Below are 57,671 nucleotides of genomic sequence, written 5' to 3'. Positions count from 1 at the left end.
AAGACTATACCGGAGAGATAGACGAAGTGGTGGCCTATTTTAACAACGCCAGGGCTTATGTTCCCGGATCTGCCGATAAAGATTTGGAATATGAAGCTATGGCCGGGTTATTTGATGGTTCCAAGGCTCTGTTTATTCACGTAGAAGGTGAAAAAGAAATCAGGGATGTCATCAGTTTTAAACAAAAAATGAATCTGGATAGAGTCACTATTGTTGGCGGATATCATGCCCATAAAGTGGCTGAAGATCTGGCAGCAAATGATATTTCTGTTCTTGTTCAGCGTACGCATCTGAATCCTAATTTTGAAGATGATGATTACGATTTGCCTTATAAACTACCAAAATTACTGCATGATGCAGGTGTTTTGGTAGCCCTTGAAGGAAGTGGACGTATGGAGCGTATGAATTCCAGAAACCTGCCGTTTTATGCGGGAACTGCTGCAGCTTTTGGCGTTGACAAAGAAATGGCAGTACAAATGATTACCCTCAATACTGCCAAAATTCTGGGTATGGAAGATCGGATCGGTTCTTTGGAAGTAGGCAAAGACGCTACGCTTTTTGTAAGTGAAGGGGATGCGCTGGATATGAAGGGCAATATTCTGACGGATGTTTACATTCAGGGAAGAGATGTGAGCCTGGAAACTCACCAGACCGAATTGTATGAACGGTATTCTAATAAATACCAGGATTAATTATCTGTTCGAGTGTTTTGTGAGTAAAGCATAGCTTAACGAAGAAAAAAAATATCGAGAACTAGTCATAAGGCTCTCGATACAAACACATTTCATTTTTTACTGAAAACCAAATTTCTCCATTCGAACGGACAAATGAATATTTCGATTATAAAAAAAGCTACTCATTTCGAGTAGCTTTTTTTATTCTAATCCACGTCTAAGGCGGGCATGTAGAATGACAATGTTGCTTGTCATTACGACAAAGGAGCCTGCCTGCGTTTCCTTGGCAAAGGCAGGGAATCTTTGAGTTTTTCGATAGAAGAGATTCTTCAGTCGCCGAAAAGGCTTCTTCCACGCCTAAGGCGGGCAGGCAGAATGACATCAGAAAAAACTGAGTTTACACGAAATATAGTATTTTCGTTTTATGGATACGAAAACCCTACAAATTCCTATAGAATATCTTAAAGGCGTCGGTCCGGGCCGGGCCGATTTGCTCAAAACGGAGTTGGGTATTCACAGGTTTCAGGATCTGCTTCAGTTCTTTCCTTTTCGCTATATCGACAAGTCTCGATTTTATAAAATTTCCGAGCTGCAGGATACGTCTGCTGAAGTTCAAATCATCGGTAAAATCACCAATGTGCGAACCCTGCCCATGAAACGCGGTAAACGCCTGGTAGCTGAATTTGAAGATGAAACAGGTGTTATGGAATTAGTTTGGTTTCGCGGGCATAAGTGGATTCTGGAAAACTTGAAAATCGATACGCCTTATGTCATTTTTGGTAAACTAAATCACTTTAAAGGTAGTTTTTCCATGCCACATCCTGAGATAGATGAGCTGGACAATTCTAAAATCAAATCTCAAATCAGGCTTCAGCCGGTTTATCCTTCCACCGAGAAGCTGAGTAAGCGGGGAATATCCAATCGAGTCATCAGCACCTTGATTTTTGGCTTGCTCGAACAGGCTAAAACCTTTCAGGAAACTTTACCCCATAATGTCTTATCCGATCTGAAAATGCTTTCCAAAACGGAAGCCATGCGTAATGTGCATTTCCCTCAGTCTGCAGAATTGCTTTCCAAAGCACAATTTCGGCTGAAATTTGAAGAGTTCTATTACATTCAGTTGCAGTTGCTGAGAAAAAATGCGGTGCATAAAGCCAAAATCAAGGGATTCCCCTTTGAACAAATTGGAGAGTATTTCAATACCTTTTATAAGTCGGTGCTGCCTTTTGAACTGACCAATGCTCAAAAGCGCGTGTTAAAAGAAATCCGAAAAGACCTGGGCAGCAACGCCCAAATGAACAGACTGCTGCAAGGCGACGTAGGGTCGGGTAAGACTATAGTGGCCCTGATGACCATGCTCATGGCCATTGATAACGGATTCCAGGCTTGTCTGATGGCACCTACCGAAATTCTGGCGACTCAGCATTACGAAGGCTTATCAGAACTTTGTGAACCTATAGGGGTTGAAGTTACACTCCTTACGGGTTCCACCAAAAAGAAAGACAGAACCATACTGCACGAACGCCTCCGTAACGGGGACTTACACATTTTAATAGGCACGCATGCCCTGATTGAAGATACGGTTCAGTTTAAAAATCTGGGTCTGGCGGTGATTGATGAGCAGCATAGATTTGGAGTGGCTCAGCGGGCTAAGCTCTGGAAGAAGAATTCCTTGCCACCACACGTTTTGGTGATGACCGCGACACCCATTCCCAGAACGCTTGCCATGAGCCTGTACGGGGATCTGGATGTGTCTGTCATAGATGAATTACCTCCTGGTCGGAAAGCCATCAAAACCGTGCATCGCTATGACAGCAACCGGTTGAAAGTGTTTAAATTCATCAAAGATGAAATCGATAAAGGGCGGCAGGTGTATATTGTGTATCCGTTGATTGAAGAATCGGCCAATTTTGATTATAAAGACCTGATGGATGGCTATGCCAGCATCGAACGGGAATTCCCAAAGCCGAAGTACCAGGTGTCCATTGTTCACGGTAAGATGAAGCCCGAAGATAAAGCTTACGAGATGGAGCGTTTCGTGAAAGGTAAAACGCAGATCATGGTAGCGACTACGGTGATTGAAGTCGGCGTGAATGTGCCCAATGCGAGTTTGATGATCATTGAAAGCGCCGAACGCTTTGGTTTGTCTCAGCTTCACCAGTTACGTGGTCGGGTAGGACGAGGGGCAGAGCAAAGCTATTGCGTGCTCATCACAGGTAAGAAGTTAAGTTCTGATGGGAAAACCCGAATGGAAACTATGACGGCTACCAATGACGGCTTTCAGATTGCTGAGGTGGATTTGAAATTGCGTGGACCGGGGAACCTGATGGGGACACAGCAAAGCGGAATTCTGAACTTAAAAATAGCAGATCTGGTCAAGGATAATCAGATCTTAAAAACCGCCAGAAGTTATGCGCACCATGTCATCAAAGCTGACCCCAACTTACAGATGGACGAGCACAAAATGATCAATGTAACTTACCGAGCCCTGTTTAAAGACCAAACGATCTGGAATTATATCAGTTAAGCCCAAGATGATTTCTTTTTTAGATTAATAATGAATACTACCTATCTAGCATTCAACACTTCCGGTATTTCTATGGTAGATGTACGGTCAAACCGTAATCTAATTGAATCTTAAAGGTTTATAATTGCTGCTTCGTAAAGTAATATTCTTACTATCAAAATTTTATGATCAATAATTAACTAACCAAAAACGATGAGTAGATTGATAAATAAAAGGAGAAATATATATCTTGTAGCAGGCCTGTTTTTAAGTATTCTTTTTTCAGTTTTAATGTTTTTTGAAGTTGTCAATGTTGATCGTCAACTGTTTGATAGTGTTACAAGCAAAAAAACTTTGATAATTTCTTTGATATACATAACTATTTTCGCTCCAATCATAGAAGAGATTGCATTTAGGCTCAACATTAATACTAAGAATAAGTGGTTTATCGTAGTTTCCTTTTTGGTTGCATCTGGTATTATTTTTTTGAGCTTTGAAATTGTTTTATCTTCAATACTTTTTTTGGCTTTTGTGTTTTCAATTCTTTTTTATTTTAAAAGTAAGAAGTCGTATGCTCTCGATATTCAAATTATAGTCACCTCTATTATATTTTCATTAATGCATTTCTCCGGAGATATTACCACTGCTATTAACTTCTTAAGTCTAAGTTTATATTTTTTATATTTTGTAGGTGCAGGATTGATACTTGCCTGGTTAAGAATTAATTATAAGTTTTATTCCAATGTGATTGCTCATATTTTGATTAATTCAATTGCTACGATAGTAACAATTTTTCCAAGTTTTGATAGCGAGACCAAAACCATAGACTGTGATGAATTGCAGTTCTTCTATTCTGAACGTCATATTTTTAACAATGAGGGTTCTAGCGCCTTTCTTAAGCAAGATACTTTAGTCCTCAAAAACACAAATATTATTTATATGCTTGATTTATACTTAAAGGATGAAGATGTAAAATCTAAGTATATTCAAACCAATGGACTAATTTTTTATGATCTAAAACTTCCAGAATTTTATGACACTTCTCCTCAGGCCTTTTTAGATTGTCTGGAAGAACATGAACTCATTAAAAGGAAATCTTCTGTTCAAGTTGACCTTGATGTTTTATAAACTTATGGATATCTTAAATTTTTAAGCCGACTTCAGTAGTCCTTACTCGCCTAAGAAGGATGTTAATGTGGACTTTCACATTTAAGCTGGATATCATTAAGCAAATAAGCAAACGAACTTAACCTGCCTGCGTTCCTTGGAAGGCAGGATTCAGCATATAAAAGTCAACTCCTGAATATACCTGAAGTTTTAAACTAAATCTGTATTTTTAAGTCCTAGAATAAAATAATAAAGTATATGAAACATTTTAAATTTGGTTTGCTCTTATTTTTGCTGTGTGCGGTTTCCAGCGTGATGGCTCAACACGATGTAAAAGCCAATTACGACAAGCAGGAAGTAGACATCGAAATGCGTGATGGCGTGAAATTACATACGACCATTTATACGCCAAAGGATAAAACTAAAGCCTATCCGATATTGATGCAGCGAACGCCCTACAGTTCCAGACCTTACGGGGAAGATCAGTACAGACGTCAAATCGGCCCGAATACATTCCTGATGGAACAGGGGAACATCATTGTGTATCAGGACGTGCGCGGACGCTGGATGAGTGAAGGAACTTACGATAATATGCGTGCCTATATTCCCAAAAAAACAGGAAAGCAGAGCGATGAAGCCTCCGATACTTACGATACGATAGACTGGCTGGTGAACAACGTGGAGAATAACAATGGAAACGTAGGAACCTGGGGTATTTCGTATCCGGGTCATTATGCAGCCATGTCTGTCTTATCAGATCATCCCGCTTTGAAAGCAGCTTCGCCTCAGGCGCCAATTGGTGATTTTTATTTTGATGATTTTCACCATAATGGAGCTTACTTGCTGAGCTACTGGATCGCTACTGCTGTATTTGGTTACGACAAAGAAGAACCAGTTACAGAAGCCTGGTACGCTGTGCCGGATATCGGCACAAGAGATGCCTATCAATTCTTTTTGGATATAGGTCCGTTGAAAAACCTCGATAAATATTATGGCGAAGACAATGTGTTTTGGCAGCAATTGAAAGACCATCCGGACTATGATGAATTCTGGCAAAAGCGCGGACTGGTTCAGCACATGAAAAATGTAAAACCAGCGGTACTGACTGTCGGGGGTTTATTTGACGCGGAAGATCTTTACGGACCTTTTGAAATTTATAAGAGTTTAGAAAAGAACAGCGATAACTATAATGCTTTGGTGTTTGGGCCCTGGAGTCATGGGGACTGGGCCAGACTGAAAAAGAGACAGGCCGTGGGAAATATTTATTTTGGAGATAACTTATCTGAAAACTTCCAGCTGGATTATGAAACCGAATTTTTTAATCACTTTTTGAAGGGTGAAAAAGAATTTGATATTCCTGAAGCGTCGGTTTATGATACTGGCGCCATGGAATGGAACGCTTACGAAATGTGGCCACCAGAAAACGCGACCGCCACTGATTTCTACCTCGTGGACAATCAGAATCTGAGCATGGAACCAAAACCGGATTTTGAAAATAAATTTGTAAGTGACATTACCAAACCTGTGCCTTTTACGGAAGACATCAAGGTAACCTTTACCCCAAGAAAATACATGACCGACGACCAGCGTTTTGCAGCCCGTCGTCCTGATGTGATGGTTTATGAAACCGAGGTCCTTCAAGAAGATATGAAATTGTCCGGCGAGATTCTGGCAGCTTTGAAAGTGGCGACCACGGGTACGGCAGCCGACTGGATTGTAAAAATCATCGACGTATATCCTGCAGACGCTGAAGATTCTGAAGAAATGCAGGATCACCTGAGGATGAGCAATTACCATATGATGGTAAGAAGTGAAGTCTTCAGAGGTCGATACAGAGAGAGCTTTTCGGATCCGAAGCCTTTTGTGCCCGGTAAGAAAACCAGCGTTGACTTTGCTTTGCAGGACATCAACCATACCTTTAAAAAAGGGCATAAGTTACAGATACAGGTGCAGAGTACCTTTTTTCCTTTCATCGATAGAAATCCACAGAAGTATGTGGACAATATCTTTGAAGCGGATGAAGAGGACTTCGAAACGCATACACATACCATTTATGGAGATTCCAAAATTGTGCTTCCTGTGGTGAAGTAAGTTTTGACTTCTATACTATTTTCGGTAAATGAAAGTTTACCGGTGATTGAGTGATTCTTCGAAGAAGAATTGTATCGAAATCAGGTAAACTGCTTGAAACCACCGAAATTGTGCTTCCTGTAGTGAAGTAAAATGCATTATTGAATTAACGGAAAACCCCGAGCTTTGGCTTGGGGTTTCGTTTTTTCCTCCCTTACCTGTACTGAGTTTATCGAAGTGAGGGAGTCTGCCTGCGTTTCTTGGCAAAGGCAGAGATTAAGGAGGGGGTTCTACTTAACTTTAATTAGCAAAAACAAAAAGCCCTCGAGTGCTAACTCGAGGGCTTTTAGAATACACTCTAAATTTTTGGTGTTTAGTGTATGATCAGTTTCTCTGCTTGAGATTGTTTTTGATTGGTGTACTTTATAAAATATAAACCTGGGTTGAGCTGGTCTGTTCCAAAACGATGCTTAGCTTCAAAACCACCTTTGTACTCCTTAAGCAGTCTTCCATTCACATCAAAGATTTGAACTGAATCGACTTGATTTGAAATAGAGAAGTAGTCCTTTGCAGGATTTGGATACACGCTGTAATCCAGGCTGGATACTTCGTTTGTACTCAAAGTGGATGGCTGATTATTAAAATATATCTTGAATTCCCCAGGAGCTAAACTTACATTCATGCTTGTATTTGTCACCTCAATCGTAGTTTCAGTTACAGCATCAAACCATGTTCCTGCTTCCTGGAAAAAAGGTTGAGTTGTAATTGAAGTCACGCCAAAATTTCCAACGATAATAACATATTTAGGCTCGCTTCCTGTGGCGCTATCATCTACTAGATATATTTTTTTATTGACATCGTCGGCGACTTCAAGCGTGAAATTATCTGTCTTAAAAATCGGCTCATTATTTCTCAATGTAATAAGCTTAGACCAAAAGTTATAGACATCAGTTCTGTCTTGATTATTTTGATAGCCCAGATTCCAAGGTATAGGTTTTGGACCAGTTCTGCAATCATCATTAATAGTTCCATCCTCACATCGATTAATGCTAAATTCATAACCTAATTCACCAAACTGCCATATCATTTTAGGTCCTGGGATCGTAAAATAAAAGGCACCCGCAAGTTCCATTCTGTCTAAGGCTGTTTCCAGTACTCTAGTATCATATGAACCTTCTCTGTTTCCGAATTCAAGGTTTTTGTACATGAGTCTTTCTTCATCATGACTTTCCATATAACCTACAACCGATGGGGTAGACCAGCCTCTGGATTGAGCACTAACTCTTCTGAAGTTTGAATTATCGTAACCCATAGTAGCCTGATTATAATTAAAATTTACATTTCCCCAAACCAACATTCCTGGCTCTTCGCTGTTACTTGTAGCTCTGTGATTGATTAAAATTTCTTCTTCGCTGTCCGGAGCAAAATGTTCTAAAATGATATAAGCATCGTTATCATAACTTCTGATCTCATCGTACATTCTGGTGAGGTTATCAATTCTAGCCTGGTCAAAACTACCTCCATCACCAGGAGTATTTGTAAAGCCTTTGGTGAAATCAAATCTGTAGCCATCAATTTTGTATTCCTCTATCCAAAATCTATTGATTTGATCCATGTACTCTTCTGTTGCCTGAGATTCATGATCGATATCGTTAAAGAAACTAAAAGTAGAGTTTGGATCACTAACATTGAAAATTGGATTTTCTGGAGTTGCTTGGCCTTCATAACATCCTCCACAGTCGTTATACATTCTGTAATATGGATGCTGACCTGTAGCATGGTTGAATACGACATCCAAAATAACTGCAATTCCTCTTTGATGACAAGCATCTACAAAAGCTTTGAAGGCATGAGGAGAACCGTAATATTTATCTAAAGCCATGTGTAATGCAGGACTATATCCCCAGTTTATATTACCGTCAAATTCATTGACTGGCATGAGTTCAATTGCATTAATTCCTAATTCTTCGAGATAATCCAGTCTTGAAATGACAGATTGAAAGCTGTGAGCAGCATCAAAATCTCTAATTAAAAGTTCGTAAATAACCAAATCCTCCTGAGCAGGTCTTGTAAAATTTTCAGCCTGCCATTGATAGTCAGTTTGATTTACTTTCACCCAACTAATCAATTCCGAAGTTGATTGTTGTGGATAACTTGGAATATTCGGAAAAGTTAACTCTTCAATAAACTGATCATTAAATCGATCTAAAACCAATTCAGAATAAGGGTCGGGGACTACAATATCTGCTTCAATGCTATATTGAAATAAAAAATCATCATTTGGTGCACTAAAATTGTTCAAAGTAATCCAATGTTGATTTGTAGTATCATCAAAATTCATTAAATACGTATTGTCTATGGTCCAATTGTTATTGTTGAAATTACCAATGACGTGAACAAATTCTTTATTAGGTGCAAATAGAACCAGTGTGATTTCATCAGGATTGCTAGTATTGTAATTAATACCATTTTTTGCTCCAGCGGGAACAGGAGCAATGGTAACATCTGGAGTCAGTACTGCATTAATATTGAACTCAAAAATTTCTCCTGAATTAGGCTCAGTTGCTGTCAATACAAAATTTGAATCTTGAGTAATAGTAAGATTGTTGGAATACGAAGTAATTCCATTTTGAGTGTCAATAAGACTGCCATTTTGAGTTAATTCAAAGTTAGCATTGAGACTAGCAGTGGCTTGAATGCTCAATACATCGCCAGAGTTAAGAATATTAGTAGTTTCCAGCGGGCTGTCTAAACTTACCTGAAAGGTACCTACAGGAATTAGGTTATCTTGAGTTTTTCTTTCTCCATTTCCTGTGCTATTACCATCTTTTGCTTTAGCAAGCATACCCAGTTGACCAATATCATTAGCATTATAAAATGTAGTGGGCGTAAATGTTATAGAAAAAGTTCCATCACCATTATCGGTCATTTTTTGAGCTTCACTTGAGCTTTCCCAGGTTCCATTGGTTGGTGAATCACCTCCAAAATTCCCTGATGTATTTATATACCAGGCCCAAAAGTAAACATCGGAAACTCCCCATACGGCAGGATCGACTCCAGAAACTGTAATGGTGATCTCTTCATTTTGTTCAAAAGTAGGTGGAGAGACTGTGAAGGTCCCTTCCTGTTGTTGAGCAACTCCAATTATTGTAAAAAATAATGTCGTTAAAAGTAAAATTTTTTTCATGTTTCTTAAATATAAAAAAGGCTATCCCTGAGGATAGCCTTAAGATTATTAGTGAAATTTATTCTACGATTGGAATCAATACATAATTTCCAGTCAGATCATTAAACCAAACTTCGTAAGTTCCAGCTGTAGTAGGGATGTTAGGTCCATTTATACTTCCGTAACCTGAAAACTCGGTATTTCCACCCCAGTTCACTCCCCAGTCATCTTCAGCTCTAAATTTCACTTCTCCATCGAAAAGCGCAATCTCTGAGATGTACCAGATGTGCGGATCAAAAGTAGATTGCGTCATATCTATATCCTGGTTCCAGCCTTCGTCAGTTCCGGTTGTACCAAAGCCTATAAGACCAATGGTATTATAAGTAGCAGAGCCTGCTTCTTCAAATGCAGTAAGAGTATGGGTTTTGTTTTCGGTATCCACTTCTAGGGTATAATAACCGTCACCATCAGCAATGGCAAATGCACCGGGGTCACCTCCAAGGTCTTCGCTGGTTTCAAGACTTCCGTCTTGCAGTCCCCATTGTGGTTGCCATGCACCTCTTTCTTCAAGCAGTTTGAATTCCCCGTCAATAAACCTTCCGGTGTAAGTAAACATATTTTCATTTTCTGGATTTCTTACCATTGGAAAATTGTTATTGTTATTGTCCCAACCTGAAGCGACAGAACTACCCACTAGATATAAGTTTGGAAGAACTGGAAGCGGTTCTGGTCCACCTGTAGAAATAATAATCACATTAAGAGTGGTTACTTCTGAAATGGTCTCCGGAGAGTTCTCTGCATTTTCAGTTCCAATTTGAGCCCTTACACGAAAGAAAAGCTCTCCGGTATCTGGATTATCTGTTTCTGGGTCATTGTCAAGTCCAGCTGCTTCAGCTAAGCTTAAAAGCTGTCCTACTGTTATGGCAGTCTGCTGATTTGTCGTTTCTGCCAAAACCACAGGTTCTGTAAACTCAAAGTCTGTTGAACCTTGTAATTCGTAAGTTACTGGGGTTGGCACTCCGAAATCTGGAGCCATCCAAACAAAACGTTCTGCATTATTTTGAGCGAACAATTCACTTAATAAATATTCACTTGAAAAATCGTTTGTAAACGATATTTGTTCTGGTGGGGCTTGGGTAGTGAATTCAATTGTATCATCATCACTACAAGCATTAAATGCAACTAGTGCAAAAAACACCATCATCAATTTTAAAATTTTATTTTTCATCATTTTTAGTATTTAATATTAATAACCAGGGTTTTGTGTTAAATTTTGATTTGTAGCCAAACTCGCAGAAGGAATCGGATATAGTGCTCTGAATTCATCTAGTGATGTTCCTGTACTTGGACCACCTTTAAAAGACCAGATGTATTGGTTTCCTGTATACAATCCGAAACGAATAAGATCCTGTCTTCTATGACTTTCCCAATATAATTCCCGTGAACGTTCATCGATTAAAAAATCAAGCGTCAGTTGAGTGGCACTTATATTTCCTGAAGTATCACCAAAAGCTCTTTCTCTTAAGACATTGACGTAACCTACAGCTGTATTAAGATCGCCACCGCCACCTCTCAAGTGTGCTTCAGCATACATCAGATAAGCATCTGCCAATCTGAACATTGGAAAATCCGTATCGGTAAAAAGCCTGTCAGATCCAAAATCTCCTGTTGAAGTTCTGTTGGAGTATTTTGTGATAATGTAACCCGTATTCGGATCACTGATTTCCAGGTTTATTGGACGATCTTCTGTGATCAGGGTATTTCTGGAATCGTTATCATATAAAGGATTTAGAATGAATTGTTCTGCAAATTCTGGTCTAACTCTAAAAAGACCGCCAAATCCGCCAGGATTCACTCCAAGGCTTTCTCCGTTTTGCTCCTGAGCGCCTACCTGACCTTGAATTAGGATGGTTGTTCCTCCAAAGTTTTGTGTGGTTTGACCATCGTTTACAATTGGAAAAATGATTTCATTTTGAGCGCCGTTACTGTCATTATCGGCTAGGAAATTGAATTGATAATCATCTACTAATTGATAGCCGGCATTTATAACGTCTAAACTTCTCGCTAAAGCCTGATCGTATCTGGCAGTTCCAGTATACACTTCAGCATTCAGATAGATTTTCGCTAAAATCATATTGACAACACCTTGATCAATTCTTGCGTATTCACCAGTATTTCCAGCAGGCAAATCATCAAAAGCTTCAAGAAGTAAGCTTTCAACCAAATCGAATAATTCAGTTCTGGACAATTCTTCACCCTGGATAAATCCAACCTCCATAGTCTCATCATAATAAGGCGCCTTACCAAACATATCCATTAAATGATAATAGGACAGTGCTTTTAAAGCTTTGGCTTCAGCTCTGTAAGTTTGAATCTCCTCTGCAGAACCAATTCCTCTGGCCTGAAGCAGTTCGTCTGAAGATTGTCTCAAAAATTCATTGGACAAGGCTACCGAAAACATAGCTCTGGAGTAAACTCCCCTTAGCAAAACATTTTCTGGAGAAGCTGAGTTTCTTTGAACTCCTCTAAGGCCTGGGTCATTTTCAAAAGTCCAAATAACTTCATCCGTAGATAAGTTTTGTAAGTTAAATAAACCTCTCATGTATTGTCCGGTTCCCGCATCTAGACCACCAATATTTGATCCGCCCGGATCGGTAAGAGAGGATAGGGATAAGTTGGCATAAACACCAGCCAAAGCTTGTTTATAGGCTTCTGCTGAAGTGTACACTTCGTCTGCCAAAATTATGTTTGGATCATTTACACCAACATCCAGGTCAGATTCACATGAAGAAAACAGCAGGGTTCCTATAAATGTGAGTAGTATGTATTGTTTAAGTTTCATAATTTAATTTTTTTTAAAAATTATAATTCACACCAAGTAAGTAAGTTCTACCTCTAGGATATATTGTATTATCAATACCACCACTTCCAAGTTCCGGATCTATACCAGAATAGTCTGTGATAATAAAGGCATTTTGTAATCCCATCCAGAATCTCAGGCTTGTACTGTCTTTATTGAAATTTTCTAGAGTATAACCAAGCGTAATGTTATCCATTCTTAAGAAAGAGGCATCTTCTAAATAGAAATCGGATAAAATGACATCCGGTGTTCTTGCAAATCCGGTTTCTAGAACCTGTACAGGTAAATTGTTTGGCGCAGCTAAATCTAAATTTCCAAGTTGAGCTCTGGAAGAATTCACATTATTGTAAATTTCTCCACCAATGCTTGCTCTCAAGTTAAAATTGAAGTCAAAATTTTTATAAGTCAGGTTAGACTGAAAGCCCATCAGCATATCTGCCTGTCCGTTTCCAGACACATAACGGTCTCTGTCGTCTATAGTACCATCTCCATTTATATCTGCATAGGCACCTTCAATAGGTTGTCCAGACTGATCGTACAATTGTGCATAGGTGAAAAAGGAATTTGGCCATTCACCTTCTCTTTGCACCTGAATAGTATTACCTGTTCCACCTGAAATACCACCAACAAAAATATCTTGACCGAAGGCCAAACGGGTTATTTCTCTGTCAAAAGCTGTGAAATTATAATTCACATCCCAATTTAAATCATCCTGTCTGATGACGTTATAATCTAGGTTAATTTCAACACCCTTTGAAACAAATTCGCCTATGTTTTGGAATCCCTGGTTAGAAAAGTTAGCTCCATCCGGGACCGGTACAAACGATAACAAATCATCAGCTGTTCTCTCAAACACATCTACAGACCCGGAAATTCTATCGTCAAAAAAGGCAAAATCCAGTCCCAAATTGATTTCTGTTAATATCTCCCAGCTAATATTTGGATTGGTGTATAAAGGCTGTAAAGGGACAATTGCATTAGGACCAAAGCGATACTGTTGATTAGATAAACCTCGTTGATATCGGCTTAAATAATCTGTTGTAGATGAAATATCCTGTTGACCAAGCTGTCCCCAGCCCGCTCTTACTTTTAGGTTACTAATAACCTGACTGTCTTTTAAAAAATCTTCTTCACTTATCTGCCATGCCCCGGATACAGATGGGAAATATTCAATTCGGTCCTCTGGATTAAATTTTGATACACCATCGCGTCTAATAGAGCCGTTTATAAAGTATTTTTCTTTAAAGCTTAAGTTGGCTCTACCGAAATATCCTATAAAAACGACATCATCCGCCACAGTTGTTCTCGGACCCTGGGCATTTGGATCTAAAATTTCACCAGTTGTGAAGCTTTCAGATTCAAATTTTTGGTAGGAATACCCAGCGGTTAATTTCACTCCAAAGTCTCCGTAATTATCGTCAAATATAAAATAAGCATCCGCAGAAGTATTGGTTCTTTTTTGTGAATAGCGAGATAAGTTTCCTATAAATTCTCCTTGTTCCGCATTTACACCAAGGGCACTAGTTCTAGGTCTGGAAAATGCACCCCCGCTTTCAGTTCTGTCAATACCTAAATTGGTAACCAAACTTAAGGCTGGTAAAAAATGAAATTTATAATCTAAATTCAGGTTTCCAAAAAATCGATCGGCATTACTCACATTTCGGGTTTGTAATAATTCCGCTACAGGGTTTCTTGGCACGTTCGAGGATGCAGAGCCATCGTTATCTCTAAATTCAAAAAAACCGCCATAAGGAGAACCGGGATCTCTAACAGGTTGAGTAGGATCAAAGGCAATAGCACTTCCTTCTACTCCTGCCGCAAATCTGTTATCTACATTACTGTAATTAGCATTTAAACCCACTTTCAAATGATCGTCAAAAAGTCTTGGATTTATAGATAATGAAGCGGTTGTTCTGTCAAATTTAGACGTTCTTCTTAAACCCTGCTGATCAGATCTGTTTAAAGATAAGCGCGTTGGGATTTCTCCAAACAAAGCACCCCTGGCGCTTAGGTTGATGTCTGAAGATACAGCATCTCGATAGATTTCATCCTGCCAGTTGGTGTTGGCTTCTCCGAGTTCATCAAGCCGATCTGGAAAATTGTCACTTACCAAAGTTCTAAATTGACTCGCGTTTAAAACATCAATACTATTATCTATTTTGGTTACGTTTCGCTGAACATCTAAAGTGACATTGAGTTCGCCTCTACCTTTTTTGGTATTGATGATAATAACTCCTCCGGCTGCTCTAATACCATAGATGGCAGATGCTGAAGCATCTTTTAATACCGAAAACGACTCAATGTCATTCGGATTGATAGAAGATAAGATAGATCGTGTTCCAGCTGCAGTCTCATTGTTTAATGGTAAACCATCAAGTACTATTAAAGGAGCATTGCTGGCATTAAAGGAAGAACCGCCACGAATTGTAATTTCAGAACCAGAACCGGGACCACCCCCTTTGGTTATAGACAGGCCAGGTACACGACCTTGTATAAGACTTTCTGAAGTTACAATATTTCCCTTATTAAAATCTTTTTCGGTTACAGAGGCTACAGAACCAGAGATGGATTTCACGGTCTGATCCCCATAACCAACAACCACGACTTCCTTAAGTGCTTCCGCATCTTCAACCATAGATACATTAATCCTTGTATTATTCCCATTAAATACAATGTCCTGGGTTCTATAACCTATGTAAGAAAAAGATAAAGTTTCACCTTTTTCTAAATCGATTGAGTAATTCCCGTCAAAATCGGTTGTTGTCCCTTTTGTAGTATTTTTAACTAAAATGTTAACACCAGGTATTGGCATACCGTTGTCATTCACAACAGTCCCGCTTACTGTGGACTGGGCAAAAATACTTATAGGTAAAAGCATTAGCAACAAACCTAAAAGTTTAATTGTTCGCATAGATTTTATTTTTGTGTTAGTAATGAGTTATATTTTTACTTCCAGAGTTAAAATTATGTAAACTTATCTCAATAACCTTAGCTGCACGTAAGCTACAACGTTTTCGTGTTGATAACTTTTTATTTTTTTCATTTTTTTAGGTCAATATTGAAGAATTGTTTATTTTGAAGCAATAATTTATCCTTATAATTAAAAATGAAACAAAAACCGACACTTAAAGTCATTGCCAAGGAGTTGGATGTCTCTGTATCTACCGTATCTAAAGCCTTAAGGGATAGTAAAGAGATTGGAGAGGAGACCAAAAACAAAGTCAAGGCCTTTGCTAAACTATATAATTACAGACCCAATAATATCGCCTTAAGCCTTAAAAATAAGAAAACTAAAACTTTGGGAGTCATTATTCCGGAAATTGTTCATCATTTTTTCACCACCGTTATTTCGGGTATCGAGCATTATGCCAATGATAAAGGTTATAATGTTATTGTAGGGCTGTCTAATGAATCCTTTAAAAAAGAAGTCATCAACCTCGAAATGCTGGCCAACGGAAGTATCGATGGATTTATCATTTCAGTAGCCAAGGAAACCCTTTCGGTTAAAGATTTCCATCACCTGTCGGAAACCATAGACCAGGGTATACCCATAGTCATGTTCGACAGGGTCATCGATGAAATTGAATGCGATAAAGTTATTGTTGATGATGTTAAAACCTCAAAAAAAGCGGTAGAGAAATTGATAAGCAGTGGCTGTAAACATATAGGTATTATCAGTACCAAAGATTACGTTAGTGTTGGTAGACTTAGAACTGAAGGCTATAAAAACGCTTTACAATCCAATGGTATTGAAGTTGACCCTGATTTGATTTTGAAAATCGATGATAAATTTAATTCTGATGACAACCTGGAGTTTCTTGAAGAGCAGATTCATGATTATTTTAAAAAGAATGCTGTGGATGGTCTCTTTGCCGTCAACGAACTTTATGCCATTACGGCTATGAAAGTCGCCAGGCAAAAAGGCCTCAAAATTCCGGATGATCTTCAAATTATTGGATTTACAGACGGAGTGCTTTCAAAGCATGCCTATCCGCCGCTCACTACGATAAGTCAGCATGGCTTTGAGATGGGCGAAGAAGCTGCAAAACTTCTTATTGAACGGCTGGAAAATACCAATGATGAAGAAGAACCTTTTAAAACCACTATCGTTAAAACGGATATCATCGACAGGGAAACCACAAAATTGTAGAACTTAAAAATTTAAATATATTTGCAGGAAACAAGGCTATATTTTTACTTCCATTAGATAGGCTTTGTTACACATAAAGTTTATCGTTTTAATTTATAAATTAAACGATATGCAAAAGCGAAAGCTAAGTTTTTGGGAAATCTGGAACATGAGTTTTGGTTTCCTGGGCATTCAATTTGGATTTGCTCTACAAAACGCAAATACGTCAAGAATTTTTGAAACCCTTGGTGCAGATGTTGAAGATATCCCCATTTTGTGGATAGCCGCACCTGTCACCGGATTGGTGGTTCAGCCCATCGTAGGCTATTTTAGTGATAGAACCTGGACCAGACTTGGCCGCAGGAAGCCCTACTTCCTGGTTGGTGCTATTTTAGCCTCTATCGCCTTATTCTTTATGCCTAACTCACCGGAACTGTGGGTAGCCGCAGGAATGCTCTGGATCATGGATGCTTCCATAAATATTTCTATGGAACCTTTTAGAGCTTTTGTAGGAGACAATTTACCTGAAGAACAACGCACACTTGGTTTTGCCATGCAAAGTTTCTTTATAGGGATAGGTGCGGTTGTTGGATCTGCATTACCTTATGTGCTCACCAACTGGATAGGGATTTCCAATACCGCAGCAGTAGGAGAAATCCCCGACTCTGTAAAATGGTCTTTTTATATCGGAGGTGTTATTTTCTTTCTAGCGGTCATGTGGACGGTTTTATTTTCAAAGGAATACTCTCCTGAAGAACTGGAGGCCTTCGAAGAAAATCGTGACGCACAGAAAGTAGAACCTAAGACTGAGCAGGAAATCAAAAAAAACATCTCCATGCAAACCAAAGTGGGGTGGATTATGATTTTAATTGGAGCGGTGGTTTCCTACTTTATTTATGCCAAGGGTCTCACCAAAGAATTGTACATCCTTTTTATAGGTCTCATCATCGTTGGGGTTTTGTTTTTAATTGTTTCAGAACTAAGGAAAAAAAGAATTAAAAACGGATTTACCAATATCGTTTCGGATCTTCTGAACATGCCCAAAACCATGAAACAACTGGCCTGGGTTCAGTTTTTTTCCTGGTTTGCACTTTTTTCCATGTGGATTTATACGACTCAGGCTGTAACAGGTCATGTGTTTAATACAGAGGATACGACTTCTCAACTTTACAACGATGCCGCAGACTGGGTCACAGTTATGTTTACGGTTTACAACGGTGTAGCTGCTTTAGTTGCTTTTGCTCTGCCTGTATTGGCAAAACGTACAAGCAATAAATTTACACACATGCTTGCGCTTACTTTGGGTGGCATCAGTTTAATTTCCATTTATTTTGTGACTACGAAACTGGGACTTATTTTGAGTATGATAGGGGTAGGTATAGCCTGGGCTTCCATTTTGTCTATTCCATATGCCATGCTTTCAGGTTCCTTACCTTCTTCTAAAATGGGATATTATATGGGGGTTTTCAATTTTTTTATCGTGATTCCGCAAATTGTGGCGTCTACCATTTTAGGCTTTATCGTATCCAGTTTATTTGACAGTCAGCCTGTTTACGCCTTAATCATAGGAGGAGTTGCAATGATTTTAGCTGGACTGTTTACCCTCAATGTGAAAACGAATTCAAGACTTAACAAAGATTAAAACATGACAAAGGCATTTATATTCGATCTCGATGGAGTCATCGTGGATACCGCAAAATTTCACTTTTTAGCTTGGAAAAACCTGGCTGAATCTTTAGAAATTTCTTTTTCTGAAGAAGAAAATGAACAGCTCAAAGGCGTCTCAAGAATTAATTCACTCCAGAAAATCCTGAAATGGGGTGAAAAAAGCATTTCTGAAGGTAAGTTCAATAGCCTGATGGCTCAAAAAAATGAAGAGTATTTGTCTTTTGTAGACCGGATGTCCGAGAAAGACATATTACCAGGTGTTTTGGAGACTTTAACTTACTTGAAAGAAAACAATTACCCTATCGCCCTCGGCTCTGCCAGTAAAAACGCCAGACGCATCTTAACCAAAGTCGGGCTTACTTCTTATTTTGACCACATCGTTGATGGTAATGAAGTTTCCAAAGCCAAGCCAGACCCTGAAGTATTCCTGAAAGGGTGTGAGCTTCTGGAAGTTGAACCTGAGCAGGCTATAGTTTTTGAAGATTCTCAGGCGGGAATTAAGGCTGCAAATACAGCAAATATGATTAGTGTAGGTATTGGGGACAAAGCCGTGCTTAGAGAAGCTGACTTTAATTTTGAAGGCTTTACAGAAATCACTGAAGACACCTTAAAAACTCTGACCAATTTCAAGAAATAAAAATATTTTAAAAAAGACAATAATGAATCAAGATTATATCACACCCAACCCGTGGTCAATTATAGAAGATGGCTTTGAAGTAGATCGCGTTCAATCTTCAGAAAGCCTCTTCAGTATTGGAAATGGGTCTATGGGACAGCGTGCCAATTTTGAAGAAACCTATACGGGTCCCAGTTTTCAGGGAAGCTACATAGGAGGAGTGTATTATCCAGACAAGACCAGAGTGGGCTGGTGGAAAAATGGCTATCCCGAGTATTTTGCCAAAGTGCTCAATGCGCCCAACTGGATTGGTATCAACGTGATAATCAATGATGAAATTCTCGATTTATTTAGTTGTAAGAAGGTAGAAAACTTCAGGCGTGAGCTTAATATGAAAGAAGGCTGGCTCGGCAGAAGTTTTGAAGCCACCTTGCAAAACGACATCACTATAAAAGTAGATATTAAACGTTTTTTGAGCCTGGATCAGGAGGAATTGGGTGTCATTGATTACCATATCACACCCCTAAATTCAGAGGCTAAGATCACATTTATTCCTTATTTAGATTCGGGAATCACCAATCAGGACACCAACTGGGAGGATCAGTTTTGGAAGACCACCAACAAGGAGGTCAGTGATAAACAGGGTTTTATTGAAAGCCATACCCTGAAAACATTTTATCACGTCTGTACCTTTATGGAATCTCATTTATTTCTGAATGGAAATAAATCCGAAACCAAAGGAAAGCCCCTTCAGAAAGAGATTGAAGTTTCTATTTCCTTTGAAGAACAGGTAGCTCAAGGGAATACGCTGAGCCTTCAGAAATATGCAGGCTATACCACTTCACTAAATCACGATAAATCCGAACTGATTTCAGCGGCAACATCAGTCTTGGAAAAAGCGACTTCAGAAGGATTTGAAGGTCTTTTGAACACGCAAAAACAGGCCTGGAGCGAGATTTGGAAAATGAGTGACATCAGTATTGATGGGGATGTGAAAGCACAGCAAGGCATCCGTTTCAATATTTTTCAGTTGAACCAGACTTATACAGGAACCGATCACCGCTTGAATATTGGCCCCAAAGGATTTACAGGTGAGAAATATGGCGGAAGTACCTACTGGGATACCGAAGCCTATTGCATTCCGTTTTATATGGCAACCAAAGACCAGCAGGTAGCGAGAAATCTGTTGAAGTACCGTTACAATCACTTGGAAAAAGCCATTGAAAATGCTGAAAAACTTGGGTTCACAAATGGTGCTGCCTTATATCCGATGGTAACCATGAATGGTGAAGAATCTCATAACGAATGGGAAATCACTTTTGAAGAAATTCATAGAAACGGGGCTATTGCTTATGCTATTTTCAATTATCATCGCTATACAGGGGATTACTCCTATATCCCGGAGATGGGCCTTGAAGTGCTTATCGCTATTGCCAGGTTCTGGGAACAGCGAGCGACTTTTTCAACTCAAAAAAACAAATATGTTATTCTCGGAGTTACTGGTCCAAACGAATACGAAAACAATGTCAACAATAACTTTTACACCAATTATATCGCCAAATGGTGTATAGACTATGCTGTAGAAAACCTGAGAAAGGTTGAAATAGAGTATGCGACCGATTATGAACGCATTCTTCAAAAAACAAAACTGACCACGACCGAGATTGAATCCATGCTCGAGGTGGCGGACAATATGTATTTCCCTTATTCTGAAGAGCATGGCGTTTACCTGCAGCAGGATGGATTTTTGGATAAGGAAATGGTGAAAGTGGACGATTTAGATCAGGATATGCGCCCTATCAATCAGCACTGGTCCTGGGATAGAATTTTGCGTTCTCCTTATATCAAACAGGCGGATACCCTGCAGGGGTTTTACTTTTTTGAGCATCATTTCAAGAAAGAAGAGATCGAGAAGCATTTTGATTTTTACGAGCCGTTTACCGTTCACGAATCCTCGCTTTCTCCCTGTGTACACAGTATTCAGGCTGCATTGCTGGATAGAATGGAGCAGGCTTATGCGTTTTACTTAAGAACCTCGCGTCTGGATCTTGATGATTATAATAAAGAGGTGAAGGAAGGCTGTCATATCACCAGTATGGCCGGGACCTGGATGAGTATTGTCGAAGGTTTTGGCGGAATGCGGGTAAAAAATGATCAACTGCATTTTGCTCCAAAAATCCCTAAAGAATGGACTTCCTATTCTTTTAAGGTTAACTTTAGGGATCGCATTTTGAAAGTGGAAATCGGTCATGATAACACAAATTTCACTTTAGAAAAAGGAAATCAATTGCAAATTGTAGTCAACGGAGCTACAGTTGAAGTCAAATAAAAAATAAAAGACATGAAAAATACAATTGTTCTTATTGGAATACTACTATCCATAAGTGCCTATAGCCAAAAGTTGAGTTCACCAAATGCTGAACTTGAGCTTAATTTTGAACTCAGAAACGGTACACCAATCTATACCTTACACTACAAAGGCAAAGAGGTCATTTCTGAAAGTAAGCTGGGTTTGGAATTGGTTAAGGATGACAAGTCATTGCTGGATGGATTTGAAGTCCAGGAGGTTTCTTATGCAGACTTTGACGACACCTGGAAGCCGGTTTGGGGTGAACAGGCTGAAATTAGAAACCATTACAATGAAATGTCAGTAACACTATATCAGCCTGAAAAAGACAGACATATTATCCTGCGTTTTCGAATGTTTGATGAAGGCCTTGGATTCAGGTATGAGTTCCCTCAGCAGGACCATCTGGTGTATTTCGTCATTAAAGAAGAGCACACCGAATTCGCTATGACTGGAGACCATACTGCTTTTTGGATTCCGGGAGATTACGATTCTCAGGAGTACGATTATACCAGGTCAAAGCTTTCAGAAATAAATGAATTATTTGATGAGGCCTTAACCGATAATGCTTCTCAGGAACAATTTTCAAAAACAGGGGTCCAGACGTCTTTAATGATGAAAACGGACGATGGAGTATACATCAATTTGCATGAAGCAGCTTTGAAGGAATATTCGTTGATGAATTTAAATTTAGATGAATCAACTTTGACTTTTAAATCCTGGCTAACCCCGGATGCGATTGGCAACAAAGGCTATTTACAGGCACCAGCGGTTTCTCCCTGGAGAACCATTATGGTCACCGATGATGCTACAGAAATCCTGGCTTCCAGTATGAATTTAAACCTCAACGAACCCAATGCACTTGAAGACACGTCCTGGATAAAACCCATCAAGTATATGGGCGTCTGGTGGGAAATGATTACTGGAAAAAGCAGCTGGAACTATACCGATGACCTTCCTTCTGTAAAGCTGGGGGAAACCGATTACTCTGAAGCTACACCTAATAAAAAACATGCAGCCAATACAGAACACGTTAAAGCATATATTGATTTTGCCTCCAAACATGGTTTTGATGCCCTGCTTGTAGAAGGCTGGAACGAAGGCTGGGAGGACTGGTACGGACATTCCAAAGATTATGTGTTCGATTTTGTAACGCCTTATCCTGACTTTGATGTGAAGGAAATCCAGAAGTATGCGGCCTCCAAGGATATTGAAATGATGATGCATCACGAAACCTCCGGAGCGATCAGAAATTATGAGCGTCATCTGGATACCGCTTACCAATTCATGAATGAGTATGGTTATACCTCTGTCAAAAGCGGGTATGTAGGTGATATTATACCCCGCGGAGAGCATCATTACGGGCAATGGGCAATAAACCATTATTTATATGCTGCAAAAAAAGCGGCTGATTATAAGATCATGGTTAACGCTCACGAGGCGGTTAGACCGACAGGACTTCGCAGAACCTATCCAAATTTGATTGGAAATGAGTCGGCGAGGGGCACGGAGTTTCAGGCCTTTGGTGGATCAAAACCCAACCATGTTACTATTTTACCCTTTACACGATTAATTGGTGGCCCTATGGACTATACCCCGGGTATTTTTGAAATGGATATCAGTAAGCTGAATCCAGATAATAATTCACATGTCAATGCCACAATTGCCAATCAATTGGCTCTCTATGTCACCATGTACAGTCCCTTGCAGATGGCGGCCGATTTACCGGAGAATTATAAGCGCTTTATGGATGCTTTTCAATTTATTAAAGACGTGGCCATAGATTGGGATGAAAGTCATTATTTAGAAGCTGAGCCGGGTGAATATATCACAGTGGCTCGTAAAGCAAAAAATTCACCAAATTGGTTTGTAGGCAATGTCAATGGGACCACGCCAAGAAAGACCAAACTTAAGCTTGATTTTCTGGAAAAAGGAAAAACTTACCAAGCGACGATTTATGCAGATGCCAAAGATGCGCATTACAAAACCAATCCGCAGGCTTATAAAATTTCAACCAAAAAAGTAACCAACAATTCAACGTTGAGACTCGAGTCTGCACCCGGTGGCGGATTTGCCATTAGTATTATTGAAAAATAAAATCAAATGATGAAAAATAAAAAGCGATTATCCTTCATTCATATCTTTTGCGGTTTTTTTCTTCTGATTCTGTGTTCAGTTGATTTACATGCTCAGGACCTTAGGATTGAACCGCCCAACTGGTGGGTGGGCATGCAGATGGATACCATTCAGCTTATGGTTCATTCTGAGGATATTTCTGTCTATGAGCCCGGAATACAATACGAAGGCGTTGAAATTACTAAAGTTCACCAGGCCGACAGCCCAAATTATTTATTTATAGACTTAGTTATTTCAAAAGAAGCTAAAGCAGGGACTTTCGAGATTACATTCAGCAAAAAGGGAGCTAAAACAAGACGTTTTGATTTTTCATTACATTCCAGAGAAAAACCAGCCGAAGAATACGTAGGTTTTAATCATGAAGATGTGGTGTATTTGATTACCCCGGATCGCTTTGCGAATGGTAATCCTGAAAACGATGTGGTTGAAACCCTGAGAGAGACTAAACTTAGTCGGGATGATAACTATGCCAGGCATGGTGGGGATATTCAGGGGATCATCGATCATTTGGATTACATCGCAGACATGGGGTTTACCAGCATCTGGTCGAGTCCGCTGCTTATCAATGACATGGAGTCTTCTTCTTATCATGGCTATGCCATTACAGATTTTTACAAAGTAGATCCCCGTTTTGGGGATTTGGAAGTATACAAAGAGCTTTCTAATAAAGCTTCTGAAAAAGGAGTAGGATTGATCATGGATATGATCGCCAATCACTGTGGCAGCGGCCACTGGTGGATGGAAGATTTGCCCTTTTCAGACTGGCTAAATTATCAAGACCTGTATGAAAACGGCGAGAATATCCCAAATTCAAATCATCTAAGAACGACCAATCAGGATCCTTATGCTTCAACTTTAGATACGAAGATCATGCACGAAGGCTGGTTTGTACCTACGATGCCAGATTTGAATCAGGAGAACCCTTATTTAGCTCAGTATATTATTCAAAACAGCATCTGGTGGGTGGAAACCTTAGGCTTACACGGCATTCGGCAAGACACCTATCCTTACCCGGATAAAGCCTTTATGTCGGACTGGGCCGGAGCCATCATGAAAGAATATCCTAACTTTAATATAGTAGGAGAGGAGTGGACTACAGATCAGCTCCTGGTTGGTTACTGGCAGCAGGGCCAGAACAATAGCGATGGCTACCATTCCAATTTACGCTCTGTGATGGATTTTCCCATGCAGATGAAAATTGTGCAGGCTCTAAATGAAGGCAATGAAGGCTGGGGAAATGGATTGATAAAAATTTATAAGGGCTTAGCCAATGATTTTTATTATCCAAGACCTAAGGATGTGATGATCTTTCCAGATAACCATGATATGGACAGAATCTTCACCCAGCTGAATGAAGATGTACAAAAAACAAAAATGGCTCTCGGGCTCATCTTAAGCTTACCCAGAACACCGCAGATTTACTACGGGACTGAGATTTTGATGGAAAATACTGAAAAACGCGGGGATCACGGCCTGATTCGGACAGATTTTCCAGGAGGCTGGAAAGGCGATGCCCAGAATGCGTTTACAGGAGAAAATTTATCGGATGCGCAGCAGGATTTTCAAGTGTTTTTAAAGACCTTATTGAATTTCAGAAAGACTTCAGATGCTATTCTGGAAGGTAAAATGATTCATTTTTCTCCGTCTGACGGGGTTTATCCTGTGTTCAGAATTCATAAAAACGAAATTGTGGCTGTTTTTCTTAATACTAACGAGGAGGCCAAAAATGTGGATTTATCCTGGTTTGATGAGTTGAATTTTGATGGAATTCAGTTCAAAAATATAATGGATGATACAGGTTTTAGATGGAAAAAAGAACTTCAGTTGAAACCCGGATTTACATTATATAGTAGCCGTGAATAATTGAACGCTAATCAATTCAGAAACATTTTAACAAAAAAATTAAAAATTGAAAACACCATGAGACACCTTAAATTTTTAAGCCTTTTTGCTGGCTTAGCCGTTATGATTACAGCATGTAATCAAAAGCCAGATGAAGACAATAAAAGCGAAACCCAAAGCTTTGAACCTATTACTAATGAGGTCCTGGGATCTTCAGTAATTTATGAAGCAAACATTAGACAGTATTCCCCGGAAGGGACTTTTGATGCGTTTACCAAAGACATTCCCGAGCTTAAAAAACTTGGCGTAAAGGTGATTTGGTTAATGCCGGTTTACCCCATTTCTATGAAAAACAGAAAGGCCACTCCGGATTTATCTATTGAAGATATCGAAGATCCGGAAGAAAAAGAAAAGTATCTGGGAAGTTATTACGCCATTTCAGATTATACGGCTATCAATCCTGAATTTGGAACGATGCAGGATTTTGATGAGCTGGTCGAAACGGCACATGCCAACGGCATGTATATTATTTTAGACTGGGTGGCCAACCATACGGGCTGGGATCATAAATGGATTGAAGAGCATCCCGAATATTACCATAAAGACAAAGACGGCAATGTTACAGATCCAATAAACCCGGATACAGGAGAATCCTGGGGGTGGACGGATGTAGCACATCTAAACTATGAAAATGATTCGCTATGGGCTGCCATGAAAGAGGAAATGCTGTATTGGGTGAAGGAAAAAAACATCGATGGCTTTAGAGCCGATGTAGCTGGAAATGTAAAAACTGAATTCTGGAATTACGTTGTGCCGGTGCTGAAGGAGGTCAAGCCAGTCTTTATGCTGGCAGAAAGTGAAGATAAAGATTTGTTTTATGAAGCTTTTGACATGGGATACAACTGGGAAGGCCATCATATTATGAATGAAATCGCTCAGGGTAAAATGAATGTCAAGGAGTGGGATACTTATATGGCTAAAATCGATACGACCTATCAGGAGGATGACTACCTGATGAACTTTATCACCAATCATGATGAAAACTCCTGGAATGGAACCGTAAAGGAACGCCTGGGCGATGCTGCTGAAACCATGCTGGCTTTCACCTATACTTTACCGGGAATGCCTTTAATCTACAGTGGTCAGGAATATGGCATGAATAAGAGACTTAAGTTTTTTGAAAAAGACAGCATCCCTAAAACCAAAGGTGAATTTTGGGAGGTGCATGTAAAATTAGGTGAACTGAAAAACACGAATGAAGCGTTGGATGGCGCCAAAGAGGCTGCTTCCTACCAGCGACTTACCACATCGAATGATGCGGCTATTCTTGCTTTTGAACGGTCTAAACAAGAAGACAGGCTAATTTTTATGGCCAATTTCACCGATGAAGTCCAGGAATTTCAAACTGATTTTTCGGGAAACTATAAGGACTATATGACTTCTGAACCCTTCGAATTAAAAACTGATCAAATTCTCAATTTCAAGCCCTGGGAATATAAAATTTTGCTGCCTCAGTAACTTTTGATCAGTTTTTATAAAATTTTTATAATGTTTAGCTATCGAAATCGTTTTAGTCAATAACTAAATTAGTGATTAGCTTATATTTAAAATATATTTGATGTTAATGTACAATTTCAATGAATAAGAAAATAAACAAAATTGCTGTTTTAACTTCCGGAGGAGATTCCCCAGGCATGAATGCCGCTATAAGGGCTGTCGTCAGAAATGCAGCATACTCGGGTCTCACCTGTGATGGGGTATATAGAGGTTTTCAAGGTTTAATTGAAAATGAATTTGTTGAGCTTGGACCTCGGGATGTCAAAAACACCATCAACAGAGGTGGAACGTTTCTGAAATCTGCCAGATCTAAAGACTTCATGAATAAAGAAGGTCGGTTAAAAGCGTTTAAAAACCTAAAGGCAAGACATATAGACGCTTTGGTTGTGATAGGAGGTGATGGTACCTTTACAGGAGCATCTGTTTTTAGCAAGGAATTTGACATGCCGATTATTGGTATTCCAGGGACTATAGACAATGACATTAATGGAACCGATTATACAATTGGTTATGACACCGCTTTGAACACTGTCGTAGAAGCTATTGATAAGATAAGAGATACAGCAAGTTCTCACGATCGGTTATTCCTTATTGAAGTTATGGGAAGAGATGCCGGAGATATAGCCTTAAACAGTGGTATTGGTGCCGGTGCGGAAGAAATACTTATCCCTGAAGAAAATCTTGGGATAGATCGGCTTATCGAATCTCTGGAAAAAAGTAGAAAGACTGGTAAATCTTCAAGTATTGTCGTCGTCTCTGAAGGCGATCAGATCGGTAAAAACATCACTAATGTGGCCGAATCTATTCAGGAAAATCTCCCTGAATACGAAGTGAAAGTTACTGTTCTTGGACATATACAGCGCGGAGGTTCTCCTAGTTGTTTTGATAGGGTTCTGGCAAGCCGCTTAGGGGTTGGCGCTGTAGATGCTTTACTCGAAGGGAAGTCCAATATCATGGTTGGTATAGAACATAAGAAAATTGTACATGTTCCTTTTGAAACCGCAATAAACATTAAAAAAATATTGGATATAGATCTTATAAGGGTTGCAGATATTGTATCCAGTTAATCACGAATCATTTAAAATTTAATAATTATGACAAAAATAGGTATTAACGGTTTTGGCCGTATTGGTAGAATTGCTTTTAGAATAGCAATGGACAATAAAGACGTAGAGATTGTAGGAATTAACGATTTACTGGATGTGGATCATTTGGCTTATATGCTTAAATATGATTCAGTTCACGGCAGATTTCATAAATCTGTTGAAGTTAAAGACGGTAATTTAGTCGTCGACGGGAAGTCCATCAGAATTACTGCTGAAAGAGATCCGAAACAGTTGAAATGGGATGCTGTTGGCGCTGAAGTGGTGATGGAGTGTACAGGCATTTTTAATGATAAGGCTTCGGCTTCTGCACATATTGATGCTGGTGCCAAAAAGGTAGTGATTTCTGCTCCAACAAAAGACACTCCAATGTTTGTAATGGGTGTCAACCATAAGGATGCAACGGCTGAGGATACTGTCGTTTCCAATGCCTCCTGTACGACCAACTGTCTTGCACCCCTGGCAAAAGTTATAAACGACAATTTCGGAATTGTGGAAGGCTTAATGACAACGGTTCACGCAGCGACTTCTACACAGTATACCGTAGATTCTCCCGCGAAGAAAAATTACAGAATAGGACGTAGTGCTTTAAATAATATTATTCCAACAAGTACTGGGGCCGCTGTAGCCGTAACTAAGGTAATTCCTGCCTTAAAAGGCAAATTAACAGGTATGGCCTTTAGAGTACCAACCGCTGATGTTTCCGTAGTGGATTTGACTGTGAGAACGGAAAAATCAGCCACTTACGAAGAGGTGAAAGCTGCTATGAAAAAAGCATCAGAAGGTGATCTGAAAGGCATATTGACTTATACAGAAGATGAGGTTGTATCTCAGGACTATGTATCTCAATCGGGTATTTCCAATTTTGATGCCAATGCCGGTATAGCTTTGAATGATAATTTCTTCAAACTCATTGCCTGGTATGATAACGAGTGGGGTTTCTCAGCAAAAATGCTGGACCTTGCTGTACATATTTCTAAGGTATAGTTGATTATTTATCTCATAAAGCTTGAATAGGAAACTGTTCAAGCTTTTTTAATATATAAGCTTATGATAATTATAGCAGATGGAGGTTCAACAAAATGCGATTGGATTCTATTAAACGAGAAAGGTGAAATAGAATTAAAGACGAGAACTCAAGGTCTGAACCCTGCAGTTTTCAAACCTCAGACTTTAAAATCCCGGATTGAAGAAAACGAAGATCTTAAAAACATAGTTTCCAAGGTCACTCGGGTTGACTTTTATGGGGCAGGATGTGGCACACCAACGCCTGTAAAAAATTTAGAATCTATTTTACAGGGATTTTTTAAGAATGCTGAAGTAAATGTGGACGAAGATATGGTGGCTGCTGCTCTTGCCGCTACTACAAAACCTGGTATTGTATGTATTTTGGGTACCGGATCCAATTCTTGTTTTTTTGATGGAAAAAATGTCCATATGGAGGTGGAATCCCTGGGCTACGTGCTTATGGATGAAGCCAGTGGCAATTATTTTGGTAAGCGACTCATCAGAGATTATTATTATAAATTCATGGGCGATGACATGAGTCGTGAATTTGCCAAACGTTATGATTTAGATGCCGATACCATCAAAAAGAACGTGTATAAAGAAGATAACCCGAATACGTATTTAGCATCCTTTGCAGAATTTATATTTACTTCTGAAGAGCGAAACGGGTATTTTTATAAGTTGATTTATGAGGGTATTGAAAAGTTTATTGAGCGTCGCGTGATGTGTTTTAAACAGGCCCAGAATGTCCCTATTCACTTTATTGGCTCTATCGCTTTCTTCTCTGAAGACATCATCAGGGACGTCGCGAAGCGCTATCATCTCGATATTGGTAATATCATAAGGAGACCCATTGACGGTCTTATAGAACATTATAAAAAAAACGTCTTAAAAGTTAACTAAATGTCTTTACAAAGCCTACCCCCTGTAAATTTTAAATCCTGGAAGGAACTGGAATCCCTTTCTAAACATAAGTTTGAGCTGAACGCTCTGTTTAATGCTAATCCAAAACGATTTCAGGAATTTTCAATCCAGAATGAAGATATTTTAGTTGATTTTTCTAAAAACCTAATCGATGAAGAGGTTTTCAGTCAGCTGCTTAAGCTCGCCGAGGAAGCCGATTTGAAAAAGTCCATCAAAAGCTATTTTGAAGGGGATAAAATCAATGAAACGGAAGGCAGAGCAGTTCTGCATACTGCCTTAAGATCCTCTGAGAACAATTCAGCAACAGTTGATGGTAAAGAGGTGTATACCGATGTGCAGTCTGTTCTGACTAAAATGAAAACCTTTGCAGATCAGGTCAATTCAGGTGAGCGAAAATCATATGCCGGAAAGAAATTTACAGATGTTGTGAATATTGGTATCGGCGGATCGGATTTAGGACCGCAGATGATTGTAGATGCCTTAGCCTACTATCAGGAAGACATCAAACCGCATTTCATTTCCAATGTGGATGGGGATCACGTGTTGGAAACCTTAAAACACCTCAATCCGGAAACCACCTTGTTTCTGATTGTTTCCAAATCTTTTAGCACTCAGGAAACGCTAACCAATGCCAATACGGTAAGAGACTGGTTCTTGAAATCGGCAACCCAGGCGGATGTGAAAGACAATTTTGTGGCCGTTTCTACAAATATTTCCGCAGTAGAAGACTTCGGCATTGATACGGAAAACATCTTCCCCATGTACGACTGGGTTGGCGGCCGTTTTTCATTGTGGAGTGCCGCCGGACTTTCTATCGCAGTGAGTGTGGGTTCCGGGAACTTCCAGGATCTATTAGATGGAGCCGAGGACATGGACCAGCATTTCAAAACTTCAGAGTTTGAACATAATATACCTGTGGTTCTGGCTTTGCTAGGCATCTGGTACAACAATTTCCTGGGAGCAGAAAGCGAAGCCATTATTCCCTATACGCAATACCTTCAGAAATTGGCTCCCTATCTCCAGCAGGCTTCTATGGAAAGCAATGGAAAAAGCGTGGATAGAGCTGGTAATAAAGTAAATTACCAAACCGGAACTATCGTCTGGGGTGAGCCAGGAACCAATTCGCAACATGCCTTTTTTCAATTGATTCACCAGGGGACCAAACTAATTCCTTCCGATTTCATAGGCTTTAAAAAATCCCTGCACGGCAATTCAAAGCACCACGATATTTTGATGGCCAATTATTTTGCCCAGACTGAAGCTTTGATGAAAGGAAAGTCTGAGGATGAGGTTCATGCAGAACTGGAAAATCAGGGCCTAAGCCCTGAAGAGATTCAGAACTTACTGCCATTTAAAGTGTTTGAAGGCAATAAGCCTACAACTTCGCTTTTGATTGACACATTGACGCCGAAATCCCTGGGTAAATTAGTGTCCATGTATGAACATAAAATCTTTGTACAGGGCGTGATTTGGAATATTTTCAGTTATGACCAGTGGGGAGTTGAACTCGGTAAGCAATTAGCGGAAAACACCCTCAGGGATATTCAATCCGATACGATTGAAAACCAGCATGATTCATCAACCACAGAACTGCTTAACTACTACAAATCTTAGCAGTTTAAATTCATCATAAATCAGGATCCGAAATGAAAATTTCGGATTTTGTGTTTATGACGTTTACTTAACACTATAATTTTTAAAAATTATATTTTTAGTGAAAATATATTGGAAAAAAGCATAATTTTAAGCATCTAATATCTTGAAATCATGCTAGTTAAGGTTTTTGGAAGTTCTGTCTTTGGGGTAGATGCTGAAATAATCACCATTGAAATCAATATGGAGAAGGGGATTGGTTATCACCTGGTAGGGTTGCCGGATAACGCCATTCGCGAGAGCAGTTTCAGAATTCAGGCTGCCTTAAAAAACAACGGCTTCAAATTTCCGGGCAAGAAAATCATCATCAATATGGCCCCGGCTGATATGCGTAAAGAAGGTTCTGCCTATGACTTAAGTTTAGCCCTGGGTATCCTTTCAGCATCCAGTCAGATAAAGTGTGAAGACATCGACAGGTATATCATTATGGGCGAATTGTCTCTGGATGGTAGCCTGCAACCCATAAAGGGCGCTTTGCCTATAGCGATTAAAGCCCGGCAAGAGGGATTTAAAGGTTTTATTTTGCCAAAACAGAATGCCAAAGAAGCTGCTATCGTGGATGACTTGGATGTATTTGGCATAGAAAGCATCAGTGAGGTGATCAACTTTTTCGACAAAGGAGAGGCTTTGGAACCAACCCAGGTCAATACGCGAGAATTATTTTATGATAATTTAGCCCATCCCGAATATGATTTTGCAGATGTCAAAGGACAGGAATCTATTAAACGCTGTATGGAAATTGCTGCGGCAGGCGGACATAACATTATTATGGTGGGCCCGCCGGGTTCGGGTAAAACCATGTTAGCCAAGAGGCTTCCCGGTATTTTACCCCCTATGAGTTTGCACGAGGCCTTAGAAACGACCAAAATCCATTCGGTGGTGGGCAGAGTCAGGGAAAATGTAGGTCTTATGGCCGAACGGCCCTTTAGAAGCCCTCACCATACGATTTCGGATGTCGCTCTGGTCGGGGGCGGAGCTTACCCGCAACCCGGTGAGATTTCTTTAGCCCATAATGGCATCTTGTTTTTGGATGAACTGCCGGAGTTTAAGCGAACGGTTTTAGAAGTGATGCGCCAGCCTCTGGAAGATCGGGAGGTTACGATTTCCAGAGCAAAATTTACAGTGACCTATCCCTCCAGTTTTATGCTTGTGGCGAGTATGAATCCAAGCCCAGGCGGTTATTTTAACGACCCGGATGCGCCGGTCACTTCCTCTCCGGCGGAGATACAACGCTATTTAGGAAAAATCAGTGGTCCTTTACTGGACAGAATTGATATTCATATTGAAGTGACTCCTGTTCCGTTTGATGAACTTAGTGATGAGCGAAAGGGTGAAACCAGCGTAGAAATTAGAGAACGTGTTACCAAAGCCAGGGCATTTCAAACGGAAAGGTTTAAAGCCTTTGAAAATGTGCATTACAACGCCCAGATGAACGTGAAGCACATCAAGCAGTTTTGTCAACTGGAAGAGTCTTCCAAAACCCTGTTGAAAACCGCCATGGAACGCCTGAATCTGTCGGCCAGAGCTTACGACAGAATTCTAAAAGTATCCCGCACCATTGCCGATCTCGACGCCTCTCCAAAAATCACAGGTACCCATATTTCTGAAGCCATACAATACCGAAGTCTGGACCGCGATGGCTGGCTGGGTTGATTTTTCTAAAGATTAAGCTTGCAAAGTTTCTAAAGTTCTCATCATTCCATATATTTCGATATGAATAAATCCATCGATATCAATTGTGATCTTGGAGAAGGCGGGGAGTTTGATGCGGATCTGATGCCTCTTATTTCTTCCTGTAATATTGCCTGTGGCGGTCATTTTGGTGATTATGAAACAGTAGTCCAGGCAGTCAGGCTTGCTAAACGGCATCAGGTTAATGCTGGAGCCCACCCATCCTATCCGGATACTGATAATTTTGGCCGGCAATCGCTTGTATTGCCTGCTAAAAACTTGAAACGGCATTTACACCAGCAAATCGACCTGGTAGAGAAAGCCTGCAAGGCAGAAGACCTTACGCTGCATCATGTCAAACCTCACGGAGCTCTTTATAATGATATGCGGAAGCATCAGAGCATAGCAGATTTGATTCTGGAGGTGGTTACGGAAAGAGAAATGGAATTGATTTTATTTACACCGCCTTTTATAAATTTTACTCCTGAACTTCCGAAAACCATCACACTTTGGATAGAAGGTTTTGCAGACCGGGCTTATCAAAATGATTTGAGCCTGGTTTCCAGGAAAGAAAAGGGCGCAGTCTTACATGATCCGCTTTTGATTTCTGATGGCGTTTTAAGCATGATTCATAATCAGCAAGTTTTGACTTTGTCCGGTGAAAAAATCAAGCATGAATTTGATACGATTTGTGTTCATAGTGACACGCCAAATGCCTTTAAAATTTTACAGCTTTTGAGGTCGAAACTGATGGAGAGTGGAATCAAAATTGGATCTAAAAATGAAAGATAAAATACGTATTTTTCAGTTCAATGGAACTTCAATTCTGATTGAATTTGATTCAGAAATCAATGAAAGCCTTTTGCAGTTCATCCTAAGGCTTAAAGAAAATATAGTTCGCGGAAACAGTGAACATATACTTCAGGTAAATACTGCATATAATTCATTGTTAGTTATTTACAAATCAACTATAAATAATTTCTATACTCTTAAAAATCAGCTTTTGCAGCTCATTTCTCAGGTAGATCTTAAGCAAAAACCCGACCTGGCAGTCCGGAAAATACCGGTGTGTTATGAGGAGGATTTCGGCTGGGATCTGCAGTTGTTGTCAGAAGAATTAGAGCTTTCAAAATCTGAAATTATACGGAGACATACCAAGCCTGTTTACACGGTTTATTTCATCGGATTTCTTCCGGGTTTTCCGTACCTGGGAGATCTGGATAAAAGGCTTTATCACCGAAGAAAATCACAACCTCGAACACAAATATCGGCAGGTTCGGTTGGGATTGCCGATAAGCAAACCGGAATCTATCCATCAGATTCTCCCGGAGGCTGGCAAATAATCGGAAGAAGTCCTGTCACCCTATTCGATCCAAATCAAAAAAAGCAAATGTGCTATTTGAAAGCTGGAGATAAGATTCAGTTTGAAGCTATTTCCAGAGAAGAATTTGAGTCTTTTCAAACCAGGTCAAAAGAACATAAATTTCTAATATGAGCTTAATAGTAAAACATCCCGGCTTGTTTTCAACGATCCAGGATCAGGGACGCAGTGAGGGCATGCCGCAGGGCATACCGGTTTCCGGTGCCATGGATCTGAATCTGTACAGATATGCAAACCAGGTTTTAAACAATACAGAGGATTGTGCATGTATTGAGTTTTACCAGCAGGGTCTCAAGCTAGAATTTGAAGCACCGACCTTCATTTGTGTCGCCGCTCTGCACGCCAAGATTACCTTAAATGGCGATCAGGCTGATGTCAATAGTGTTTTACAGGTGAATAGCGGAGATGTGTTAACAATCAAAGAACTGACAAAAGGAAGCTGGGGGTATGTAGCTGTTAAAGAAGGGTTTTTATCTCAAAGTTTACTTGGAAGCCGAAGTTTTTTTAAAGCCTTAACCAGGCACCAAATACAAAAAAATGATCGGATTGATTTTTCTGTATTTGAGGGAACGGCCGGAGGGGATGACTTGGCATTTGACACAGACTACTATGCTAAAACCATACTGGTGGTTTACAAGGGGCCGGAATTTTATAAACTAAGCGAAACCCTGCAATACCAGCTAAAAACCGCTAAATTCTCGCTCTCAACATCCCAAAATCGAATGGCTTACCAGCTGCAGGAGCGATTGGAGAATGAGCTGGACGAAATCGTAACGGGGCCTGTCTTGCCAGGAACCATTCAATATACCCCTGGAGGCAAAATGATTGTCCTGATGAGGGATGCTCAGGTAACTGGTGGTTATCCGCGTATTCTTCAGTTATCTGAAAGGGGTATCAATCTGCTTTCCCAGATGCGCACTAAGACCAAATTTACCTTCCGGCTTACCGAAATAGGTTCATAAACGACTTAAAAGAATCCACATGGGTATAAGGCGGATATTTAATGGGAATGTCCAGCCAGGTTTTGCGCTTTACGATGGATTTCTTTCTGGTAAAGGTTTCAAAAGAAGCTTTTCCGTGATAATTTCCAAGTCCGCTTGCACCTACACCACCAAAGGGTAGCTTGTCGTTTACAAAATGAACAATAGTATCGTTTATAACCCCACCACCAAAATCAAAGCTTTCGTTGACGCGTTTGATAAAGTCCTTTCTTTCACTGAACACATAGAGGGACAATGGCTTATCGAAAGTGTTGATTGTGGTTTCCAGTTCATCAAAGGAGGAGTAAGCATATACAGGTAAAATCGGACCGAAAATTTCTTCTTCCATAAGGGTAGATGAAAAATCTGGAGAATCAACCAGGGTGGGTTCTAGGAAATTGGTTTCAGGTTCGCTGTCACCTCCATAAATGATATTCTGACCTTTTAACAGGCCTGTCAGTCTTTCATAATGATCCTCATGTATGAGTCTTGCATAGTCTGTAAAAGTCCCATCCGCATAAAATGCTTTTAAAGTGGAAATCAATTTTTCTTGAAATTCAGCTTTTATGTCAGCATTAATCAGCAAATAGTCCGGGGCTATACAGGTTTGCCCTGCATTTAAAAATTTTCCCCAGCAAATGCGTTTAGCTGCCACATCAAGATTGGCAGAGGCATCTACAATACAGGGATTTTTTCCGCCAAGCTCTAGTGTATGCGGTGTCATATGCTTAGCAATTTGCTGAGAAACTATACGTCCCACAGGAACACTCCCCGTAAAGAAAACATAATCCCATTTCTGTTCAAGAAGTAACTTTGCCGTTTCAACAGCACCCTGAATGACTTTGGCCTGCTGAGCTTCAAATACCTCACTGATGATTTTTTCTAAAATATCGGCTGTATAAGGCGCGTGTTCTGAGGGTTTGAGCACAACTGTGTTTCCACAAGCAATGGCACCAATCACAGGCGTTATAGCCAATTGGAAAGGGTAGTTCCAGGGAGCGATAACCAAAATTTTACCCCAGGGCACATGGTAAATTTTGTCTGAGGAAGGAAAATTCAGCCAGGCTGAAGAAACTGATTTTGGCTTAGACCAGTTCTTGATTTTTTTAATAAACAGGTTGATTTCTTTATAGGCCACAAAAAGTTCTGACGTCAGGACTTCAAATTCTGGTTTTTGAAAATCCTTGTATACAGCCTCTACAATATCTTTTTCATGGGCCTTAATGCTGGATTTCAGTTTTTTCAAAATCGATATACGTTCTGTGACTGAGGTTTTGGAACTGGATTTGAAGAATTGATCTTGTGATTGGAGTAAATCCTTGATGTCGCCTTCCTGCATGTTTTTGTTTTTTTAAATTTGAAACTTCAATGAAATAAAATTCAGTAGTAATCAGTTATTAATACTTTAAAGATACCGTTATTTGTAGTGATTAATTGAAATAAAATGGAAATAAACCAAAAGTCTTTTATCTTTTTTTTGTTTGGGATTGTATTGTGTTGCCAGGGTTTTGCTCAGCGTGATACAATTAGTACGGATAAACTTATCATTATTAAGCAATATTCACCAACAGTGAATGATGCTTTTAAGATAAAACAAAAGCCGAGTGAAAAAGATACTATAAAACAAAAAAGAAAAACTGTTTCATATTCATTTATCGATGTTCCCGTAGCTTCTACTTTTACTCCGGCCAAAGGCACAGCTTCTGGTGTAAGAATGGCTCCGCCAAAAACCTTATACGAAAATTATGCAAGGTTTGGGGCAGGAAATTATTCAACTCTTATGGCTGATTTTTACAGCAATTTCGACCTTAATACTGATCGGAAAATAGATATTCAATTTTCTCATTTATCCTCACAGGGAGGCATAGAAGATGTGATTTTGGATGATGATTTTTCCAATACTTCGCTGGCTTTAAATTTGGCTTCTGAAGATCGTTATTTCGATTGGAATACGGGAATTGATTTGAGACGTAGAGAGGTAAATTATTATGGAATCTCTGATGATTTGGTGTCTAAATTATCCGAACAGGAGTTTGGTTTAATCGATCCTAAGCAAACCTATACAAGAATTAGGGCTCTTGGAGGTATACAGTTTCATGATAGCTTTTTTAAAAAAGGCGAAGCCATTATTCAAAACTTTACCGATAATTACAGCAGTTCAGAGCAGCTTTTAGCTGTGGAATCATCGGTCGAAATCCCCGTAGGATATAAGACCTTATCTTTTAATGGAGATTTTAGTTTTTTAAATGGTGGATTTGAGAATTCTTTCTTTGATACTAATGAAGTCAATTATCAGCAATTTCAAGCTGGCTTAAATCCATTTATAGATTTGAATTACGATAATTTAATTTTAAAACTTGGAGCTAAGGCCGTCTTCTTTAATGATTTTGAAGCTGGTTCAAGCGAAATATTCTTTTATCCAGATATTGAAGCTGAATTTTTTTTAAATCAAGAAACGATCAAAATTAATCTAGGCGTGAAAGGTGATCTGCGACAAAACACTTATGAAAATTTCAGTTCACGAAATCCCTTTGTGTCTCCAACGCTTTCAATAAGACCAGGTGATCAGCAGTACAACGCTTTTGCAGGCTTTTCATCAAAACTGCTCACAAATCTGTCTCTTTCAGCACAAGTCAATTACTCCAGTACTAAGGATTATGCCTTATTTAGAGCTAACCCAAATCTTGACAACTCTACGGCTTCTGGTAAAAGAAGTTATGCTTTTGGAAATTCTTTTGATGTTATTTATAATGACTTGGATATAGCTACCGTATCAGCGGATTTAGCTTACCAGGTGGAAAGTGATTTTACCTTTGGTTTTTATGGCAAATATTCCAATTTTTCAACTGAAAATGGAGAGGAGGCCTGGAATCTTCCGGAAGTCGAACTGAAAGCTTATGCCAACTACGATTTTACAAAAAACTGGAATTTTTCTGCATCTGTATTTTATGTAGGTGAACGAAAAGATACGATGGAAAATGTTGTCATCAGTCCGGCTAACCTTCCTGATTTTAATGGATTGACCTCTACTTCAGTTGATGGTTTTATTGATATTAACGCTTCTTTAGAGTATAAAATACTTCCAAGATTTTCTGTGTTTGTCAATGCCCATAATCTTTTGAATAATTCATACAACCGCTGGCAGAACTATGAAGTTCAGGGCATACAAGTTTTAGGCGGATTGATTTATCAATTTGATTGGTAAACCTTCTTAATTTTCTTAACGAAAAGGAAACATTGAACAATTTTATTTAAGTAGATTTGTGAATTCTAATTTTGAAACACTATTGTTAAATGGCCGATAAATTTAAGCGTCACGATCGTGATCGTCCTTATTTAAATGTACTTGATTTTCTTTCAGAGGAAAAGACATTTTTGTCCATAGTTGTAGTTGGTCTCATTATCGCCGCTACATCAACAACAAACGCCAATCTCGCCATGTGGATTGGCTTCTTTTTTGCTGCTTATGCAGCTGTTGCTAACGACAGTATTCAGTCTTTAGGTACGTTCATAGAGAGTAATAAAGCCAAAAAATGGTGGATATTATGGCTTTTTATCGGAGGTATTTTTTTGATAACTGTCACCTTTAGTTACATTTATTTTGACGGAGATGTTACTTACCAGAGACTGACCAATCCCGATGGAACGACAGATTATCCTCATCCCGATAAATTTACATTTTTTCAGGTCATAGCCCCACTGGTCTTACTTATATTGACCAGGTTGAAAATGCCTGTTTCAACAACCTTTTTGCTTCTTAGTGTTTTCAGTGCCAACACTTCTGGGATAACTTCGGTTATTCTTAAAAGCTGGTCAGGGTACCTTTTGGCTTTTGTGGTATCCTTTTTCGTTTGGTACTTATCTTACAATACCATCAGAAAGTACTTCAAGAGTAGAAAACATAGTAACTACTGGGTACCTCTGCAGTGGGCCGTAAGTGGTGCGCTTTGGGCAACCTGGGTGATGCAGGACGGTGCCAATATTGCCGTGTATCTACCCAGAGAGCAAAGTTTTCTTCAGTTTACAATATTTGCCCTGACCATTTTCTTCGGTTTAGGCCTGTTGTTTTATCTCAGAGGGGATAAAATTCAGGGGGTTGTGAGTGAGAAAACCAGAGTTTCGGATATACGTGCAGCTACACTTATCGATTTATCCTATGTCATTTTACTGATCTATAAACTTTTTATTTCAACGGTCCCTATGAGCACCACCTGGGTGTTTTTAGGAATTATTGGCGGGCGTGAAATTGCTATAAGCATATCTCGAAAGAAAAAAGGAAACAAACACAAAAAAAGAGCAACTCGAATGATTGCCAAAGATTTTCTGTATGCAATGATTGGCCTTTTAGTTTCAATAGTTCTTGCCGCCAGTGGTAATGCTGCCATTCGAAAAGAAATTTTCCAGTCCTTTACAAATTTATTTACATGAAATATTTAGTTGTTCCTGTTTTTATTTTAAATTTTATTTTTTTGAGTTGTAACCCCCAGGAACACGTGGATTTACTTGTTACCAATGCGAAGGCCTATACCGTAGATGAAGACTTTTCTATTGCAGAAGCTTTTGCCGTGGCCGAAGGAAAAATCATTGAAGTCGGAACCACAGCAGACCTAACGAGTAAATACTCAGCCACTGAAATTATCAATGCAGAAGGTAAAACTATTTTACCTGGTCTTATCGATGCTCACGCACATCTTTACAATTTAGGCTTAAAATTGACCAGGGTAGATCTTGATGCTACTGAAAGCTATGAAGATGTTATTTCTCGAATTCAAGCCTTTCAAAAGAAATATCCAGAAACTAAATATATCATAGGTAGGGGCTGGGATCAAAATGACTGGGAGATCCAGGAATTTCCTTCGAAAGATACCCTGGACGTTTTATTTCCAGATATTCCTGTCGCCTTAACCCGGATTGACGGCCATGCGATGATTGTGAATCAGGCGGCTTTAGATAAAGCAGGAATTGATGAATCTACTGAAATCTTTGGCGGAGAAATTCAGAAAAAAGAAGGAAAACTCACAGGGATTTTGATTGATAATCCCATGTCAGTAATTGAAGCCACTTTTCCTGAGGTGGATAAGCAAGCTCAGACTCGAGCTTTAAAATCTGCTGAGGAAATAGCGATTTCACTTGGCTTAACGAGTCTTGTTGATGCGGGATTAAATTCTGATGTCATTCATCTGATCCGTAAATTACATGAACAGAATGAGCTTAAACTGAGGATTTATGCGATGTTGAGTAATACCGAAGAAAATATAAGCGAATTTTTAAACTCAGGTATTTTAAAAACCGATCGTTTGAATGTAAGGTCCATCAAGGTTTATGCGGATGGCGCGCTGGGGTCTAGAGGGGCGGTTTTGAAAGAACCTTATTCAGATTTGGATCATCATTTTGGAAGTATGATTATAGACCTCGACGACTTCCAAAAACTTGCCAAACGCATCCATGCTTCTGAATTTCAAATGAATACACATGCCATAGGAGATTCTGCAAACTATGTAGTCTTAAAAACCTATGAGGAGTTGTTGAAAAATGATTCTGATAAACGCTGGCGGGTAGAACATGCGCAGGTCATGGACGAATCTGATTTTAAATATTTCGATGGAGAGAACATTATTCCATCTGTACAGCCAACACATGCCACAAGCGACATGTACTGGGCTGAGGATAGGCTAGGAGAGGAGAGAATAGAAGGTGCCTATGCTTATCAAACTTTATTGGAGTATGCAGGAAAAGTAGCCATAGGAACAGATTTTCCTATTGAAAATGTGAATCCATTTCTGACGTTTTATGCCGCAGTAGCAAGGAGGGATCTTGAAGGTTATCCTGAAGGTGGTTTTAATCCTGATGAAAAACTAAGCCGGGAACAAACCTTAAAAGGGATGACCATCTGGGCTGCCTATGCCAATTTTGAAGAAAACGAAAAAGGCAGCCTGGAAGCAGGTAAATTTGCAGATTTTATTATTGTCGATAAAAACCCCATGGAGATTGAAGAAAACGAAATTCCAGATATAAAAGTGCTTTCTACTTTTATTGATGGAGAACAGGTTTTTGAACTTAACTAAGCCCTAGTTTGGCCAGGAAACTATAGTGTTCATCTTCGTAGATGAGCTCGCATTGAAAGCCCTCTTTTTGTGCTTCAGTTTTCAGCAATGCAAAATCAAGGTATAGCCAGGTAAATGAATCTGATAACTGCTTTTTATAGCTGGTTTTGAACTTCATTTCACCATAATAAATATCCTCTTCCAAAATCTCGTCTTCGTAAAGAAAAATCAGGTCTGAAGAATCCAGTAATACCTGACAATCGGGCTTCATCAGCGCTTTTAATTTCTGAAAGAAAACAGGTAAATTCTTTAGCGTTTGTGCAATACCAATGCCATTCATCAAGAGTAAAATCGTATCAAATTTTTGCTGATTAAGCTTAAAGAAATCAATTTGCAGAGCTTCTTGGAGTCCTCTTTTTCGACAAGTCTGAATACATTTTTCAGAAATATCGATAGGTAAAATCTCGTGGCCTTTAGCTTTTAGTTCTAAACTATGACTTCCCGCACAGCATCCCACATCCAAAACCCTCCCCCGGCATAAATCAAGAGCTAGTTGCTCCAGTTCGGGCATGTCTTTATAGGTTCTGAACAGATAGTCAACAGGGATTTCATCGTCGTAAAAATCTGTATGGTGAACGCTGATGGGCGTTTGGTCTTTTTTTAAAAAGTAGTTTTCCACGGCAAGACCAAATATATCTTTGGAAGATGACTTAAGATTCAAATTGTAGATTTTATATTTGTAAAATGGATGAATTTCTGAACGACTTACCAAGCCTTGCCAAAGATAAACATAAAACACACAAGGATTTTTTTAAACGTTTAAAAAAGCGCCCTTCAAAGCATCTGGATCAGACCATGCAAAGTCTGCATGAGGAAACCTTTGAGGAAGTGGATTGCTTAACCTGCGCCAATTGTTGTAAAACAACCGGACCCCTGTTCACCAATAAAGATATTGAGCGTTTATCTAAACATTTCAGAATGAAACCCTCAGCATTCATCTCTACTTACCTCAGAATTGATGAGGATAAGGATTATGTTCTGCAAAGTGTGCCCTGTCCGTTTTTGGGTTCAGATAATTATTGTTCAGTTTATGAGGTAAGACCCAAAGCTTGTGCAGAATTCCCGCATACCGATCGAAAAAAGTTTCAGCAGATTTCTAACCTTACTTTAAAAAATGTTGAAATATGTCCTGCAGCTTTTAAAGTTGTTGAAAAAATGATGGAACGCATTAAGTTGTGACCAGTTCCAGTACTTTGTCTTCCACATAAGCTTCCATGATCTTAAAGAAGTTCATAATGTCTTCTACCTGGTTATTGCTGTTTATGGCCACCAGTCTCACAAAGGTTTTTCCCTGAAATTCACCATAACCCACCATCAATTTTCCGTCTTCATATAAGGAATTGCATAAATCCCTGGGATCTATGTTTTTGTAATTGAAGCAAACGGAGATGGAGTCCTCGTAAGAATACAGTTCATAGTCAGGGTGGTTTTGTATATAATCTCGTGCGGTTTCTGCTAACTTAAATTGTTGATCAACCATTTTTTCCAGTCCGGTGGTCCCGATAGATTTCCATAAAGTCCAGAATTTAAGAGCATCATTCCTTCTGCCGCACTGTAAGGAGGTTTTGCCTAAATTGTAGTCATCATCATCGGTTTGATAGAGATAATCGGCTTCACAGGCAAAGCTATGTTTAAGATTGTATTTTTCTTTGGTTATTAAAATAGAACAGCTCAGGGGTATATTCAGCATTTTATGAGCATTGAAACAAAAAGAATCTGCTTTTTCCACTCCCTCTATCAGATGCTTATAGGTATCGCTAAACATCACCGAACCACAATAAGCCCCATCCACATGAAGCCATAGGTTTTTATAATTTTTAGTAATCTCATGTATGGCGTTGATATCATCAAAGGCTCCTAGTACTGTTGTTCCTGCTGTAGCATTGACGAAAAAGGGCTTCAGTCCCATTTTGATATCTCTTTCAATTTGTTCTTCAAGAGCTTCGGGATGCATTTTTCCGTGCGTATCGGTTTCTATTTTTCTTATTTGTTCAATACCAATCCCGCCAAACATGGCATTTTTTGTAATTGAATAATGGGAGGCCTGTGATGTATAAATGATCATTTTGTCTGAAACTCCCTCAAATTTTATATCCCTGTTGTAAGCATCTCTTGCCATTAGCATGGCCATAAAATTACTCATGGAACCACCAGGAGGAAAGGTACCATCAGCATTTTTACCAAAATTCAGCATTTCGCAAACTTTATTGATGATGACTTTTTCAATACCAACCTGGGGTCCGCCAACCTTATAGGTGTACATGCTGGTATTGAGCATAACAGCCAGTAACTCGCCTAAAGTTCCCTTGGGGTTTCTTCCACCAAATAATTGATTGAAGAATAACTTGGTAGAGGTTCTGGGTGTGCTTAATACCACTTCTTCCAGCAGACTTTCCAGAGGTTCCCGATCCAGACCCTGGCTATTGAGTTCAAGGTCTAAAACATCCAGAAGCCTGTCAGCATCTATGGGTTTGACGACACCCTCCTGTTTCTCGTGATATAAAAGTTTTTCTGAAAGTTTCTGAAATAGTTTAAGCTCTGCTTGCATAAGCCTTATTTGAAATTTATATTTACTACCTGTCAGATAGAATTCAATTTTGATAAAAATAATTAAAAAGCATGGACTCTTCAGAAAACATCACATCTTTAAACAAACTTTTAGAAGTTTTAGAAAGTTGTGAAGGTCAGGACTACTATAATATTGCAAAAAGATTAGCAATTCCATACCAGGAATTGCTTCCCTACGCATTCTGGTCTGAGGATACCTACACCAGAAACTGTGTGCTTAGAACAGATGATTATGAACTTTTACTCTTATGCTGGGAAGAAGGCCAGGAGACGGCGATACACTGCCATAATGGTGAAGAGTGCTGGGTTTACCTGGCTAAAGGTAAGCTAAGAGAGAAGCGCTACATCGAAAAGGAAGGCGATTTAGAATTAACGGCTGATGTCAAGATGACAGAAGACAGACTTTCTTACATGAATGATGATCTGGGTTATCATTCCTTACACAACCTAAATGAAGGACGCTCTATGAGCCTGCATCTTTATGTGGGACCTATTGACGAATGTTCGGTTTATAAGGAGGAAAAGGATAAATTTGTCTTTAAGGAATTGGAATATTATTCAGAGGATAAAAAAATACTATCGAACTAAATAACTTAAAAATGAACTGGAAAACGGTTAAAGAATATACAGACATTACTTACCAAAAAAGCAATGGTGTCGCTAGAATTGCTTTCAACAGGCCTGAAGTCAGAAATGCCTTTCGCCCTAAAACGGTCGGCGAACTGTTTGAAGCATTCCTTGATGCCAGAGAAGATCCAAATATCGGAGTGGTTTTGTTTTCGGGAGAAGGCCCATCACCTAAAGACGGCAAATATGCGTTCTGTAGTGGAGGAGATCAAAATGCCAGAGGACATCAGGGCTATGTTGATGAGGATGGAACACCTAGACTTAACATACTTGAAGTACAGCGGTTAATCAGATTCATGCCCAAGGTGGTTATTGCCGTTGTGCCTGGCTGGGCAGTTGGGGGAGGTCATTCTTTACATGTGGTTTGCGATCTTACTTTAGCCAGTAAGGAGCACGCTATTTTTAAACAAACAGATGCAGATGTCACTAGTTTTGATGGCGGATATGGTTCAGCTTATTTAGCCAAAATGGTTGGACAGAAGAAGGCCAGAGAAATTTTCTTTTTAGGTAGAAATTATTCTGCACAGGAGGCGTTTGAAATGGGTATGGTCAACGCTGTAATCCCTCATGATGAATTGGAATCTACGGCTTATGACTGGGCACAAGAAATTTTAGAAAAATCTCCAACGTCTATTAAAATGCTCAAATTCGCATTCAATGCTACGGATGATGGCATGGTCGGACAACAAGTATTTGCCGGAGAAGCAACACGCCTAGCTTATATGACGGAGGAGGCCAAAGAGGGGAGAAATGCATTTTTAGAAAAAAGAAAACCAAACTTCAAAAATATCAAATGGATTTCCTAAATTAGTTTGTTACTAACTGATAATTACTAATTCACCTAACTATGCCAATCCTAACAGAAAAAGAGCTTCAAGATATCCTAAGCAAAGAAACCGAAGCGAATGCCAAACTTGAAGAAAAAAATGAACAACTTATTCAAGCTTACAAGGACAAACGAAATCTAAAATCCCAAAAAACTGGTTTTGTTATTGCAACAGTTCTTCTGGGAATATTGTTTCTGTCTATGATTTTTACAGTTCTGTTCAAGCCTAAGCTTCTGGGGCTTAACGAGGGTATTACATTAGCAGAAGACGAGGTCATTGTTAAAAAACTTACTCTGGAGGACTATCAAAATAAAATCATGGAATTAGAAGCTCAAACTTCTGACTATATTAATCCATTGGAGTTAGATGAATTTTACGCAGTCCAATTAGGGGCGTTTAAAAAATTCAACACAAAATTGTCATCAGATAATTATAGTATTGTCAATAATGCAAATTTCAAAGATTTCAATCTTTATACCTTAGGTGTTTTTAAAACTAGAGAAGAAGCAGAAAAATTGCTTAACGTGGTAATGCAACTCAATTTCAAAGATGCTTTTGTGGGATTGTATAGAAATGGAGAGCGTATTAAAGCTTTTTATTAATATGAATTTTCAAAACTTAGATATTAATACTTCAGAATTACCCGACTTTAAGTCTGTTGATTTAGAAGCTATTCAAAAACGATATAAAAAACTTATATGGCTTAATGAATTACTTGTTTTTATAATTTTGTTTTCTATACCAACAGCAAGCTTATTTTTCGAAGGAATACCCTTATGGATCCCTGTAACTGTGCTAATCATTTTAAGCATTATTTTTATATTAAGAAGTATTGAGATTGAAAAAGGTTTTCCACTCAAAAAATTTGGAGTAAGAGAACATGATATGATTTATCAATCTGGTTTTTTCCATTATACTGAAACCGTCGTCCCTTACAATAGAATTCAGCATGTTGAAATCAAACAGGGCCCCCTTTCCAGATTATTCTCTCTTTTTTCACTGAGGCTGTTTACCGCTGGAGCTTCATCTGGAGACCTCATTATTGATGGGTTAGAGAAATCAACTGCTGAAAAGCTAAAGGCTAAAGTTTTGGACAAAACAGGAGTAGTGGATGGCACAAATTGATTTCTCAGAACCAAGACTACAATCCTTTAATGGTATTTTTCTAATATTTCTAACCGATCTCGCTAAAAGGGTTAAGCAAAATATCTATATTTTAGCAATTCCCTTTTTTCAAAACAATTTATTTAAAAATTACGGCACCTATATTTACATAGGCTTGGCTTTACTGGTGATTTTACAATTTGTATTTTCTTATTTATCTTATAAGAAATTTAAATTTTCAATTCAAGAAGATGCTTTCCATTTGGATAGTGGGGTTATTAAGTTGAGTCATATCGAAATCCCTTTTGAAAGAATTCAGAATATCAATCTTCAGCAAAATGTGCTACAGCAACTCTTGAATGTTGTCGGTTTTGAAATAGAAACCGCAGGTGAAGGTACTGCTGAAATTAAAATTAAGGCTTTAGATAAAGATTTTGCTACTGCCCTTAAATCAAAACTCATTGAAGAAAAAAATAAGGTTAAATCATCAGAATTTAATCCTGAGGAGGAACATGAATACATCGGAAATGAGAGTACTACTCATGCTGAAGAAGACTCACTCTTATTTCAATTGGATTTCAAAACATTACTTAAGGTTGGTATAAGTTCTAATTTGTTTAAGGGCGTAGGATTGTTACTTGCTTTTTTAGCGTATTTGTACAATTTTATAATGGATTTTCTCACTAATATTTTTGACCTCAATCTGGAGGAGGATTTTAAAAATAGAATACCAGAAACTCTTTCTTTTATTTCCATTTTAATTATATCAGTTATTATTATAGGCTTTTTAGTCACAATTTTAACTACGGTTTTAAAGTATTTTGATCTTAAAATCTCCAAAAACCAACAAAATTATGAAGTTGAATATGGACTTTTTAAGAGAGTAAATAAAGTTATCAAAAAAACAAAAACTCAGATTTTTGAAATCAGGACAAATCCTGTTAAGAAATTATTTAAAATAAGAAGTGTATTTGTGAGTCAAGCTTCCTCCAAACAATTAACCGAAAAGCAAAAGATTGGTATAGTAGGTCTATCAAAGGAAAACCTGGGAATCTTATTCAAATCTTTATTTCAACTAGATTTAAACAAGCTTGAGTATGAATTATCTCGCTCTCAGAAAAGGTTGTTTTTCAGATATTTTTACAAAAACTTAGTTATAGTTCTTGGACTCTCAGTAGCCGTTTACTTTTTCTTCTTCAACCTCTTTAGCCTTATAGGTCTGGTTATTATATTTTTGGGGTTGTCGTGGATTGCTTATTTAAAAGTCCGGAAAAGTAATATCGGGATTAATTCTGACTTGATTTCTATTCGAAAAGGCTCAATTGATACCAAATTTGAAATCATCGAAATTCATAAACTTCACTCAGTTAAATTAAGTCGAAATATATTTCAGCAGTACAATGGGCATGCAGATTTAGTTTTAGAGACCGCATCAGGTACTGTTGCTGTGGAGTATTTGAAATATAGGGATGCAGTTGATCTAATGAACTACTTAATTTATAAGGTAGAATCTACTGATAAAGATTGGATTTAAAACAGTCAGGTTAATTTAAATGAGATTCATTCTCTAATGCCAGATAATGCTCAACTTTTTGATTTGAATTTAAAAGGGGATATATCTTAATTTCGCAGATATACTCTCTACCATCCTTTTTGTAATTAACCATGGATTCTTCACAAAAAGAATTTTTTGCAAGCTGTTCTCTAATGTTCTGTAATGCTTTTTGAGATGTTTTTTCTCCCTGTAGTAGTTTTGGGCTTTTATTGATTACAAAGTTTAGACTATATCCGGTCATATCCTTAAACCCATCATTAACCCAAATGATTTTTTGATTTTTATCAGTAACTATAATAGCTTTATACTCATTTTTAAAAAGGGTTTCCTCAATTTGAAAATCCCAATTAAATTTAGTTTGTAATTGATTCAACCGTTCAACCTCTTTTTTCTTTCTTAACGATTTAATGAAATTGTGTATATACACAGAATATATATCCCAGGATAATAGTGGTCCTCTTTTCATGGTTGATGTATTAATGATTAACAGGCAAAATTAGATATTATTAACTATTACTTGCTTACACCATCGTTATTTAAAACATAAAAAACCCTTAGTTTTAAAGCTAAGGGCCTAATTTTAATCAGTAATTACATCAGTTCAGGATAGTCTTCCGGCTTAAATTCTCTTAAAATAGCGTATGCTTTTTCAAAAACATCTTCAGCTGAAGGTTTAGAAAAATAATCGCCATCTGTACCATAAGCTGGTCGGTGTGCTTTTGCCGTAAGGGTTTGTGGTTTACTGTCTAGAACTTCATATGCGTTTTGTTCTTCCAGTATTTTTTGAAGAATATAGGCCGAAGCTCCACCAGGTACGTCTTCATCTATGACTAATAACCGGTTTGTTTTCTCAATGCTTTTCACAATGTCATGAGTTATGTCAAAAGGCAGTAAAGACTGACAATCTATGATTTCCACATCTATGTCTACTTCCTGCAGATCCTTTGCCGCCTGCTCAATAATTCTTAAGGTAGATCCATAAGAAACAATGGTTAAATCTTTTCCTTCCCGAATGGTTTCTACCTTTCCAACCGGAGTTTTAAACTCACCCAGGTTATTCGGTTTCCTTTCTTTAAGTCTGTAACCATTCAAACACTCTACAATAAGGGCCGGTTCATCGCTTTCCAACATGGTATTGTAAAATCCAGCAGCTTTGGTCATGTTCCTTGGAACCAACACATTGACTCCACGTATCAAATTCAGGATTCCTCCCATAGGTGAGCCCGAATGCCAGATACCTTCAAGTCTGTGACCACGGGTTCTGATGATAAGCGGGGATTTTTGTTTTCCCTTGGTTCTGTAGGCTGTAGTAGCTAGATCATCGCTCATGATCTGTAAGGCATAAAGCACATAATCTAAATACTGTATTTCAGCTATTGGGCGTAGTCCCCGTAAGGACATCCCAATACCCTGACCTAAAATGGTAGCTTCGCGTATTCCGGTATCCGCTACTCTCAATTTTCCGTATTTTTCCTGAAGACCTTCAAGTCCCTGGTTCACATCTCCAATTTCTCCGGCATCTTCACCAAAAATTAAGGTTTCCGGTCGAGTCTCAAATATTTTATCAAAGTTATCTCTGAGTATAACCCTTGCATCTACTTGTTCGGCATCCTCAGCATAGCTTGGTTCTAAAGGCTCAATATTGGTAGCCTTTCCTTGGTATTCACTCCAGAGATGACTGCTGTAATCGGGTTGAGTTCTGGTTCTGAACTCTTTAATCCACTGAATCAGATTTTCTTTAGCTTCAGATTGTTCTCCTCTCACATATCTCAAAGCGCGTCTGGCTGTAGCAAGAATAACTGACTTTAAGGGTTCGTCATTTTCTTTGAGCTCTTTAACCAAAGCGGTGATGAAATTTTTATTCTCAGAAGAATTTGCTAAATCCGTAAGTAATTGGATGACCTTTTTGTTTTCAGTTTTTGCAGTCTTTCCAAAAGCAGTCCAGGCCGCTTTTTTACCCTCTCTTACCTCTTTTTTGATACTTTTTTCGAGCTCAGCCAATTCCTCTTCCGAAGAAAATCCATTGGAGATCATCCATTCCCGCATTTTTACATTGCAATCGTGTTCTTTTTCCCACTGCAATCTGTCTTCCGATTTATAACGCTCGTGAGATCCGGAGGTAGAATGACCCTGAGGTTGAGTAACCTCAACAACATGTATTAAAACAGGAACATGCTGCTCACGGGCAATTTTCTCTGCCTTTTCGTAAGTTTCAATTAAAGCGGGGTAATCCCAGGCCTTAACGACTAATATTTCATAGCCATTGGTATCCTTTTCTTTCTGAAAGCCTTTGAGGATTTCAGATATATTTTCTTTGGTGGTTTGATGTCTTGCATGCACAGATATGCCGTAATCATCGTCCCAGACGTTGATGACCATAGGTACCTGAAGCACGCCTGCAGCATTAAAGGTTTCCCAAAAATGACCTTCACTTGTACTGGCATTTCCTATAGTTCCCCAGGCGATTTCATTTCCGTTGTCAGAAAATTTTTCAGTATCAATTCCATCTACATGTCTGTAAATTTTGGAAGCCTGGGCCAGACCCAGTAAACGCGGCATCTGACCAGCTGTAGGAGAGATGTCTGCACTTGAATTTTTTTGTTCAGTTAAGTTTTTCCAGCTCCCATCTTCATTCAAACTATGCGTCATAAAATGGCCGCCCATCTGGCGCCCTCCCGACATAGGTTCATCTTCCAAATTTGTATTGGCATAAAGTCCGGCAAAAAATTGTTCAATCGTCAACTCCCCAATAGCCATCATAAAAGTTTGATCTCTATAATAACCGGAACGGAAATCTCCATTTCTGAAGGATTTAGCCCATGCCAACTGGGGTAATTCTTTACCGTCGCCAAAAATTCCAAATTTAGCTTTACCGGTTAAGACTTCACGTCTTCCAAGCAAACTACATTCTCTACTGGTTACGGCTATTTTATAATCTTCTAAAACTTGTTTTTTGAACTCGTCAAAAGAAAGATCTTCTTTTTTTTGAAGTTTATCTTGCATTTTATCAATTTTATGACTCTTGCGAAGATACTAAATTCCGATGAGAAATTTTACCTGTAAAGAAATCTAAAATGAATTATTCGTAATAAAATAAGGGTTTATTTATTTTTTATAAAAATATATCAATGTAAATCAGTTTAAATTGATGATGTGTCAATGTAGTAGCTTTAAAAATTATCAAAATCACTTTATTGACTTCAGTTAAACTTTAGCCAACAACATGCAATTGACTGTAGCCCTGTGCGTTTCTGTCCAATACAATTTGCGTTTGAATTCGTTCTTTCAGGCTGCTGACATGGCTTATGATGCCGATGGTTTTATTGCTTTCCGCCTGAAGGCGTTCCAGGGTATCTAGAGTAACATCAAGTGTTTCAAGATCTAAAGTTCCAAAGCCTTCATCGATAAATAAACTATTAATTTGCACATTTTTGGAAGCCAGGTCAGACAATCCAAGCGCAAGGGCCAGACTCATCAGGAAAGTTTCACCGCCAGACAGAGTTTTTACAGAACGCCGCATGCCGCCCATATGATTATCTATGACATATAGCTGGTCTTTATCTTCATGGGGGAGGAAGCGATCCAGTTCATAACGATCATTCAGATGTTTTAAACGTTTGTTTCCCAAATAAATCAAGCGCTGTAAACTCAAATCCTGTGCAAATTTATTGAATTTATGTCCTTCAGCATCTCCAATGAGACCATTCAAAATTTCCCACCTTTTATTCGCGTTTTGCTCCCTGGCAATACTGTCTTCGATGCTTTTAAGGCGGTCAAGCCGGTCACTGTTGTTTTTCAATTGTCTTCTGACTTCCTCAAGCTCATTTCTGGTTTTTTTTAAGTCATCCTTTAGCTTATTTAAGGCAAATTCGGCTTCATTTTTATGGGTAAAGAATTCAAATTTTAGGTTTTCTAACTGTTTTTTTATCCCTTTTATCTTTTCCTTCTGAATTTGTAAGCGTTCACTTAATTCATTTTGTTCTTTGACTTTAGCCTGGTAGTCTGCCGCTTTCATTCGGGATGAATTGGCTTCTGATATGCTTAAAAACTCACTGGCTTTTATTTTAGGCTCCAGGTTTACCTGAAGCTGATGTAACTCGTTTTCAATACCAGCTATCTTTTCTTTCTCTTTGCTTAGAGACTCCAGGGTTGATACCCGATTTGACTTTAGTCTGATCCAATCTGATGTAAAGTCTGAGATCAATTTATCCAAATTCTCACCTTCATACAACTCATTCATTTCAACTTTTAACCGGCTTCCCTTTTTTTCAATATCATCGAGTTCTTTCAAAGTCGTTAAAGAAGTTTTCAAGGCTTTGATTTCCAGTTGAAGTTTCTTCATTTCCTCTAGATTTTCAATCTGTTGTTCAATGGAAATTTCTAATTGATTAAGCGATTTATCCTTTAATTCTGAAATAATGGACTGGTAGTTCTTAGCGAAAGCCTCTCTTTTATTTTGAAAATTGGCCATAATAGAAGCCAGTTCTTCTTTTATTTCTAAAATGCGTTCAGTTTTGCTAGCCTGCTCAGCTTTTAGTTTTGCCAGTTCATTGGACATCAGCTGGAGTTTTTGCTTTTGATTTTGAAGCTTTATATCCAGTTCTGAATCTATACCAGGCGTATGTTCGGCATAAGGGTGATATCTGGAGCCACATACTGCGCATGGCTCATTATCCACCAATCTTTTTCTAAGTTCGTCCACTTCGAGCCTTAAAGATTGATTCTCTTTTTCAGTCTCAAGATGTCTTACATTTTTTTCTGATTCCTTAAGCTGTTTTTCTTTGATTGAAATCATTTCAGGAAATTTTGAAAGCTCTTCCTGCTCCTTTTTGACTTGGCTGCCTAATTTACCGGATCGCTCTTCTAATTCTTTGATTGACTTATCTTCGCGTTTTGCCTCTTTTAACTGATTCAAAAACTGATTTTGAACTTTGATTATCTCTTCAAGGCTTTCATCAGCCTGGAGTTGAATATTCAGAGATTCTATGTTTTGTGTGGATACCTCATGTTGAGTTTGAAGTTTATCCTTAAATTCTTTTACAGACTGCTTCTGAAATTTTAATCCTAAGATGTCTAGCTCCTTGTTAAGTAAGTCAATTTTGGCTTTATAATCATTGCGTTTGAGCTTTCTTTCGTTATCAAGATTTTGATAAGCTTTAAAAAAGGCAGTCAGTTCAGGTTCAAATGCAGTATCCTCAATGTCTTTTTTAAGCAGTTTTTCCGCTTTATTTTTCAGGGATTCCATTTCGTTTTGAATCTGGGACTTTTTTTTGAAAAAGCCTTCGATAGATTCAGAATAAGCTTGCTTTTTGTCAATTAACGTGTTGTATCTGAGCAACTCCTCTTCAAAAGATAAGGTTTTGGCATGCTGCTTTAATCTTCCAGCATTTTTTTCCTGAAAATCTGAGAGTTCTTCGGTATATGAATTAAGCCTTTTAGACTCGGTGTTCAGTTCCTGATCCAGTTTTTCCTTAGACTTGAGTTGCTCAAGGTTTCTTTCATACTGAGCAAAAGTCTTCTGTTGCAGGCTTTCCGTTTTCTCGAGTTTGGCTTTTAGGTGTTTCTTTTCCTGAAGTTTTTTGTCATCTAATAGTTTTTCTTTCAGATCTTTTAATAAGGTCTTCTGCTCTGCGATTTTAGTATCTAAGCTTTTGTACTTTTCATACACTTTCCGACCAATTTGCCTGTAAATCGACGTATTGGTTATTTTTTCCAATAGTTCGCTTCGCTCTTTTTCATTGGATTGAAGAAGCGTTGAAAATTCACCCTGTGACAACAAGACCGATTTGACGAATTGGTCATAAGATAGACCTATCAGCCGTTGAATTTCTGTAAGCACCTCTGATTTCTTTTCACTAAAAGAAGTTTCCGTTACAGGATTCCATAAATCCATCTCATACTCCCTTAATTTATTATTCCTGTTGGTTGAAATGGACCAGGTAGAAATAAAGGTTCCAAAATTGCAGGAGAATCTGACTTTAGCGTATGCTTCCTTTTGATATTTCGTCAGGATGCTTCCATCTTGTTCAATCTTATTTTTGGTAACACTGGATATTCTTGGAGTTCTGCCGTAGAGCGCCAGGCAAATCGCGTCCAGCAGGGTGCTTTTTCCACTTCCAGTCGGGCCGATTATGGCAAACAAACCCCCTGTATTTAATGGGGATTCATTAAAATTGATTTCATGTTCACCTTTAAGTGAATTGATGTTTTTAAAATGCAGACGTTCAATTTTCATTCTTCCGAATAATTCAATTCTTCAAGGATTTCTTCAAAAGCGGAAAAGAGTTCCAGTTTCATGTCTTTGGTTTCATCTAAGCCATCCAATTTCTTCTGAAAAACTTCTTTTGGTGTAAAATCAGATACCTGGTTTTCTGCCGATGATACCCCGCGTTCAACTTCAGAGGTGTTTTTATAAGTGACTTTATGCCTGACGATTTCGCAGTTTGTGGTATCAAAGGCTTCAATGACCTGTTCCAGTTCATAGGTTTTGGTAGCCGAAAATTCAGTTTCAAGCATATCAACTTCAATTAAAGTCTTTAAAGGATAATCATTCTTAATCAACGCCAGTTTTGTTTTGATCTCTTCTAGATTTCCTTTGATCAAGACCAATTCTCTGAATTTTGGAATGGAAAGGCTTTCGGGTTCAAAAGAGTTTTCCGTATCCAGGATTAAAATGCGTTTTTCATTTGCGCGTTCACTAAACGACAAGGGGATAGGAGAGCCGCTATAAAAAATAGGGGTTTCAGCACTTAGTCGCTGCGGCTTGTGTATGTGTCCCAGGGCTATATAATCGTAAGCATTCCCAAAATGGGAGACTTCCAGGCCTGCCAGATTCCCGATCTGGATATCGCGCTCACTTTCGGATACGCTTGCCCCCGTCGCAAAGAGATGGCCCATGCCGATTAAGGGAATATCAGGATAGTTGTCTTTGGCAAGTTTAGCCGTTTCCTGAAAGTGAAAGGCGATGCTTTCTTTTACGGCCTCCTGCTTATTCTCATAATTTTCCGCATCAAATTGTCGCTGAAGGTTTCTGCTTCTCAGGTAAGGAATGGCTGCAATGACCAGTTCAGCCTGATCTTCAGAAGGAATCGGAATCAGGCAGTCTTCAAACTGCTCCGGCATCTGACTGATGACATGTATATCCAGCTCGTTTAAAATGTCTCTTGGAGCATCAAGCACACTTGGGGAATCGTGATTTCCGCCAGTGATGATTATTTTAAAATCAAATTTTTTAAGTTTGATGAGGGTTTTATAATACTGGCTTCTGGACTCGCTGGAGGGATTTGAAAAATCGAAAACATCACCGGATATCAAAAGGACATCTACCGGATGTGCTCTTAAATAATCACACAGCCAATTGATGAAAAGATCGAAATCATGGGTTAGATCTGTCTTGTGAAGTCGTTTTCCAATATGCCAGTCTGCCGTATGTAGTATTTTCATGAAAAATGTTAAAGCGATTTGTAATAGCCTATTTTAAACCATAAGCGATGTCTGAATTTATCTTCAACCAGGTAATCATCAGTTCTGTAATCTAAGCCTACTTCAAATTTATTTTTGTCATCGAAATAAAAGCCAAGAGAAACGGCAAATCTATTTTCCAGATCGTCTTCACTGCTTTGAATCATATATATAAGTTCGTTGGAAACCGCTAAATACTTTTCACCCGGATCTAAACTTAAACCTTGTAAAGGAATTTGTCCCTTTAGTCTGTAACGCGCTCTGAATAGGAGAGGGGCATCTTTGAAAAAAGTTTCATCGATTCGAATTCTGTGACCAATTCTATAAAAAGACGCTCTTTGCAAAATCGAAACCTGCTGAATGGTTCTGTGTGTGTTTTCTCCTTCTTCGATTCTATATTGATAACCAATATCAACTTTGACAAAAGGCGAAAATCGCCTTCCGATGAAGCTTTGTAAATCGGTTAAGCTGTGTTCATACTCAAGTTCCTCATTGAGGTTGTTGGAGTCATATAACCCATGTTGAGATTCAACTTTATGAGTCACGGAATACTTTTCTGAAAGTTTATAACTCAGGGAGGCTTCAGGAAAAAAGCCAAAAATGAATCTATCGCTTTGAGCCTGTGCTGAAAATGATCCTAAGATACAGACCATTAAAATGAGTTTCTTCATAATTAATAATCTAAATTATCAGTGGCTTTTAGGTTAACAATCCTTTTTTTAATTAAAATACCTTCTGCATCAAATAGGGCTTCCCATAATTCATCTTCAGTATCGGTTTTTCCATAGAATTCAATTTCATAACTTATAGTAATGTTTTCAAATTCATCTTCGTCGATGACATCTTCAAGATCATCGCCTTCACCTGTATATTGGATTTGAATTTTTGAAATTGAAAATTTGGTGTAGCTGGTGTTAAGATAATTTGAGATGACTTTTCGAACTTCTTCATCGAGTTCATTTTTATCGATTAAGACTTCAATGTTCCTGACCTTCCCATTCATGTCAAATTCAACGCTATGCAGGTGTTTTTCGTGTTTCAATTTAGCTTCAAAAGCTTTTTCATCACCGTCGGTTTGGAAATACCATTTGGTTTTTCTTTTGTTTTCGTAAGCGTCATTTAGCCAGTCTTTGGCTTGTCGAGGAACATCCTCCTTTTTAATTCTTTTTTCAACTTCATTTTTTTCCTGAGCGAAAGCAAGCGAAAAACAAAGCATTACTATTGAAAGTATTATCGATCTAATCATAATTAAGGTAGTTAATCTAAGAAACTTCGTACGGCTAATTCATAACTTCTCAAACCAAACCCAATAATAATACCAAATGCGTTGGGTGATACGTAAGAGTGTTTCCGAAATTCCTCTCTGGCGTGCGTATTGGAAATATGCACTTCAATAACCGGGGTTTCGATGGCCTTGATGGCATCTCCGATGGCCACCGATGTGTGAGTGTAAGCCGCAGCATTAAGAATAATCCCATCTACATTGTCATCTGCTTCCTGCAATTCAGAAATGATTTCACCTTCACTATTGGATTGAAAGTAGGACAATTCAATGTCTTTAAATTCAAATTGAAGCTCTGAAAAGTAATCTTTAAAAGTAGATTTACCGTAAATTTCAGGTTCTCTTTTTCCTAATATATTTAGGTTAGGACCGTTGATGATGTGTATTTTCATAGTGAATAACTTATTCCTCAAATTTATTAAAATAAATACGTTGTAACTACTTTATTACACAAGTTATAATTTTAAATAAGACATGTAGCCTTTTAGCTTTCCCAAAAGTCTTTGCAATCCTTTCTAAAATTATATAATGACGTTTTTTGTAAACTTTGCTGATATTCTGACTTTATGGTTTAAGTTTGAGCCTGCCTTCCTAAGCAGAACGCAGGCAGGTGAAGTAGAGAACCTTCTTTAAATAGCAACGTTTTAAAATTCATCTCGACTCCGCTATTAGTTTTACATTTTATATTTATAAGAAGTTTAATCATATTAAATTTCTGAAAAACCAGAGGAGCAAGGTGAACTAT

The 57,671-nt window shown here is 38.6% G+C and carries 42 protein-coding genes (1 of these 42 running past the window's edge); 28 read left to right on the top strand and 14 right to left on the bottom strand.

Translation table 11 applies throughout. The features are described from left to right. The 4 genes from BLP81_RS07230 to BLP81_RS07215 form a co-directional block, all read left to right on the top strand. On the top strand, positions 1–692 hold the 3' portion of the coding sequence (locus BLP81_RS07230) for an amidohydrolase family protein (protein ID WP_093367776.1). The gene continues 601 nt to the left of window position 1, outside the view; only the last 692 of its 1,293 coding nucleotides appear in the window; the start codon falls outside the window, past its left edge; the stop codon is at positions 690–692. Between the two features lie 406 nt (positions 693–1,098). Continuing rightward, the gene (recG, locus tag BLP81_RS07225; RefSeq protein WP_093367773.1) at positions 1,099–3,201 is read left to right on the top strand and encodes an ATP-dependent DNA helicase RecG; all 2,103 of its coding nucleotides are present in this window, start codon (positions 1,099–1,101) and stop codon (positions 3,199–3,201) included. 192 nt (positions 3,202–3,393) lie between these two features. Next, the gene (locus tag BLP81_RS07220; RefSeq protein ID WP_093367771.1) at positions 3,394–4,308 is read left to right on the top strand and encodes a CPBP family intramembrane glutamic endopeptidase; all 915 of its coding nucleotides are present in this window, start codon (positions 3,394–3,396) and stop codon (positions 4,306–4,308) included. Positions 4,309–4,545: 237 nt separating this feature from the next. Beyond that, positions 4,546–6,378, top strand: a complete 1,833-nt coding sequence (locus tag BLP81_RS07215; protein WP_093367769.1) for a CocE/NonD family hydrolase — start codon at positions 4,546–4,548, stop codon at positions 6,376–6,378. A 352-nt stretch (positions 6,379–6,730) separates the two neighbouring features. Here the strand turns inward: BLP81_RS07215 and BLP81_RS07210 are convergent, their stop codons facing one another. From BLP81_RS07210 to BLP81_RS07195, 4 genes are read right to left on the bottom strand one after another with little or no spacing between them, the layout of a single operon-like run. Continuing rightward, the gene (locus BLP81_RS07210; protein ID WP_093367766.1) at positions 6,731–9,544 is read right to left on the bottom strand and encodes an alpha-amylase family glycosyl hydrolase; all 2,814 of its coding nucleotides are present in this window, start codon (positions 9,542–9,544) and stop codon (positions 6,731–6,733) included. 58 nt (positions 9,545–9,602) lie between these two features. Continuing rightward, complete coding sequence (locus BLP81_RS07205) at positions 9,603–10,751, bottom strand: SusE domain-containing protein (RefSeq protein ID WP_093367927.1); 1,149 nt, start codon at positions 10,749–10,751, stop codon at positions 9,603–9,605. 18 nt (positions 10,752–10,769) lie between these two features. After that, complete coding sequence (locus BLP81_RS07200; RefSeq protein ID WP_093367763.1) at positions 10,770–12,365, bottom strand: RagB/SusD family nutrient uptake outer membrane protein; 1,596 nt, start codon at positions 12,363–12,365, stop codon at positions 10,770–10,772. 13 nt (positions 12,366–12,378) lie between these two features. After that, positions 12,379–15,294, bottom strand: coding sequence for a SusC/RagA family TonB-linked outer membrane protein (locus BLP81_RS07195; RefSeq protein ID WP_093367760.1), 2,916 nt, complete (start codon positions 15,292–15,294; stop codon positions 12,379–12,381). Positions 15,295–15,489: 195 nt separating this feature from the next. On the opposite strand from BLP81_RS07195, the gene BLP81_RS07190 reads away from it, so the two are divergent. The 15 genes from BLP81_RS07190 (at position 15,490) to BLP81_RS07120 (ending at position 35,380) form a co-directional block, all read left to right on the top strand. After that, a complete protein-coding gene (locus BLP81_RS07190; protein ID WP_093367757.1) occupies positions 15,490–16,533 on the top strand; it encodes a LacI family DNA-binding transcriptional regulator in 1,044 nt (347 codons plus the stop codon). Positions 16,534–16,642: 109 nt separating this feature from the next. Next, positions 16,643–18,154 (top strand): MFS transporter, encoded by a 1,512-nt coding sequence (locus BLP81_RS07185; RefSeq protein ID WP_093367754.1) that lies wholly within the window; start codon positions 16,643–16,645, stop codon positions 18,152–18,154. A gap of 3 nt (positions 18,155–18,157) precedes the next feature. Next, positions 18,158–18,817: a beta-phosphoglucomutase gene (pgmB, locus tag BLP81_RS07180; RefSeq protein ID WP_093367751.1), complete on the top strand. Its 660-nt coding sequence runs from the start codon at positions 18,158–18,160 to the stop codon at positions 18,815–18,817. A 22-nt stretch (positions 18,818–18,839) separates the two neighbouring features. Continuing rightward, positions 18,840–21,125: a glycoside hydrolase family 65 protein gene (locus tag BLP81_RS07175; RefSeq protein ID WP_093367746.1), complete on the top strand. Its 2,286-nt coding sequence runs from the start codon at positions 18,840–18,842 to the stop codon at positions 21,123–21,125. A 12-nt stretch (positions 21,126–21,137) separates the two neighbouring features. Continuing rightward, on the top strand, positions 21,138–23,240 hold the full coding sequence (locus BLP81_RS07170; RefSeq protein WP_093367742.1) for a glycoside hydrolase family 97 protein: 2,103 nt from the start codon (positions 21,138–21,140) through the stop codon (positions 23,238–23,240). Positions 23,241–23,249: 9 nt separating this feature from the next. Then, the gene (locus tag BLP81_RS07165; protein WP_093367739.1) at positions 23,250–25,142 is read left to right on the top strand and encodes a glycoside hydrolase family 13 protein; all 1,893 of its coding nucleotides are present in this window, start codon (positions 23,250–23,252) and stop codon (positions 25,140–25,142) included. A gap of 57 nt (positions 25,143–25,199) precedes the next feature. Beyond that, positions 25,200–26,639 carry an alpha-amylase family glycosyl hydrolase gene (locus BLP81_RS07160; RefSeq protein WP_093367926.1) on the top strand — a complete coding sequence of 480 codons (1,440 nt, stop codon included), beginning with the start codon at positions 25,200–25,202 and terminating at the stop codon, positions 26,637–26,639. Between the two features lie 119 nt (positions 26,640–26,758). Beyond that, entirely contained in the window at positions 26,759–27,745 is a 987-nt protein-coding gene (pfkA, locus tag BLP81_RS07155) for a 6-phosphofructokinase (protein WP_093367736.1), read from the top strand. A 27-nt stretch (positions 27,746–27,772) separates the two neighbouring features. Continuing rightward, positions 27,773–28,768 (top strand): type I glyceraldehyde-3-phosphate dehydrogenase, encoded by a 996-nt coding sequence (gene gap, locus BLP81_RS07150; RefSeq protein WP_093367734.1) that lies wholly within the window; start codon positions 27,773–27,775, stop codon positions 28,766–28,768. Positions 28,769–28,831: 63 nt separating this feature from the next. After that, entirely contained in the window at positions 28,832–29,692 is an 861-nt protein-coding gene (locus tag BLP81_RS07145) for an N-acetylglucosamine kinase (RefSeq protein ID WP_093367730.1), read from the top strand. Then, positions 29,693–31,327: a glucose-6-phosphate isomerase gene (pgi, locus tag BLP81_RS07140; protein ID WP_093367726.1), complete on the top strand. Its 1,635-nt coding sequence runs from the start codon at positions 29,693–29,695 to the stop codon at positions 31,325–31,327. Between the two features lie 153 nt (positions 31,328–31,480). Further along, on the top strand, positions 31,481–33,019 hold the full coding sequence (locus tag BLP81_RS07135; RefSeq protein WP_093367722.1) for a YifB family Mg chelatase-like AAA ATPase: 1,539 nt from the start codon (positions 31,481–31,483) through the stop codon (positions 33,017–33,019). Between the two features lie 60 nt (positions 33,020–33,079). Next, entirely contained in the window at positions 33,080–33,829 is a 750-nt protein-coding gene (pxpA, locus tag BLP81_RS07130; RefSeq protein WP_093367719.1) for a 5-oxoprolinase subunit PxpA, read from the top strand. After that, positions 33,819–34,532: a 5-oxoprolinase subunit PxpB gene (gene pxpB, locus BLP81_RS07125; protein WP_093367925.1), complete on the top strand. Its 714-nt coding sequence runs from the start codon at positions 33,819–33,821 to the stop codon at positions 34,530–34,532. Before pxpA ends, pxpB begins: the two co-directional genes overlap by 11 nt. Continuing rightward, complete coding sequence (locus tag BLP81_RS07120) at positions 34,529–35,380, top strand: 5-oxoprolinase subunit C family protein (RefSeq protein ID WP_093367716.1); 852 nt, start codon at positions 34,529–34,531, stop codon at positions 35,378–35,380. Before pxpB ends, BLP81_RS07120 begins: the two co-directional genes overlap by 4 nt. On the opposite strand, the gene BLP81_RS07115 is transcribed toward BLP81_RS07120, so the two are convergent. Next, complete coding sequence (locus BLP81_RS07115) at positions 35,361–36,737, bottom strand: aldehyde dehydrogenase (RefSeq protein WP_093367713.1); 1,377 nt, start codon at positions 36,735–36,737, stop codon at positions 35,361–35,363. The genes BLP81_RS07120 and BLP81_RS07115 overlap by 20 nt on opposite strands. Before the next feature lie 105 nt (positions 36,738–36,842). On the opposite strand from BLP81_RS07115, the gene BLP81_RS07110 reads away from it, so the two are divergent. From BLP81_RS07110 to BLP81_RS07100, 3 genes are all read left to right on the top strand, one after another. Next, positions 36,843–38,603, top strand: a complete 1,761-nt coding sequence (locus tag BLP81_RS07110) for a TonB-dependent receptor (RefSeq protein ID WP_093367710.1) — start codon at positions 36,843–36,845, stop codon at positions 38,601–38,603. An 89-nt stretch (positions 38,604–38,692) separates the two neighbouring features. Then, the gene (locus BLP81_RS07105; protein WP_093367708.1) at positions 38,693–39,826 is read left to right on the top strand and encodes a hypothetical protein; all 1,134 of its coding nucleotides are present in this window, start codon (positions 38,693–38,695) and stop codon (positions 39,824–39,826) included. Then, positions 39,823–41,463 (top strand): amidohydrolase, encoded by a 1,641-nt coding sequence (locus tag BLP81_RS07100; protein ID WP_093367705.1) that lies wholly within the window; start codon positions 39,823–39,825, stop codon positions 41,461–41,463. The genes BLP81_RS07105 and BLP81_RS07100 overlap by 4 nt, the downstream gene beginning before the upstream one ends. Here BLP81_RS07100 and BLP81_RS07095 read toward each other — a convergent pair. Continuing rightward, complete coding sequence (locus BLP81_RS07095; RefSeq protein WP_093367702.1) at positions 41,456–42,163, bottom strand: class I SAM-dependent methyltransferase; 708 nt, start codon at positions 42,161–42,163, stop codon at positions 41,456–41,458. The two genes, BLP81_RS07100 and BLP81_RS07095, sit on opposite strands and share 8 nt — an antisense overlap. A gap of 23 nt (positions 42,164–42,186) precedes the next feature. Here BLP81_RS07095 and BLP81_RS07090 point away from each other — a divergent pair, with 23 nt between their 5' ends. After that, complete coding sequence (locus tag BLP81_RS07090; RefSeq protein ID WP_093367700.1) at positions 42,187–42,681, top strand: YkgJ family cysteine cluster protein; 495 nt, start codon at positions 42,187–42,189, stop codon at positions 42,679–42,681. Here the strand turns inward: BLP81_RS07090 and BLP81_RS07085 are convergent. Further along, positions 42,671–44,050 (bottom strand): pyridoxal phosphate-dependent decarboxylase family protein, encoded by a 1,380-nt coding sequence (locus BLP81_RS07085; RefSeq protein ID WP_093367697.1) that lies wholly within the window; start codon positions 44,048–44,050, stop codon positions 42,671–42,673. The two genes, BLP81_RS07090 and BLP81_RS07085, sit on opposite strands and share 11 nt — an antisense overlap. A gap of 71 nt (positions 44,051–44,121) precedes the next feature. On the opposite strand from BLP81_RS07085, the gene BLP81_RS07080 reads away from it, so the two are divergent. The 5 genes from BLP81_RS07080 (at position 44,122) to BLP81_RS07060 (ending at position 48,162) form a co-directional block, all read left to right on the top strand. After that, positions 44,122–44,658, top strand: a complete 537-nt coding sequence (locus tag BLP81_RS07080; protein ID WP_093367695.1) for a cysteine dioxygenase — start codon at positions 44,122–44,124, stop codon at positions 44,656–44,658. 11 nt (positions 44,659–44,669) lie between these two features. Then, a complete protein-coding gene (locus BLP81_RS07075; RefSeq protein ID WP_093367693.1) occupies positions 44,670–45,503 on the top strand; it encodes a 1,4-dihydroxy-2-naphthoyl-CoA synthase in 834 nt (277 codons plus the stop codon). Positions 45,504–45,544: 41 nt separating this feature from the next. Then, the gene (locus tag BLP81_RS07070; protein ID WP_093367691.1) at positions 45,545–46,126 is read left to right on the top strand and encodes an SPOR domain-containing protein; all 582 of its coding nucleotides are present in this window, start codon (positions 45,545–45,547) and stop codon (positions 46,124–46,126) included. A gap of 1 nt (position 46,127) precedes the next feature. Then, positions 46,128–46,649 (top strand): PH domain-containing protein, encoded by a 522-nt coding sequence (locus tag BLP81_RS07065; RefSeq protein WP_093367924.1) that lies wholly within the window; start codon positions 46,128–46,130, stop codon positions 46,647–46,649. A gap of 166 nt (positions 46,650–46,815) precedes the next feature. Then, positions 46,816–48,162: a PH domain-containing protein gene (locus BLP81_RS07060; RefSeq protein ID WP_245686428.1), complete on the top strand. Its 1,347-nt coding sequence runs from the start codon at positions 46,816–46,818 to the stop codon at positions 48,160–48,162. Between the two features lie 10 nt (positions 48,163–48,172). Here BLP81_RS07060 and BLP81_RS07055 read toward each other — a convergent pair whose 3' ends face one another. From BLP81_RS07055 to aroQ, 7 genes are all read right to left on the bottom strand, one after another. After that, positions 48,173–48,649 carry a PAS domain-containing protein gene (locus BLP81_RS07055; RefSeq protein ID WP_093367686.1) on the bottom strand — a complete coding sequence of 159 codons (477 nt, stop codon included), beginning with the start codon at positions 48,647–48,649 and terminating at the stop codon, positions 48,173–48,175. A gap of 125 nt (positions 48,650–48,774) precedes the next feature. Beyond that, complete coding sequence (locus BLP81_RS07050) at positions 48,775–51,186, bottom strand: alpha-ketoacid dehydrogenase subunit alpha/beta (protein ID WP_093367683.1); 2,412 nt, start codon at positions 51,184–51,186, stop codon at positions 48,775–48,777. A gap of 208 nt (positions 51,187–51,394) precedes the next feature. Then, complete coding sequence (locus BLP81_RS07045; protein ID WP_093367680.1) at positions 51,395–54,418, bottom strand: AAA family ATPase; 3,024 nt, start codon at positions 54,416–54,418, stop codon at positions 51,395–51,397. Further along, positions 54,415–55,626 (bottom strand): exonuclease subunit SbcD, encoded by a 1,212-nt coding sequence (sbcD, locus tag BLP81_RS07040; RefSeq protein WP_093367677.1) that lies wholly within the window; start codon positions 55,624–55,626, stop codon positions 54,415–54,417. Before sbcD ends, BLP81_RS07045 begins: the two co-directional genes overlap by 4 nt. 8 nt (positions 55,627–55,634) lie before the next feature. Then, positions 55,635–56,315 carry a DUF2490 domain-containing protein gene (locus BLP81_RS07035; protein ID WP_093367669.1) on the bottom strand — a complete coding sequence of 227 codons (681 nt, stop codon included), beginning with the start codon at positions 56,313–56,315 and terminating at the stop codon, positions 55,635–55,637. 2 nt (positions 56,316–56,317) lie between these two features. Further along, positions 56,318–56,890, bottom strand: coding sequence for a hypothetical protein (locus tag BLP81_RS07030; RefSeq protein WP_093367666.1), 573 nt, complete (start codon positions 56,888–56,890; stop codon positions 56,318–56,320). A gap of 11 nt (positions 56,891–56,901) precedes the next feature. After that, on the bottom strand, positions 56,902–57,318 hold the full coding sequence (aroQ, locus tag BLP81_RS07025) for a type II 3-dehydroquinate dehydratase (RefSeq protein ID WP_093367663.1): 417 nt from the start codon (positions 57,316–57,318) through the stop codon (positions 56,902–56,904). Positions 57,319–57,671: the final 353 nt, after the last annotated feature.

This window comes from Psychroflexus sediminis, from assembly GCF_900099815.1.
Lineage (GTDB): Bacteria > Bacteroidota > Bacteroidia > Flavobacteriales > Flavobacteriaceae > Psychroflexus > Psychroflexus sediminis.
This window is presented reverse-complemented; position numbering and strand designations above follow the sequence as displayed.

Bases quoted from the DNA above. Each gene is read 5' to 3' on its own strand.
- recG (WP_093367773.1), top strand. From the start codon at position 1,099: ATGGATACGAAAACCCTACAAATTCCTATAGAATATCTTAAAGGCGTC.
- BLP81_RS07220 (WP_093367771.1), top strand. From the start codon at position 3,394: ATGAGTAGATTGATAAATAAAAGGAGAAATATATATCTTGTAGCAGGC.
- BLP81_RS07215 (WP_093367769.1), top strand. From the start codon at position 4,546: ATGAAACATTTTAAATTTGGTTTGCTCTTATTTTTGCTGTGTGCGGTT.
- BLP81_RS07210 (WP_093367766.1), bottom strand. From the start codon at position 9,544: ATGAAAAAAATTTTACTTTTAACGACATTATTTTTTACAATAATTGGA.
- BLP81_RS07205 (WP_093367927.1), bottom strand. From the start codon at position 10,751: ATGAAAAATAAAATTTTAAAATTGATGATGGTGTTTTTTGCACTAGTT.
- BLP81_RS07200 (WP_093367763.1), bottom strand. From the start codon at position 12,365: ATGAAACTTAAACAATACATACTACTCACATTTATAGGAACCCTGCTG.
- BLP81_RS07195 (WP_093367760.1), bottom strand. From the start codon at position 15,294: ATGCGAACAATTAAACTTTTAGGTTTGTTGCTAATGCTTTTACCTATA.
- BLP81_RS07190 (WP_093367757.1), top strand. From the start codon at position 15,490: ATGAAACAAAAACCGACACTTAAAGTCATTGCCAAGGAGTTGGATGTC.
- BLP81_RS07185 (WP_093367754.1), top strand. From the start codon at position 16,643: ATGCAAAAGCGAAAGCTAAGTTTTTGGGAAATCTGGAACATGAGTTTT.
- pgmB (WP_093367751.1), top strand. From the start codon at position 18,158: ATGACAAAGGCATTTATATTCGATCTCGATGGAGTCATCGTGGATACC.
- BLP81_RS07175 (WP_093367746.1), top strand. From the start codon at position 18,840: ATGAATCAAGATTATATCACACCCAACCCGTGGTCAATTATAGAAGAT.
- BLP81_RS07170 (WP_093367742.1), top strand. From the start codon at position 21,138: ATGAAAAATACAATTGTTCTTATTGGAATACTACTATCCATAAGTGCC.
- BLP81_RS07165 (WP_093367739.1), top strand. From the start codon at position 23,250: ATGAAAAATAAAAAGCGATTATCCTTCATTCATATCTTTTGCGGTTTT.
- BLP81_RS07160 (WP_093367926.1), top strand. From the start codon at position 25,200: ATGAGACACCTTAAATTTTTAAGCCTTTTTGCTGGCTTAGCCGTTATG.
- pfkA (WP_093367736.1), top strand. From the start codon at position 26,759: ATGAATAAGAAAATAAACAAAATTGCTGTTTTAACTTCCGGAGGAGAT.
- gap (WP_093367734.1), top strand. From the start codon at position 27,773: ATGACAAAAATAGGTATTAACGGTTTTGGCCGTATTGGTAGAATTGCT.
- BLP81_RS07145 (WP_093367730.1), top strand. From the start codon at position 28,832: ATGATAATTATAGCAGATGGAGGTTCAACAAAATGCGATTGGATTCTA.
- pgi (WP_093367726.1), top strand. From the start codon at position 29,693: ATGTCTTTACAAAGCCTACCCCCTGTAAATTTTAAATCCTGGAAGGAA.
- BLP81_RS07135 (WP_093367722.1), top strand. From the start codon at position 31,481: ATGCTAGTTAAGGTTTTTGGAAGTTCTGTCTTTGGGGTAGATGCTGAA.
- pxpA (WP_093367719.1), top strand. From the start codon at position 33,080: ATGAATAAATCCATCGATATCAATTGTGATCTTGGAGAAGGCGGGGAG.
- pxpB (WP_093367925.1), top strand. From the start codon at position 33,819: ATGAAAGATAAAATACGTATTTTTCAGTTCAATGGAACTTCAATTCTG.
- BLP81_RS07120 (WP_093367716.1), top strand. From the start codon at position 34,529: ATGAGCTTAATAGTAAAACATCCCGGCTTGTTTTCAACGATCCAGGAT.
- BLP81_RS07115 (WP_093367713.1), bottom strand. From the start codon at position 36,737: ATGCAGGAAGGCGACATCAAGGATTTACTCCAATCACAAGATCAATTC.
- BLP81_RS07110 (WP_093367710.1), top strand. From the start codon at position 36,843: ATGGAAATAAACCAAAAGTCTTTTATCTTTTTTTTGTTTGGGATTGTA.
- BLP81_RS07105 (WP_093367708.1), top strand. From the start codon at position 38,693: ATGGCCGATAAATTTAAGCGTCACGATCGTGATCGTCCTTATTTAAAT.
- BLP81_RS07100 (WP_093367705.1), top strand. From the start codon at position 39,823: ATGAAATATTTAGTTGTTCCTGTTTTTATTTTAAATTTTATTTTTTTG.
- BLP81_RS07090 (WP_093367700.1), top strand. From the start codon at position 42,187: ATGGATGAATTTCTGAACGACTTACCAAGCCTTGCCAAAGATAAACAT.
- BLP81_RS07085 (WP_093367697.1), bottom strand. From the start codon at position 44,050: ATGCAAGCAGAGCTTAAACTATTTCAGAAACTTTCAGAAAAACTTTTA.
- BLP81_RS07080 (WP_093367695.1), top strand. From the start codon at position 44,122: ATGGACTCTTCAGAAAACATCACATCTTTAAACAAACTTTTAGAAGTT.
- BLP81_RS07075 (WP_093367693.1), top strand. From the start codon at position 44,670: ATGAACTGGAAAACGGTTAAAGAATATACAGACATTACTTACCAAAAA.
- BLP81_RS07070 (WP_093367691.1), top strand. From the start codon at position 45,545: ATGCCAATCCTAACAGAAAAAGAGCTTCAAGATATCCTAAGCAAAGAA.
- BLP81_RS07065 (WP_093367924.1), top strand. From the start codon at position 46,128: ATGAATTTTCAAAACTTAGATATTAATACTTCAGAATTACCCGACTTT.
- BLP81_RS07055 (WP_093367686.1), bottom strand. From the start codon at position 48,649: ATGAAAAGAGGACCACTATTATCCTGGGATATATATTCTGTGTATATA.
- BLP81_RS07050 (WP_093367683.1), bottom strand. From the start codon at position 51,186: ATGCAAGATAAACTTCAAAAAAAAGAAGATCTTTCTTTTGACGAGTTC.
- BLP81_RS07045 (WP_093367680.1), bottom strand. From the start codon at position 54,418: ATGAAAATTGAACGTCTGCATTTTAAAAACATCAATTCACTTAAAGGT.
- sbcD (WP_093367677.1), bottom strand. From the start codon at position 55,626: ATGAAAATACTACATACGGCAGACTGGCATATTGGAAAACGACTTCAC.
- BLP81_RS07035 (WP_093367669.1), bottom strand. From the start codon at position 56,315: ATGAAGAAACTCATTTTAATGGTCTGTATCTTAGGATCATTTTCAGCA.
- BLP81_RS07030 (WP_093367666.1), bottom strand. From the start codon at position 56,890: ATGATTAGATCGATAATACTTTCAATAGTAATGCTTTGTTTTTCGCTT.
- aroQ (WP_093367663.1), bottom strand. From the start codon at position 57,318: ATGAAAATACACATCATCAACGGTCCTAACCTAAATATATTAGGAAAA.